Raw genomic sequence first — 54,765 nt, 5'->3', positions numbered from 1 at the left:
GGACACCGCTGCGGCGGAAGCGGTCCCGGTCGACCGGCGGCGGCGCCGGGCCCTCGGGCTCGCCGCCGCCGCGGCCGCGCTCGCCGTCCTGGTCGTGCTCAGCCTCGTGTTCGGCTCCAAGCCGCTGCCGCTCGGCGACGTCGTCGAGGCCCTCGGCCGCGACAACGGCGACGCGCACGTCATCGTCGTCCAGCAGCGCCTCCCCCGCACCGTCCTCGCCGTCGTCGTCGGCCTCGCACTCGCGGTGGCCGGGGCGCTCATGCAGGGCCTCACCAGGAACCCCCTCGCCGACCCCGGGCTCCTCGGCGTCTCCGCGGGCGCGGCCCTCGGCGTGGTCCTCGCCGTGCGGGCGGTCCCGGCCGCGAGCGACCTGCTCCAGGTGTGGGCGGCGTTCCTCGGGGCCGTGGCGACCGCGTGCGCGGTGTTCCTCGTCGGCTCCATGGGCGGGCGCGGGCGCTCGCCCGTGACGCTCGTCCTCGGCGGCGTCGCCATCGGCGCCGTCCTCCAAGGCATCGCGTCCACAGTGGTGCTGCTGAACCAGTCGGCGTTCCTGACGATGCGGTCCTGGCAGGCCGGGTCGGTCGCCGACCTCGGCTGGCCCGCCCTCGCCGCCATCGCGCCCTTCGTCGGCGCCGGCCTCGTCCTCGCGGCCTACGCGGCGCGCGGCCTCAACGCCACCGCGCTCGGCGAGGACCTCGCGACCGCCCTCGGCGGCAGCCAGTGGCTCACGCGCATCGCCGTCGTCGGCGCCGTCACGCTCCTGTGCGGGTCCGCGACCGCCGCCGTCGGCGTCGTGTGGTTCCTCGGCATGATGGTCCCCCACATCGCCCGGTGGATCACCGGCCCCGACCAGCGGTGGATCCTCGCCTACAGCTGCCTGCTCGGGCCCTCGCTCATGGTCGCCGCCGACGTCCTCGGACGCGTCGTCGTCATCCCCGACGAGATCCCCGCCGGCGTCGTCACCGCCGTCATCGGCGCACCCGTGCTGATCTTCATGGTGCGCAGGAAGAAAGCGAGCGGCCTGTGAGACGCCACCTCGTGCTCCGCGTCGGCGGGCGCGCCTCGACCCGGACCCTCCTGCGGGCCTTCGCCGTCACCGCGGCCCTCGCCGTACTCACCGTCCTCGCCGCCGTCATCGCCCTCGGGCTCGGCGAGATGCGGATCTCCGCAGTGGACGTCGTGCGCGCGTTGGTAAGTGATGCCGGGACCGCGATCGAGACGGTCGTCGTCCAATGGCGGCTCCCGAGAGTGCTCCTGGGGGTCGTGTTCGGGGCCGCGCTCGGCCTCTCCGGCGCGGTCTTCCAGTCCCTCACCAGGAACCCGCTCGGCAGCCCCGACGTCATCGGCTTCGACTCCGGCGCCTACACCGGCGCGGTCGTGTCGATCATCGCCGTCGGCTCCACCGCCCTCGTCATCCCCTCGGCGCTCGCGGGCGGCATCGCGACCGCGCTCGCGGTCTACCTGCTCGCGTACCGGCGCGGCGTCCACGGCTTCCGGCTCATCGTCGTCGGCATCGCCGTCACCGCGCTCCTCGGCTCGGTCAACACGTACCTGCTGCTCAAAGCGAGACTGTGGCAGGCGCAGATGGCGTCGGTCTGGGGCGCGGGGAGCCTGAACGGCCTCGACTGGTCCGACGCGCGGAACGGGACGCTCGTCGTCCTCGCCCTGCTCGTGCCGCTGCTGTGGCTCGGACGGCGGCTGCGGATGCTCGAACTCGGCGACGACGCCGCCGCCGCGATGGGCGTCGCCGTCGAACCCGTCCGCCTCGCGCTCGTCGTCGTCGGCGTCTCGCTCAGCGCGGTCGTGACGGCCCTCGCCGGGCCGATCCCGTTCGTGGCGCTCGTGGCCCCGCAGCTGGCGCGCCGGATCACGCGCGCGCCGGGCGTGCAGCTCGTCCCCGCCGCCGTGACGGGCGCGTTCCTGCTCGTCACCTGCGACATGGTCGCCCTCAACGTCCCGCCGCAGGCGCTCCCGGTGGGGCTCATGACGATCATCCTCGGCGGCGCCTACCTCGTCTGGCTGCTCGTCGCGCAGTCACGGAAGGAATTGCGATGACCCTCGAAGCGTCCAAGGTGACCTTCGGCTACCGCGACCGGCCCGTCGGCACCGGCCTCGACCTGGCGATCGCGCCCGGCTCGTTCACCGCGATCGTCGGCCCCAACGCGTGCGGCAAGTCCACGCTCCTGCGGGTCCTCTCCCGGCTCCTCAAACCCACCGAAGGCGCAGTGCTCTTGGACGGCAAGGCGATCGCGCACCAGCCTTCGAAGCAGGTCGCCAAGCGGCTGGGCCTGCTTCCGCAGTCGTCCATCGCGCCCGACGGCATCACCGCGTCGGACCTGGTCGCCCGCGGCCGCTTCCCGCACCAGTCCGCGCTGCGCCAGTGGAGCCGCGCCGACGAGGCCGCCGTCAGGGACGCCATGGCGGCCACCGGGACCACCGACCTCGCCGACCGGCTCGTCGACGAGCTCTCCGGCGGCCAGCGCCAGAGGGTGTGGGTCGCGATGGTCCTCGCGCAGCAGACCGAGCTGCTCCTGCTCGACGAGCCGACCACGTTCCTCGACATCGCCCACCAGATCGAGCTGCTCGACATCTTCGCCGGGCTCAACGACGAGGGCCGCACGATCGTCGCCGTCCTCCACGACCTCAACCAGGCCGCCCGGTACGCCTCGCACATCGTGGCGATGCGCGACGGCGCGGTCTACGCCGAGGGCGCGCCCGCCGAGGTGATCACCGAGGCGACCGTGGAGGCCGTGTTCGACCTGCCGTGCAAGGTGGTCCCGGACCCGGTCTCGGGGACGCCGTTGGTGATCCCGCTGGGGCGGGCGCAGCGCCACCGCTGACGCGGCGGTCCTTGAGCGCGCTATACCTGTAAGGGGGCTCGCCCGGCCCGTGATTCCGTAGTGCTTGCAACATACTTTGCGCGCAAAGACTTCGCCCCTGAAGACTTTGCATCTCAAGGCTTTAAGAGCTTGTCTCAGTTGGCTTGAGCGGCAGTGTGAACGAGGCGAGGTTGCGTCTTCGTCACGGCTGGTGTGAGGCTGGGAAGAGCCGTTCGACTGCGGCGACGACGGCGGTGCGGCGGTCGTTTAGGAACTTGTCACGGTGGGTTGGGTTGTCGGGGTCGAAGTCGGTATATGCGGCCCAGGAAGCGGCGATCTGGTTGAGCAGCACCAGGATGTCGATGGGGTCCCAGGACGGGTCGAGGGTTCCGTCGCGCTGTGCTTGGCGTAGTCGTTCGAGCTTGCCTGCCATGGTCGCGCGGATCGGATCGTCGGGCGTCGCCTCGTCGGGGTCGAGTTCGAGGCGGCCCCACTGCATGAGCCGGTACCGCTCTGGGTGGGCGGTGTAGTAGTCGTGGAGGCGGCCCGCATAGCCGGGCAGGTCGGCCGGGTCCATGCGGGTGGCTTCGGCGATCGCGGTCAGCTCCTGCCCGGAGACCAGCCGGTAGAGGGCCTCCTTGCTCTTGAAGTAGGCATAGACGCGCTCCTTGCTGGTCTTCGCTGCCTTTGCGAGGCGGTCGATGCGGGCACCGGCGATCCCGTGGCGGGCAAATTCAGCGCGGGCGGCGGCCAGGATGCGGTCGCGCGTGGCTTCAGTGCTGGTCGTGGGCGGCATCGTTCCAGCGTACCCGCCCGAACCGAATGGTTTGACGATCGCGAGTTCCCGGAGTACCGTTCAAACCGAACCGTTTGGTTTGAAGAAGGGAACCTGATCATGCAACACCGCGCACTCGGCACCCAAGGCCTCACCGTCTCCGCGATCGGCTACGGCACTATGGGCCTGACCATGGCCTACGGCCCCGGCGACGAGGCTGAAGGCCGCGCCACCATCCGCCGCGCCCGCGAACTCGGCGTCGACTTCTTCGACACCGCCGAGCTCTACGGCTGGGGCACCGGCTCCAACGAGACCCTGCTGGGCGAAGCCGTCAAGGACTTCCGCGACGAGGTCGTCATCGCCACCAAGTTCGGCTTCGACCTGAGCGACGTCCAGAACGGCTTCGGCCTCAACTCACGGCCCGAGAACATCCGCAAGGTCGCCGACAACAGCCTCCGCTACCTCGGCACCGACCACCTCGACGTGCTCTACCAGCACCGCGTCGACCCCGACGTCCCCATCGAAGAGGTCGCCGGCACCGTCAAGGAACTCATCGACGCCGGGAAAGTCAAGTACTTCGGCCTCTCCGAAGCCGGACCCGAGACCATCCGCCGCGCCCACGCCGTCCAGCCCGTCTCGGTCCTCCAGACCGAGTACTCCCTATTCGAACGCGACGTCGAGCAGCTGTTCCCGGTGCTCGAGGAACTCGGCATCGGCTTCGTCGCCTACTCGCCGCTGGGCCGCGGGTTCATCACCGGCAACGCCAAGCCCGCCGGCTCCTACGACGAGACCGACATGCGCAACGTCGACCCCCGCTGGCAGAGCGGCAACTTCGAAAAGAACGTCGCCGCCGTCGACCGCCTCGGCGAACTCGCGAAGTCCAAGAGCGTCACGGTTCCGCAGCTGGCCCTGGCCTGGATCCTCCACCAGAAGGACTACATCGTCCCGATCCCCGGCTCCCGCGCCCGGTCCCGGGTCGAGGAGAACATCGGCGCAGCCGACGTCCAACTTACTGACGCCGATCTGGCCCAGATCAAGGAGATCCTGCCGACCGGCGGCTTCGGCGCCCGCTACGCCGACCTGCCCGAGTGGGTCTGAGGCACAAGAACCAAACCGCGGGCGTGACCGGACCAGTTCCGGTCACCCCGCGGCCTACGCCCCTATTTCACGGATGACAGGAACGTTGGACCAGTTCACCGCACGCCTTGCCCCCGACAGGCTCTGGGACATCACCGCGCCACTGATCCCTGCCCACACCAAACGGGCCCAAGGCGGCGGGATCGCCCGCCTTGACGACCGCCACGTGTTCGCCGCGATCGTCTATGTCCTGACCACCGGCTGCGCCTGGCGACACCTACCGCCTACCTTCGGTGTCTCCCACCAGACCGCGCACCGGCGCTTCACCGAATGGTCCGAGGCCGGGCTCTGGGCCAAGCTCCACCGGGCCATCCTCGACCAGCTCGGCGCGGCCGGGGCCGTCGACTGGTCACGGGCGATCATCGACGGCGCGAGCCTCCGCGCTAAAAAGGGGGATCACTGACCGGACCAAACCCGGTCGACCGCGGCAAACCGGGCTCGAAGATCCACATCCTCACCGACCGGAACGGGCTCCCGCTCGCCCTCGGCATCTCCGCCGCCAACCTCCACGACTCGCAGGCGTTCGAGCCACTGATCCAAGGCATCCCCAAAATCCGCTCACGGAGGGGCCCGCGCCGCCGCCGGCCCGCGAAACTCCACGCCGACAAGGCCTACGACATCCCCAACTGCCACCGCGCCCTGCGCGAACGAGGCATCGGCGACCGCATCGCCCGCCGCGGCATCGAACCCTCAAACCGTCTCGGCCGCCACCGATGGGCCGTCGAACGCACCATCGCCTGGCTCGGCGGCTACCGCCGACTCACCATCCGATACGAACGCCACGGACACCTCTTCGCCGCATTCCTCGCCCTCGCCGCAGCCATCACCTGTTACAAGAAACTCACCAACTGAGACGCGCTCTTAGGCCAACGACGGCAACCGCCAGAATAGTCAACATGGCCGCCCGTGCGACGGATGCGCGGCGTCGAGCAGGGCCAGGATCAGCTTGACCATGAGCGCCCGGACGCCCGTCTGCTGCCCGGCCGCGAAGCGCTGGTAGACCATAGGCCAGGACCCGTAAGCCTCGGGGACATCGCGCCAGGGGGCACCGACACGGACTCGCCGGGCCACGCCGCTGAACAGTACCCGGCGGGACCTGGTGATTGGGCGGCCGGTCGGTGCCGGGGCGGGGAACCACCCGCGCAGGCGTGCCCACTGCTTATCGGTCAGATCGCCGCGGCCTGCTAGCACGACAGCCGTATTTCGTTGCGTTGGAATGAGGTCCGGTGCAGGATGACCGGGTGAACGATCTGCGATGGAATGATGTGAGGGGCTTCTTCGATCCTGATCTGATGGGGGCGTTGCCTGATTTGCTGGTGCCTGGTGCCTCCGTTGAGGACTGGCAGGCGGTCCTCGACCTTGTCGAGGAGCGGGGATGGAAGCACCAGTACTCCGAAAGAACAGAGGCGCTTCCAGTGCCTCCTGCGGAAGTAGTGCTGGCACGTCCGGCCGACGCCGAGTCAGCGCAGCTGAGTGTCTGGCTGCATGCCGAAGTCCTGGCGATCTTCCGCTTCTACTCATCCGACGCGATCGACTTCGATGTCAACCTGCGGGAACTGCAAGGGCAAGACCGACTTGACCTGTTCTGCGAGTTCCTTTCCACCATTGGTCGGCGGCTGGCCAAGCCGGTACTGATGGACGCCGAAGGCGGCGACAACGCTCATCCCGTGCTCGGCTACGTGGTCGAGCACGATCGTGTGGTGCGCCTGGCGGAACCATTTGCCCGGTGTGACCGCCTGCCGGCGATAGCGCGGCTCATCGCCGCTGGTAGCGGGGTTGTCGGGCGCGGGTTTGGTGGCGGCGCCTCCAGTGGGCAGAGGCAACGGCGTGGGCGAGGGTACGAGCGGGGTGGAGGATCACCGCCAGGAGACGGCGGATCTCGGGGACTGTGAGGTTGCCCAGCTCGCGTAGGCTTTTGGGTCAGTCGCGGCGGTAACAGCGAGGAAGGCATGGGCGAGCATGGCCATGGTGATGTGCCGATACCAGCCGTCCCACCTTCGGACCTGGTAGTGGTCGAGCCCGCATTCACCGTTGGCTGCTAGGAAGCACTCCTCGATCGCCCACCGGACCCCGGCAACGCGGACAATCTCGGCCCCGCTCGACGGAATCGAAGTGGAAGCACAGGTAGTAGGCGATGTCGGCAGGGTTGTCTATCGAGCGCCGGGCCAGGAGAGTCCGCACGAACCCGGGCGGGAGGTCGCCGTCAGAGGGGACGGTGGCCTAGGCCCAGTCGTACTCGCGCTCACCACGAACACCAGGACCGGTCGACACACGGTGCCACGCCTCTTCTGGGGCGCGGGCGATGAGGGTGTCGACGCGACGCTTGCCGTCCAGGTCGGTCACGGTCTGCTTCACCGGAACCTCGACCGCATAGGGCATTCGGCGGGACTCGAGAAAGGTCCGGAACTTGCCGTCCCTGCCGTAGGCCGCGTCGGCGGCGACCCATCCGGCCTCGACACCGGCCGCCAGGACCCGGCCGATCATGGCCTCGGCCAGCCGCGGCTTGGTTAGCACGCCCTGGGCGACGCGATCGGCCGGGATTCCGGCATCCTGACACCGCTCGGCATCGCCGATCCATGACTCGGGCAGGTAGAGCTCGCGGTCGATCAAGGCGCGACCGGCCTCGCCGGCATAGGCGAGGAAGACACCCAGCTGCGAGTTCTCCACTCGGCCAGCGGTCCCTGAGTACTGCCGCTGGACCCCGGCCGACCGGCGGCCCTTCTTGACGAACCCGGTCTCGTCGACCACGAGCACCCCGCCGGGGCTCGAGAGGTTCGCTGTCACATAGGCCCGGAGCTGGTCGCGCACCTGGCCGGCCGACCACACCACTCGTCCCAGGAAGTGCTGCACCCGCCACGGATCCGCCAGCCCGGCCGCTTCGACCAGCTGCCGGGAGTTCTTCCGCTCCACCGGCGCCAGCAACCCCACCAGGTAGGAACGAGCCCTCCGGCGCAGTTCAATCCGCCCGAACAGGCCCGCGATCAGCGCGAACACATCATCCAGGCTCGCCTTCCAGGCTGAAACATCCTCTGCCGCAACATCATCCACCATCTCAGAAATGCTAGATCACTTGCAGTACAACGAAATACAGCTCTCGCGCTAATAGGCCCAGCCCTCGCCGATGACAAATCTCAAGCACCCTTCACGGTGGTGAATCTCAATTCACCACCCCTCAGACGTTACGATCCTCGCCTAGGACAATCTCCCGCACCACGGTCTGCTCGGTGACGGCGTTGCAGTTCTCGACGGAATTGCGATCCTCGCCCGAGCCCGAGGTCGGGCTCCAGCTCCGCTGGGTCCGACTGCGGTCACAGTGTTCTGTCGGTGGCTCCGGGTAGCGTCGGCTCCGAGTCACAGTACACGGATGAGGAGCTGAACATGAACGTGACCGACGCATTCCGGGCGTTCCAGTCCACGGTCAACGTCGACATGGACGAGGTGAAGGAGGCCCGCAGGCGGCGGGACCTCTTCAAGGAAGCCTTCGACGCAGAGCCCGACGTCGTTGAAGTCGTTCCGTCGGGCTCGCTGGCCCGGGGCACTCATAAGGACCCGATCCACGATGTCGATGTGGTCCTGGTGTTCGACAGCGACCTGCACCCCGGATGGGGAAAGCCGGGCGCCTCGGCCGAGGACGCTCTGGACTACACGCGGGATCGGATCAACAAACTCCTGGGAGCGACGAACGGCAGCCACGAGCAGGTCGTCCGGCTCGCGAGGTGGCGCAACCACGCGGTCAAGTGCTTTTTCGACGACAAGGACGATCCGGACGCGTTCACCGTCGACGCTATGCCCGCTCTACGCGGGGACGGAGGCCTGCTGGTTCCGGAGGCACTCTCGGAGGACTGGATCCTCTGCGACCCGGAGTCCCTGATCGCCAAGGTGTCCGCGAAGCATAAGGAGTGGAACAAGTTCGCCGGGTCGGTCCGGATGCTGAAGTGGTGGGCGTCGGAGCAGCGGATGAAGATCAAGTCGCTCGTCATGGAGGTCCTCGCACTCCAGCACCTTCCCACCGAGGGCTCCCAAGCTGCCGCGATCAAGGAGTTCTTCGTCAGCGCCGCGTACTTCATCGAAGGCGGCAGCGAAGTCGTCGACCCGGCGGGGCTGTGCGGGCCGATCCAGACCGACCTCGACTACGAGACGTTCGCAGACCGTCTTCGCACTGCAGGAGACCGTGCGGCCCTGGCGGTTCAAGCGCAGGCCGACGGCCACTCCGCGTATGCGGTCCGGAAGTGGGGCGAGGTGTTCGGCTCCGCATTCCCGCAACTGCCCGAGTCGGACGGTCACAGCACTGCGGCGGCCGCAGCGACTGCACCGCGTCCGTTGAGGGACACGCCGCAGGGATGACCGACATGCGCGCTCACGGGGCCAAGGAGCATGCGCAGGCGGCTGTTCCACTGATGTGGACTGAAACCGAGCCGTCGAGGTTGCGGCGCGACCTCACTGAGATCGCAGCGTTCGCGCCCGGTTTGGAATACCGTGCACCGTCAGAGGAGGGCGCCCTCCCGCTCCCCCATGGCGGCTGGATCGGTCACCTTCCGGCATGGCCGTTCGACCGGCCGCAGCCCGACGGGCTCGGAGTGCTCCTCGCGGACTACACGCCCCGATTCGCGGTGAAGTACCCTGCGGCGTACCCGATGATCGCCCCGCTCGTCTGCCCATTCAATCCTGAACCCACCGTCTGGGAGCGGACCCAGCACGCCTGGCACGTCTCCCCTGACGGGTCCCTCTGCCTGTTGCGAAGCGACGGTGCCTGGCAGCCCGAGGCGAGCGTCACTGAACTGCTGCTCAAGGCGGCGGGATGGCGGATCGAGTACATCCTGATGAAGCTGGAGGCCATTGAGCAGATGACCGAGAACGGGATCGTCTCAGACGCCTGCCTCGACCCCCTCATCGAGCAGATCACACTCGAACGGAACCCAGAAGGCACACAGGAGACCGCTGATGCCGACTGACCGGACTCTGCCCCATGTCGCCCTGACCCGTGATGCAGCCGAGAAGATCAGCAGTTCGCCAATGACGTCAGGCGATCTGGTCTTTCGCTTCGCACCGTCGGAGCGCCTCTACATCGCGGAGACCGTCGAGACCAAGCCGGATCTGCGCATGCAGGTCACCATCCCCCGCGAGTTCACCGCGCTCCGCTGGGGCGACTCCGATCACCACGGTCAGTGGATCCGTGACCCCTCCCCCGATATCAACCTCCACCATCTGATCCTGCTTCAGCGCCCCGGAGTCCGTCTCCCGTTCGATGCCTTCCGCAAGCTCGTGCGCGGCGTCGAGCATCCTGGGAGAAACCACGGCCTGCTCATCACGCACGAGCCCGGACTCACTGAAGACGAGCGGCTGATCGGAGCGAGCGAGTTCGCAGGATGGCTCGTGCACCGCAGCGGCGTCCTACCGATCAGGCTCGACATCGAACCTGAAGTCGTCGGCATCCAGCAGCTCGCCGGGCGATGGCCGGTGGAGTTGCTCGCCGGGCATTCGGTGATGCTGGTCGGCTGCGGCAGCATCGGCGGCGCCGCAGCGGAGGCGCTCGCCGGCTCCGGTCTCGGCCGCGTTGAACTCGTCGACCCCGACCGCTTCCTCTGGCACAACACCATCCGCCATGTGCTCGGGCCCGAAAGCGTCGGACGCCGGAAGGTCGACGCGCTCAAGAGCCACCTTGAGCGCCGCTGGCCCGATCAGAACGCGAACGCGCATCCTTTGGACATCGTTGAGGACGCCCACCTCCTCCGGCCGCTGTTCGATCGGGTGGACCTCGTGCTCTGCGCGGCGGACGGAATCGCACCGCGGCGAGTCGTCAGCCACCTCGCCCGCCGTGCCGCCAAGCCCGCCGTGCTTGCCTGCGTCCTCGACAGCGGCGCCCTCGGGGAAGTGATCCGGCTCCGTCCCACCCCTCGATTCGGTTGTCTCCTGTGCCTTCGGCAGGATCTCGTCGACCAGGGCGCGATGGATGCCGAGGCCGATCAGGAACTTGGCTACGGAGCCGGGCTGTCTCACCTGCCGATGACCGCCGTCCCGCCCGACCTCCGGTACATTGGCACCCTTGCCGCAAAGGTCGCCGTGGCGACTCTCCTGGAATCTCTCCACGGCGACCGCACGCAGCGGCTTCCCGGTGAACACGCCGTCGTCGGCCTCAACCCCGTTCACGAACACGGGCCCCCGTTTAACCTGGAGCATGCGGGCGAGATCCGATGGCGGTCACTTCCTCCGCCTCGACCTGCATGTCCCACTTGCGGTCCCGCATGAGAGGCGGGCAGCTCGCCCGAGCAGCCCGCAACGGCCCGGTCGGAAAGGATCCGCATGGACATCGGTACTACCACCATTGATCCGGCCGGTCCGATCTTCATCTCCTATCGACACAGCGACGGCAGCGCGATCGCGGAGGAGCTCGCGTGGCTGTTGCGCACTACTGGGATCCCGGTCTGGCGCGACCGCGAGGACCTGTCACCGGGCGACACAAACGAGCGGCTCATTGAAGCAATCGACGACGGCATCTCCGGCGGCGTCCTGGTCGTCACCCCAGAAGTCGGGCACAGCCCGATCATCAAGATGCTCGAAGCGCCGCACCTGCTCGGACTGCATCAGGCGCACTCCCGGTTCTCACTCGGCATCGCCAATGCCGTCGAGAACAAGGACGGCGGGCTCGACCATCACGCGCCGGACCGCCTCCTGGAATTTGAACCGGGAACCCTTCGCGTTGTCGACCAGCAGGCCACCGATCGTCAAGGACTCGAAAACCTTGTGCAACGTCTGCTGTGGCGCCGGATCGCCCATCAGCGACCGATTGTCGCAGCGCAGGGCAGCACCTTCAGCCTATCGGTGCAGACCAGGAACACGCCGCAGGTCTTCGACCGCACCACCCACCAGCTCGATATTCGCATCCGTCCTTCCGTGCACGAACGGCTTCCCGATCCGGACGGCCTGCGCGACCTGCAATCAACCCTCGGTTCCCTGCCGAACGCTGTGACGCAGTCGGGCGCGCACCGCGTCCGCATCCACGGAGGAGCGCACCTCTCCGTCGCCTTCACGCTCGGGGCCGCCCTCCCCTCCACCCGGATCGGCGAGATCGAGGTGGTCGACCAACGACACAAGTCGTGGACAGGACGTGGAGAAGCCCGGCACGCCCCCACTTCCCTCGTCCGAGTCGCGGCAGAAGGCTTCGTTCACTCCGAACCTGCCGCACGTCCCGCAGTAGCGGTTTACCTGGATCTGCTCCCGCAACCCAGCAACGCCGCCTTCGAGCGGTTCCTCGATGAACAGGGTTCCACCTTCCGAGCCTGGAGGCACCTGACCAGTACGAGCAGCGAACTCTTGGACCCGAAGGACGCGGGCACCATCGCAGCCGAGGCCGCCGCGCACATCCGAATGATCGCGAACGAGAACGGCAACGCCGAGGTCCACCTGCTTCTGCGATGTCCCTTCCCGATCGCAGTCCTGACAGGACGACTGCTCAACACCATCAGATGCGTGATCTACGAATGGAACGACTCAGTGCCCGTTTCCGGCAAGGATTTTCGTCCCATGTATCTTCCCACGCTGCGGGTCCGGACTTCCGCCGCGAACGGTCCCGTCGAAGAGGTGGTCGATTCTCCACCTGCGCGCGGATCAGCCGGACTGTGATCGAACCAGGACTCCCACCACGGCATCCACGGCCTTATCCAATTTCCCTCAGTACGACGGCATGACTCGAAGCCACATAGAAGGGGAGCTCGCCTTCTGCAATGAGTCGCCCGTCTTCACCCGTACGGTGGCCGAGGAGCTGGTAGTCGAGTCGGAGACGCTGGTTCTGCCCCCGGAGATCGGCCATTTCCGACCACGCCCATTCACATCTGCGGCACTCGCTCTCAGGCTGCGCCTGCAAACGCTGAACCTCCGCCTTCAATAGCCGGACCTCCTCCCGACACTCAGCTTCGTGCCTGTCGCCGTTTCTCGACTTCTCATCGCCAAGGCGGCCACGCTCCTCACGGATCCGCTCGCCCTCCTCGGCACCCACAAGGAATCCGATCGGCTTGCCGAACTTGGTAACCGCGACCATGCCATGGGTTTCCGCCAGGTCAAAGCAGTACTCGCTGTTTCTCAGATCTGATGCCTTCAGAATGATTTCGCTCATGGAGAAGATTGTGGACGTTCAAGCAGGCAACCTCAAGCGACACGCAGTGCGCGGTGACAGTCGCCCCACCCGCCTACCGCCACCGACCCGGTAAAGCATCGGTCGGCGGCGAACTCGGACGAATTCGTCGGGATCGGCGAAGGGCTGCCGAGCTGGGTGACCATCGACTGCCTAAAGGAGCGGAGGACGGAGAGGCGTGCGAGCATCGGCACTTCCGGCCACCCGCACTTCCTCAAGCACGCCCTCCGCTTCACCAACCACCTCACCCGCCACTACGCCGACCACCCCGCGCCCGCCGCCTTCGGCATCGACAACGAACCCGGCGACGGCTAATTCGGGACGAATCATCTTCGGGTCCGGGCGGTGCGGATGGCAGGGAGGTAGGCCGCTGCGAATGCCGGTGCGCACACGACCAAGGTCAAGAATTCAGCGGTCTTCCAGGTGGTGAACAACGCCGAAGCCGCCCACCAGAACACGACCCCGAAGACCAGAAGCATCGCAATACCACCGCTCCACCGAATCACGGGCCCGAAGTTCACGACATGCCCCTCGGCCGCCCGGCGGTTGAGCACGAGGGTTGAGCTCACCGAGACGATTGTGTAAGCGATGGCGTTGACCAGCATCAGCACTGCGGCCAGGTGTTCAGGGGGCACGAGCGCGAAGGCGCCGAGGCAAAGCGCAACTCTAAGGATGGTCGACCAGATCATGATCTGTGCTGGGGTTCGGGCGTCGCCGATTGCGAGGAAGGTGAAGAGCTGAAGCTGTGAGATCGAGTATGGGATCAGGGCCAGTCCTGCGGCGGCGATGACGGGGGCAGTTGCCAGAGCTGCGGCGTGGGTGTAGTCGCCCCATTCGAAGAGGACCACTGCGATGGGTTCTGCCAGCGCGATCATTGCGGCGACGGCTGGTGCCGTGAGCATGAGGAGGAGCCGTAGCCCGCGTCGGTACTGGTTCGCGGTCGACGCCGAGTCTGGTTGGTTGGGTTTGGAGAGTTCGGGTGTGAGTGCGGTGATGACGGGTAGGGCGAGGATGCCGTAGGCCATCATGAGCAGGACCCAGGCGTTGTTGTAGATCAGCGGGCCGGGACCGCCTTCGGCGGCGGCGGCTCGGATGAGTCCGAGGATGACCAGGAGGCCGAGTTGGCCGGCGGTGACGTAGGCGGTGACCCACAGGACCGTCGTTGAGAGGCTGCGGAGTCCGAATCCTCGCAGGCTCGGTTTCCATCGCCAGGGCACGCCCGCTTTTCGCATGGCGGGGATGAGGATCATCGCTTGGAGTGCAGCGCCGATCAATGTGGCACCACCCAACAGCATCATGCGGAGGTCCCCGAAGTCATCGGCGGGGAAGGCGATGAGGACCAGTGCTGCGGTGATGAGGGTGAGGTTGTTGCAGGCCGGGGACCAGGCGGGGAGTGTGAAGGTGCCGCGTGCGTTGAGGATCGCGGTGGCGACGGCTCCGATGCCGTAGAAGAACACGGCGGGCACGGTGAACATCGCGAAGGCGGTGGTCAGGTTCGCGCTCTCGCCGTGAGTTGCGGAGCCGCCGAGGAGGGGGATCAGCAGCGGTACGGCTGTGGTTGTAACGAGGGCAACGAGGCCGAAGGCGATGGCGGCGAAGCTGAGGAGTCGTTGGGCGAACTCGCGTCCGCCGTCCCGGTGGTTGGTCTTGGCCTGGTTGAGGAGGGGAACGAGGACTGCGGTGCCGATGCCGCCGAGGAGGATCTCGTAGACGATGCCGGGGAGCATGACGGCGGTGGTGTAGGCGTCGCCGACCAGTCCCGCCCCGAGGGCGGCGCCGATGGCGGCGGTGCGGATGAATCCGGTGATGCGGCTGGAGAGTGCGCCGACGGCGATGAGTGAGCTTCGGCCGAGCAGGGTTCTCGCACTTGTCATGCGATCGGGACGACCTGCCCAGTCAGGAGCCGGTCGATCCGAGCAGAGGCGGCCGTCGCTTGGTGGTTCCCGGTGGGAAGTGCCTCGCGCAGGATGCGGAGTTCTCTGCGGATGCGGGTGGACCGAACGAGCTGGAGGTCGCTGACCGCTTGCCCTGCAAGCGAAATGCCTTCAGCGGATTCTCCGGCGGCACAAGAGATCGAGGCTTGTCGCAGTCGGCAGAGGGTAGCCGATCTGCCTCGTGAGCTGCCGAGCGTGCTGCTTGCCACGGCGAGGTGTTCGAGGGCGGTGGAGGCTGCCAGTGCGTGCCGGTTCTGCTGGTAGCTGAGGTAGGCGGCGAATCCGGTTGAGGCCATGAGGGTCTGGGGTCCGCGGAAGGCGGGGAGCCAGACGGGTGCGTCGTCCGGGATCTCGCTGTCGATGGCGCGTTCGTAGGCGAGGTCGATGTAGCGCAGGGTCTCGTTGAGTTCGCCGAGCTGTCCGTACGCTTCGGCAGTCACACCGAGGAGTGCCGCCTTGAGTTGGTCGACGATCGAGTCGTCGGCGAGGGCGAGTTCGGCGCAGGCCAGGGCTTCGGAGGGCTTTCCGAGGAAGACCGCCTGTCCGGCCATGTCGCAGAGAGCCTGAGCGGTCAAGTTGCGGTCGTCAGCCTCTGCGGCGAGGCGGACGCCGAGGCCGAACATGCGGGTCGCCTGGTCATGGAGTCCGAGGTCGAATGCGGTCCAGCCGGTCCGGTCGGCGAGGTAGCCGGCGGCCGAGGCGAGGCGTTTGCGGAGGGCTTCGGATCGGGTCTGCTCGATCAGGCCGGTGGCCCAGGTCAGCAGCGATTGGCCTTCGCTGATGAGGGCGTGGCCGCCGCCGCGCAGGTCTCGGGAGGTGAGCACGAGCGCGGCCTGCTCAAGTTCCTCGGCGTCGAACTCGCTGACCATGCTCGGGGCCGCGACTGGGCCGGTGACGCTTTCGATCTCATCGGCCAGAGGGGTGCCAGCGCCGACGCCGGTCGTGGTCGCCACGAATCCGCGGAGGAGCGTACGTCGTCTCATCTCGGCCTCGTCAATGTCGTCGTCAGCAGGTACGGAGCCTGCGGCGTTGGTCGTGACTCCGATCGGCAGCGACCACCCTAGCGCGCGGTGGTAGGCGAGCACGATCCCTGGAGTCAGCGGCCTGATACCGCGCTCGACTCGCGACAGGTGGCTCTTCGACTTGCCGGTGATGCGGGCGAGGATGTCCAGCCCGATTCCAGCTTCGATTCGCGCGGCGCGAAGCCGGGCTCCATCTGCATCGTCCATGACGGCCTCCCATGAGTGCCACGTTGCGGAACGTCCATTTTGAGTTGCCGCAACGGCGCAACGGTGACAGCCGGTGTGTCCCCGCTCATTCTAGTTTCCAGCGGTGCATGTCGCATCGCCCGAAAGCAGCGGACCGCCACCGGAGACTCACGATCCCGGCGGCCCGCATCACCAGAACGAGATGGAAGGCGAACTGGTGACATGCAGACGATAACTCAACCCGCGGAGCGGGAACCTGGAGGCGCGTCATGAACGGAAGCGGAGGGACCGACCTCCTCGGTGACGCCTTGCCGCTTGAAGCGGCAGAGATCGACGGGCGCCTGCTGACGTTCGTGTGGTTCCACCTCAGCGGCGTCGACCGGTTGACGGTGACCTCGCGGGGAGAACGTGTCGGGGTGGTGGAGCATCTCGAGACCAGGGAGCCTCGGCTGATCCCGGACTCGGACTGGGCGAAATGGCTGAACACAGAGGACCATGCTGCCCGAGTCCTCGCCCGCGCGACGCTCCAGTGGCAGCACCGTGGCGAGATCGTGGCCGACCGCGCACTGCGGGACGGTGGGCAACTCGCTGAACCGGATTCAGCACGCTGACTTCACTCTCGAGGGCCGCCGTGGGTGGACGGCGGCCCTCACTTCCGGACTCCATTTCCAAGGCCCTCATTGATCGAACGGAGATCCAGCCATGATCGAAGCGCTCGTCACCGGAACGTTCACGCACGAGGAACTCGCTGCGCTCAAGCGCGACTTCGCCGACGTCTACCGGGATGCCCCGGTTCTTGTTACGGGGGCGGACGGGTTCCTCGGTTCGCACCTGACCGAGGCGCTGCTCGAACTCGGCGCCGACGTCCACGTTCTCGTCCGTCCTCGCGCCCACCGGCAGCTCTACCACCTCGAACACCGGCGGAGCCGTTTCACGCTCCACTGGTGCGACTTGACCGACCGGCTCGCCGTCGATCAGACCGTCCGAGCGTTCACTGATGCCGAGCGGCCGGTCTTCGTGTTCAACTTCGCGGCGTTCAGTCACGTGGGCTACTCCTGGCATCTCCCCCAGGCCGTCTTCAACGCCAACGTCATCGGCACGCTCAACCTCCTCCAGTCCCTGGTCGACCACCGCATCGAGCTGGCCTGCTTCGACCAGGTCGGCACCTCTGAGGAGTACGGCAACGCCCACGGACTCCGGCACAGTGACGACCTCGGCGAAGTCGTCTTCGACGAGAGTTCACCGCTCGACCCGCAGTCGATTTACGGCACCTCGAAAGTCGCCCAGGACTTCCTGGCCCGTAACTTCCACGCCGCCTATGGCCTCCCGGTCGTCGTGGTCCGCATGTTCAACCACTTCGGCCCCCGCCAGTCCCTGGAGTTCATCACCGGCGAGATCATCCGCCAGGCGTTCCTCAATGAGCGCATCGTCCTCGGCGACCTCCGGCCCCGGCGCGACTTCACCTTCTTCGTCGACGGGATTCGCGCCCACCTCGCCCTGGCCGCGCACGGCAAGGCCGGCGAGGTCTACACCTATGGCAACGGCAAAAGCATCACCATGCGGGACTGGGCGCAGCTCATCATCGACCTCGGCGGGCAGGCCGGGCACTGGGGCGCTCGAACGCTGCTGTCGGATACTGACCGGTTCCGTCCTGGCGACTCCGAAGTCCTCGCGCTGCGAGTGGACGCGTCCAAGATCCGCGACGCGGTCGGCTGGGAACCAACCGTCTCCTGGGAGGCGGGCTTGAACCGCACCATCGCCTACGCCACCGAAACCCTGCTCACCCGGTAGCCCGCCAACGGCGCCGTTGATCGAAGGATGCCCATGACGAACGAGCACGCCGACAGCCTCCAACTGGCCTGGTTGGCCGATCGCTTCCGTGCCCAGGCGACCCTCGGGCTGCATTACCGCCCCGATCGGTTCGATCGCGAGCGGTTCGAGCGGCTGCGGCGGCACGCTGCGGAGCTCGCCTCACTGGTCGACAGGCGAGACGTGGACGTCATCGAGGAGCACTTCAAGGAGGATCGCGGAATCCACACCCCGAAGGCCGCTGCCGCTCTTCACGTCGACTGCGCTGACGGCTCCCGGCTTTGGCGGACTTTCCATCTGGACCCCAGGACGTTGCTCCCTGAAGCGCTCTCGGCCGCGGCATACCGGCTCGTCGCGGCCGAGCCCGGAAGGCCCCACGCTTTGACCGACAGCCATGCCCTTGGGTTGCCCGACCCGCATTCGCACCTGGCGATCTACAGGCTCACCAGCAGTCTTTCGCGAATCGAGATTCAGGGGTCCTGGCCCGCGCCCGATACCGCCATGCAGCATCGCCTCACCGGGGTATCGCCGGCGGCGGTCCCTGGTCCGCCTGTGCGGGGCAACGGCCTCCCGATGTCCGTCAGCCCTGTTGCCGCGGCCATCTGCCGGGAGGTCACGGCGCTTGCCGCTGAAGGGGCTGCGGAAACGGCTGACAAGTACAACATCGAACGGTTCGAGCACCTCAAGCGCCTGGCGTCGAACATTTCGATCAACCCGGTCAAGTATCAGAGGTTCGCATTTTCCGGCGATCACGAAGCGGCGGCGGCAACCGGCGCTGAGCTTGCGATCCTCGATGGAGACGGCGGCGTCCTGCTCATTCAACGTTCGGATACCGGCCAATGGGCGATGCCGGGCGGAGCATGCGAGGTCGGTGAGTCCTGGTCCGGGACGGCCGCGAGGGAAGCATTCGAGGAGATCGGTGTCGACATTGCGCCCGAGAAACTGCGGCTGGTGGACGTCTTTGACAACAGAGCCATTTCCACCGAGCGAACGACCATCCCTGTCATAGCAGTGTTCTCCACCCGGCTCCGACCCGAACAGGTTGCTGTCACTCCCAATCACGAGGTGAGCAGCACCGCCTGGGTCAGCGCAGCCGAATTGAAGGAGCTGAACCTGTTCCCTGGTCATCGGACCAAGGCCAAGGCTGCCTTGGAGTCTTGATCGGACCGGCCCTGCGGGTATATACACGTATATATTCGGGTTTTGGGTCAGCGCCGAATCTCGGCGTCGACCAGCAGGATTACCGCTCTACCGTTGACTTTGCCGCGGATGGTGCTCAGGATGGGGCATCACAGCGGGTCGAACAGGATCCCGCATTCAGGATGGGGATCAACTCGCTGACCCAGCCGTCGCAAGGTCCCTGAGACTTGTCTGATCATGTCCCAGCCGGTGCCAGTGCGGACCGGTGAGCAGATGCGCCAAATCGGGCCGAGGACCCTGGCCCGGCGGCAGCTCCTCGTTCACGGCTACGGCAACTGCAAGGTCGCCGAGCCACCCGGCCGCCTCGACGAGGTGCCGGATGCGGACTCGGCCAGGCAGCCCGAGCAGCAGGACCCGGTCACCGTAGCTGCCCGGGAGGCGACCATCCCGATACCTCTCGATGACCTCAGTGAGTCGTCCGATGGTCTCGGTGCCGGTGTCGTGCTCGTACCAGAAGCGCAGTCGCCGACCATCGCTCCAGGTGACGGTCCCCGCTCCGTCCGGCCGCGCGCTGATGATCTCAGCCGCCGCGGCGCCTTCGGGCATCCACTCGGTGACCTCGGCGTCGCCGGCGGAGCGTGCGGCGAGGTGCAGGAGCGCGAAGAACGTCAGCACGCCTTCCTTGTGGTTGCGATGCGCCGAGAACAATGCCTGCTGCCCCTGCCACGCCACGATCCTCCGCGTAGGCGGCGTCTTGCCGTTGCGGAGGGCATAGACGGCGGCGCCGGCCCACCCGAGGGTGTACCGATAGGAACTGCGGCCGGGGACGCGCGAGCGGTCGAGGACTTCCATCTCGGTCAGCGCTGCCAGTCTCGCTGAGGCGGCCCTGCCGGACGGGAAGAAGACAGCCCCCAGGTGGGCTGCGGTGGCGAGGTGCTGCTCCGCCAGGCAGGTGATGATCCCGAAGTCACGCGGAGTCAAGTAGGCCGCCAGCGCTCCGACGGCCTCGACGTCGCTGGTTCGGTGGCGCGACACGTTCATGGGCTTCGTCCCTTTCTGCTCTCAGGTGGAGTGGCGGGTCCGATAGACCTCCGACCCGCGCCAGAACGCGCTCGTCCTGCTCTTAGATATAGGCAGGGTGCGCGCCTGCTTCCGCGAGGGTGCGCGCACCCGACCGGCAGAACCACTCATCTGACCTGTAATCACGCGCCGGAGGGTGCGCGGGGGTGCGCGCACCCCCGCGCACCCTCCGCGGAAGGCACCGCGCACCCTGCCTATATAAGGAGCCTGGCCGTGTCGGTCGCCGGTGAGACCGCACGTTGCCTCACCCCAAGTCCGCGAAGCCTCAGCCGCTTCGCACTCTCCGCACGCCCGCCTCTGACCCACTGCTTCGGCCACTCGACGGCCGCCCGGAGTGCGCCTACCGTCGCCGATGCCGACCCGTCGCAGCCCGTTCGGATACGCGATGAGGGCTCTCAAGCACCGCGTCGTCGTCATCGGCGAACGCCGCCGCGAGCTCGATCTGCGGGCACTCGCCGACCTCCTGGCCGCGGCCGCCGAACACGAACCTGAGGATCGCGACGGCGTCACCGAGCCCTGGACCATTCAAAGGGCCTCGCGCAGGGACGGAGTCGGCAGTAGGACTCGGCCAAGAAGGAAGGACCGCTGACCATGCCCGACAAACGACGGCGCCGTACCGTCGCGTACTACCGCGTCTCGACCACTCGCCAGGCACAGACCGGCACCGAAGACGAGGAGTTCGGCGACTCGATCGCAACTCAGCGTGAAGCCTGCCAGCGCTACGCCGAGCAGCACGGTCTCGAAATCGTCGCCGAGTACCCCGAACCCGGCGGCTCGGGTACTGCGATCGACCGCCGACCGAAGTTCCAGCAGCTGCTCGAACGGGTCTACCACCAGCAGGACGTCGAGGTCGTGCTCGTTTACGCACGCTCGCGGGCTTTCCGCAACGCCTACGAGGCGATGGCCACGCGCGAAGCGTTCCGCAAGCAGGGCGTCGAACTTCTATCGACGCAGGAGCCGTCGGAGGCCGGCCCGGAGGGCGACCTGGTGTCGCTCATCCTTGACGGCGTCAACGAGTACCACTCGCGCAAGCTCGGCGCGGACGTGTCCTTCAAGATGGCCGCCAAGGCGGCCCGCGGCGGCACCCCTGGTCGCGCCAAACTCGGCTACCTCAACGTCCGCAAGAAGATCGACGGCCGCAACGTCGCCACCATCGAACTCGACACCGAGCGGGCGCCGTTCATCAAGACCGGGTTCGAGCTCTTCGCCACCGGCCAGTACGGGCTCCGGCAGCTGCGCCAGGCGTTGACCGACGCGGGACTGCGAAACCGTCCCACCAAGGCCCACCCGGCCGGGACAGCGGTATCGGTCAGCCAGCTCGAGAAGATCCTCCGCGATCGCTACTACCTCGGGTACGTGGTCTGGCGCGAGAAGGAGCACCGCGGGCGTCACGAGCCGCTCATCGATCCGATCCTGTTCGATCGCGTTCAAGGCGTCCTCGCCACACGCAGCCGCGGCACCCGTGAACGGGTCTGGGACCACTTCCTCAAAGGCAGTCTCTGGTGCCACCGCTGCGGGCAGCGCCTCATCCTCGAATCCGCCAAGAGCCACACCGGCCGCGTCCACTTCTACTGGCGCTGCGCGGGCCGAGAGACGGGTACCTGCGACCTTCCTAGGTTCACCCACGCCACGATCGAAACCGCAGTCGAAAACCATCTCACGACCATCGCGGTCTCCCCTGCGGAGCGGACCGACGTCGAGGAGCTCCTGAGCGAGGCGATTCGTGCCCGACAGGCGACTGGAAAAGCGATCCGGCAACGGCTGAAAACCGAGCTGACGAAGCTCGACAATCTCGAAGACCAGTGCTTGGACCTTCTCGGGCAGCCGGGCTGGCCGACCGAGAAACTCACGCAACGGCTCAAGGACCTGAACCTCGAACGCGACAAGCTCCGCCAGCAACTCGACGACTCCGACACGACCGATACGGTCGCGGCACAACAGCGGATCCACAAACTCCTCGGACTGCTCGCCGACCCCAGGAAGCTGCATCGGAGTCTCACGAACGACTTGCGGAAATCCCTGCTCGGTCTCTTCTTCGACAGGCTGTACCTGGACGCCGAAGAATCAGGGGCTCCCGGAGTGCAACGAGCAATATCCGCCGGGCACACCGTCGCGTTGAGGGAGTTCATTGAGAGCCGCCGAGTGGAGGGCGAACCGGCCCCGGAAAACCAAGAACCCCGGTCACCTGTGAAAGGTGACCGGGGTTCGAGTAGACCATTTCTGGTCGGGCTGACAGGACTTGAACCTGCGACCCCTTGACCCCCAGCGCGGTTCGAGCTCTTCTACCAGCGACAATGCGCCGAATGTTCGCGCAACCCCACCCCGCCCGAGCAGGCAATTTGCCAACTGGTCTCAACGTGTTCATGGTCAGAATCATGGACACGAACTCCATTATGGATTTGTTGTCCATGAAGTTCATGAGGCTGTGACGCCGCCTACTTTCTAGTGTAGTTGCGTCCGGCAGGCATAGCCATCGATCGATGGCTACTCCCCGGCGCGACATCGGGCGATGCCGGTCAGCCGCCCGGTCGGACATTGACACAACCTTCGCGCTTCGCAGTCGCACCCGCCCCAGAAGTCACCACAGCGGACTAGAGTCAGCGCTGCTGCCGAGGCGATCCCATGGTCACCCGGATACCTCGCCCGGCAAACACCAGCGGATGTTTCACCTCACGAACGCACTTGTATCCCCACTCAAGAATTCTAGGGCTACTGGCCGGTAATTCACCGCGCATCATCTCATTAGACCGGGCCTCCCCAGACTCGTCAGCGGCGACAATCTCACGAGATCGAAGCAGGCGGCGGTGTTGCTCGCCAGATGTCGCAGACAGTCCCGTCTGACCGGCGGATGCGGCCAGCCTCAGCCAGGGCGGCACCGGGCGGGGCGAATAGGCACAGCTCCTTAGCGACCACGCGCCGTGCATCGCCGGTGCCGGTGGGGACGCGAGCGCCGCCGCCGGGTTCGAGGCAGCAGCCGAGGAGCTCGTGCTCGGCCGCGCGGCCCTGTCGGCGGCGGGGCGCCGCGCTCGATGCGCCAGGCCAGGCGGTTCACGACACGGTCTCGGTCTTGAACGAAATCGGATCACAACCGCCTCTCATGCTCAAGGCGAGGGACTTCCTGGAGAGCAGACGAAGGCCGTCTTCGGCAGGTTGAGACAATGGTTCACGGGAGGGCCCGGCGGAGCGCGAAATGCACACGCTCGCTAAACAGCCGCAGCGGAACGTTAGTAGGGCCGGTGCCTGCGTCATGGCCGGTGTGGGCACAGTCGGGGGCGAAGCGGAACGCGAAGGTACCCCTATCGTTCGGCAACGACCTCGAGTAGGGAATCGCGGCTCTGCCGGTGAAGGCGCCCTGACCGGTTGCGGGACTGGCGACGTAGCCGAACCTGAACCATTTGACCAGGGATGCGCCGCATATGCGGACTCGTTGCATCTGCTCGCGCGCGAAGAACTCAGCGGCGGGCGAACGCCAGAACGCTTGCTGATACCGGTCGGTGGCGGCGGAGCGCCGCCACGTTCCGGTATGACATTACGCGGGGCTCCTCGGACGCCTGGTCGAATTGATGGTTCGGGCGACCTCGGGCCACAGACTGTGCGGGCTGTCGATCATTGGGAAATGGCCGCTACCTGGGACCTCGACGACGGTAGCGGCGGCGAGCAGGCGGCGGTTGTGCTCGGGGAATCCGGTCAGTTCGCCGTAGAAGTAAACAGGATTGTCGACTTCCTCCCAGAGGGCGGCAGCCCGGCCGGAGTCGCACCACTGGACCAGGTCCTCGGCGGCCCTTACCAAGAACGGGGGCCAGCAGAAGCGCATGTTCATGCCCCACAAGCGCTCGGCGCGGTGACGAGAGGTGCCGAGCCGTTCATGGAAGGTATAGAGTGGATGGTCGTCGCCGCCTTCGTAGTCCGCGAAGCTGGGGGCCATGGCGGCGATCTTGCGCGAGGCCAGGCCGCAGTCAGCCTCGGTCAAGTTCCCTTCAATGGAGATGAAGCGCCCGTTGAAAGGGATACCGTCGCGACGAAGGCGCGAGAGAAGGATGAGGGCTGGGACGGTGCCCATGGAGTGGCTGACGATGTGGACGGTGCCGTTGCCCTGGACTTCCCGGAAGACTTCCTCAAGCTGGTCAGCGAACGCCTCCATCGGGTTCGGATAGCGCGCGGGATCGCCCTTGGCCCACAGGCGATCGAGGTCTCGTTCGTCCTCACTCGGGCCGTGGTCGAGGAAGTTCAGCCGTACCAAGGTGGCGCCGCGCAGGTCGCGGGAGCTGTCCACCGACTCCCAGAACTCGGTCGAGCCGCCCAGACCGTGCGCGAACAGGATGGTGTGGGTGCCGGTGCCAGGGTGGATATCGGCGCGGACGCGCTCCTGCACCTCGCGCCAGTACGTGGGATAACGTGACGGATGGGTGAATGGGGTCGTCGCAGGCATAGAGTCTTGCCTTTCTCCAGTGATGGATGCGATTGACGGTACGTCAGAGGGGTGACAGAAACGGATCGCGGACTGTGGCAGCCATGGGCGTAGGTGGACACCATGTACCACATCGGTCACAATTGCGTCCATGACTGAACTCCCTGGTGAACACCTTGCCAAAGCCATTGCCGCACTGGACGAAGCCGACCGATGGCGGTCCCTCGACCCGAGGCACTGGCCGCGGCAGGACGCCGACGATGCGACCCGGCTCGCGTTCCATGACGCGGGCATTAAGTCCGCACGCCTCCACGTTGACATCGCGAAGCTGACCGCGCGCAGGCCTTTCGCGGCCGCTGACCGCGCCCGCGACAATGCGGAATCGGCTGAGACGGGCTATCCGAACGCTGGGCATCGTTGGAGGCCGGAGGATCAGGATGACCTCCTGCGGTACTGGGACGTCGGCGTGCCCGTGGCGGCCATCGCGGTGGCGCTCGGCCGGAAACCGTCAGCGATCGAAACGCGGCTCCGACAGACGCTCCCAGCGCATCCGCGAACGATCGCCGAGCTCGCCGACCAGCCGATCGTGCTTCCCGAGAACGACTCCGATCCTGAAGCATGACCCTTCGCAGTCATCTCCGCGATGGACATATGACCACGAGTCGGGGAGGACAGACGTCCGCAACTCAGGTCACGAGGTGACGCCGGTGCTGGAGGGCGCCAGGCTGGAGAGCGTTGAAGCCGCAGTGCTGCTTGAGAGCGGCTGGTCTGCGGGCGCGATCGCCGTCCATTTCGGCATCACCGTCGGCGGGTCGTACCGGCGTGGAGAGCAAGACGGCCATGCGGCACTTCGGCGACGGTCGCGTGGCCGGCCTGCCTCTGCCAACAGGCGCAGTCGTGATTGGTGGTGAGCGTGTGCGGGTGATGAGGCAGCAGCGCGTTGGCAGTCGGCCAGTAGGTGCGTCGGGAACAGGCCGGACCCCGGCGTCGCCGTCCAGGCCTCCTTGGAAGATGATCCGTGAATAACTGAAGGTCGAGATCGAGCGCGAGTGCCATTACCCGTAGCGAGTTGCACATATTCGAGATCTCAGTAGGTTCTCCGTTTCCATTTGGCTGCAATTGGGTTGCGAGAAAACCAGGTGCCGTCGGATTCTCCTCATCTTCGAACTCAGCAACGAGCACGCCCGAAAGACTCTCAAGTGAGTCGATTATAGTGTTTGCGAATCGCCCTCTCTGTCGAATCTCTCGGAGGTATCCGATTGCTTCCACCCACTTCTCACTCAGTAGATCTGAATGGACTTGGTAGCGGGTCTCAGTCGGGCGTTCGTGCGAGATAAAAGCTATCGCCGATAGCTCTCTCAAAACGTTGATAGCACGTTCGAGCTGATCCGTGATTGGAGTAGGTAGTGCTCGAGGAAGCTGGTCTTCCCAGGAATCGAAAAGGTCGATTGCTGGTGCATATATTCTCCCGCCTGCAATGTTGTGGGATAGCCTTCGAATCGGTCGATCTGCTCGACTTGGCACGACCAGGACGTTCGTGATGAGCGACTTTGGCCCGGCCGCATCTTGTAGGACGGTAGCGCATCTCTCGATTGCGGAAGAGAGTTCGGTGCCCAAGGAGTTGATCTCGATTGGAATCGAAAGCTCGAGGTGATGTGGAATGGAGGTGTCGCTCGATTTCCTATATCGCAATGGCCCGAGAATTCCGCCGCTGCGGAGGCTCGCTTCGATCCTCTGGATTTGGCGCTCCGACTCCTCTCGGATCCGGACGCTGGAGACACCGGCTACGCGGGCGAGATAGTGCTTTTTGGCGCCTCCTGCGGCTGCGGCGCGCAGCACAGTCAGAGCATTTGGGGTGCGCGACAGGGCGAATACGATGTTTCCGAGATCACCAAGCATTTTCGCGAGCGCCTTCAATTGAGGCGGCGGGGCAGAGTCTCCCAACGTTTCCCATGACTCAGAACGAGCGATTTCCCTGCATCGGGTGCTGAGGGTTCCGTAGAGATAGCCGGCAAGCGATGCGTATTGATCTGTTCGCGCGAGCCGGGAGGGTAGCACCCCGATCCCGTTCAACAATTCATGCAATGGGTCGTGCAAACTGGGCGATGACGAGGCGGTCGAGCCGTCCTGTTCGATGCCAGTCTGATCGAATGGGATGGTGAGCAGTGCGATGTCCTCTCGAAATGCTTCGAGGTCTTTGTTCAGCGCGTCCTTCTTCGCTCGACTTTGTTCGACATGCAACCAGACCTTGAGGATGGCATCGAGTATCCTTGCGGATCTGGTGATCAAATCTTTTGCGATGACGGTTCGTTCAGTTCGGCTCATGACCGATGCCGCCGCCACCGCATATCGAAGGCGGCTCCTCGGCCAGATACTTGAGGTTGTCCCGCACGCGTACCGCTGCTTCAGCAGGCTCAGGTAAGGCCTGTCAGCGGACACCGGCTGCCCGTCTGCCGCGACAAAGTCGACATCGGCGTGGTCGCTGTACGGAAAGCATTGGAGATACATGCGGGCGATGCGTTTGGCATGCTTCTCCATATCCATCTGGAGTTCAGGGGAGATTATCGCGAGCCGGGCGAACGCCACCGACTGGTCTTCTTCGGTTTTGATCGAGGCCTGGAAGATCCATTCGTCATACTCCATCAAGCGATCGGTGATCGCAGCCTCCCCTCCCAATGTCCTCACCATTTCTGCATGGAGGCGGGGATCGACTCGATGTGCGGTGTCGAGAAGATCTGCGAGATCTTCGAAGCCACACGTCGCGAGCTCGACCAGCATTGGTGAATTCGATGCTGTTCCGGTGATGAGCGACTCCCGCTGACGTTCGGAGAGCTCTTCAAGCAAAGCCAGAAGAGTAGACGCGGATGTGATGTCGCTGCGGCCGAGCGTCGCGACCACTTGATCGAAATCAATCATTGCGAAGAGGTCATCACGAAGCGCGTTTTCCGCCGAGGGCATTGCCTTCAGTTCGTCGATGGCGACCTGGAGGGCTGGCTCGATCATGCCCGGGAGATCGTCTTCGGAAACCGCGAGCATGAACGCCGCGATCTGGTGGGCAGGTGCGACACCGTGAACTCGGAGTTGGTTCGAACGTCTTCGCATCTCCCGCTGCAGCGAACCGGCTCGGAGACCTTGCAACACAGCGATTCCTTCAGCTCCGAACTGGTCATGGAGTCTCGATTGCGCCGCAGTGAGGATCACGGAATCGGGTATCGTTCCCGAAGCGACCGCGCCTGCCAAGAAGTCGGTCAGGCCGCTGGCTTCGATCATGCTTGTCACCGAGTTGAAGGTGTCGCTCAGCATGGGTGGGGGCGTGCGGTGAATCTGTTCCGCGAGCGTTTTCGACCGCAGGGGGTGCCGACCCATCAGCATGCCCGCTTCAACGTGTACGAGGTGTTCTTGGCGGAGCCGTTCCAAGGCCATCCGGCTTTCGGAGTCGGTGGCCGCTGCAGAACCCAGTGCCGCTTGGAGCGGGACGGCCGTATTCCACTGGTGGGCAAGGGATGTCACCGCCAGGAGTCGCAATTCAAGATCCCGGTGTTCGGCGATCCGCTTGTTGACCTGTTCTCCGATGACGTCAGGGAGGCGGCGCCCTTGGGTGAGGAAGTGGGTGAATTCCAGGGTCAAGCCGTCTGCCTGCTCGAAGGCTTCTCGCCAATGCGGCACCGTCGTCTTCCCGGCTGCAACGATCTCCTGATGGATGCGGGCGGCGACCTCCTCATCGAGGGTCACCTCGATTCGATCGCACTCGGGCAGGGATCTGAGCGGGAAGAGGTCCTCGAACCTGGCTGAGCCGAGCAGCCGTGCCCCGGGGATGCTGGCTACGCGTTCGACTAGGGTGTCCCACTCCCGCATCGGGCCGATGCCGACACCGTCGATGATGAAACCGACGGGGGCGATCTCGGTTGGCCCTGAGGCGCAAAGCAGGTCAAGCAATGCGGGGATGTCTCGCTCGCGCAGACTTCGCACTCGATACCACAGGATGTGCCGAGCTGCGTATCCTGAGGCCCAGAGCACCATGGATTTGCCCACGCCTGAGGGACCGGTGATCAGGACAGGCCGGTTTCGCTCGAGCGCCTCAAGCACCAGGTTCGTTGCAGCTTTGCGAGGGGCAGGCAGACCTGCAGCGATATGGCCTGGTTGGACAGAGACCCCTTCATAGAACCCATCATCGTGCATGGGCGTGTCGAAGTCGATGGTCTCGCACAAGCGGTCGCGCAGCGCCGCAGTGAGGGCGGCCTGATCGGTGAGTTCCAACGTCGAGGTCGCGAGGTGTTCGATGTCTGTAAGGCTGAGTCCTTGGCGCTGTTGCGGCTCCAGCGCTTCGGCATTTGCCGCAGTGCATGCTTGGACTCGGCTTCGGAGCGCCAATACTATCGGTACTGCCACTCCAGGTAGTACACCCGTCTTGCGAACTACGTTCTCGATGGCCTCGGCGAAAGCGACATGCCACGGCAGAATGAGAATCGACGCTTCGTCCAATATGGCATCGATCTCAGTGACACTTATTTCCGCTGCCGCGCAGCGGGAGCGGAGCTCTCCGATCAGGGGATGGCCGGGCGCGAAGCTCTCCCGGATTGGTCTACCCCACTCAGATGGGCTCGCGCCATGTACGGGGCGCTCGAGGACAAGCATAGGCCGGCCTGCAATGCCCCGCTCTCTTCGGTCGAGGTGCTTCGACCAAACCTTCAGCAGTGTCTTTGCGACCCAACCGGAGGTGAAGTCTCCCCGATGACCCTGCCGCGACTTGGCTTGGACTTGCCAATGATCACCACCCTCGCAGGACAGGTCCTCAAGACCTTCAGGAACGATCTGACCGAGCACGAGTTGCCGGTCCAGCACCCGTGACGCGAGCCAGGCACCGACGACATCCTGGTAGTAGTACCCACGTGCCGATCGGCTCCCGGCTCTGGAATCTGCCCATTCGGCCCCAAGAGTGACCGCAACATCAGCGTCGGCTGTCATCCCCCAAGCTTGGCACCCTGCAGTGGATTTGTCAGCCTGGCGTTCTGGTCGAACTCGCCCTCAGTGGCGACTCCCTCCCTCCCGACATCCACGTCCGGCAATTCTCCGCCAACCTGCATGCCCTTCATACTCTGTTCGACGCTATGGCCATCCTGTTCACGTACGACGATCCACTCCGCCCGGCGCTTGGACAGGTTTGGCCCGGTGCGATGACGGCCGCGCTCAGGTGCCTGGACGGGGCAGCAGTCCAAGAGGACGACCACTTCTGGCGTGGCTACGCGATCGCATCACTGCTGCCTGTACCGCAGATCGAGATGAGCGATCTCGATATCGATGCGACCTTCGCCCGGGTCCGCGCGGCCTGGATCGCTCCCGAGTCGATCACTGACCTGGTGCATCGCTGGATCCAGGCGGCGCACGGTGAGCCGAAAGCGCTCGTCTCGATGACGGAGTTCGCCAAGTGGGGCCGTACCAGCGCACAGCCTGCGGCTCCTCGCATCACCGCCTGAGCCAGTCGCAGTGCGCTGCGACCGCCTGAGCGTCACTACAACGGGCGAGCCATCCGGTTTCGACCCCTCAGGGACTGAGTCGGTCGATTTGCTGCTGTTGTGTCTTGACTGCAGTCTCACAGTGATTGGATACCCGCTGAGGAGGCGGATTGGAGCGTGGATGTGTGATAATCACACACATGGACAAGGCATTGCTGGGACGACGGGTGGCACAAGCTCGCGAGGACGCGGGATTGACCCAAGCCGATCTGGGCCGTGCCGTCGAACTCGACCGCTCAGCGATCTCTCGGCTTGAGCAGGGCGAGCGAAAACTCAACGTGCCCGAACTGGTGCAAATCGCAGGAGTTCTTGAGCGCCCGCTGTCCTACTTTGTCGCCGATCCGGTCCCCGCAGTGGTCAGCCGCCGAACCGACGCTGCACCGACCCATGCAACCACGCAACGGCTCGATCTTGAACTCGAGCAGTTCGCCGCAGATGTCCAAGCGTTGCTGCGGCGCGGCCTTCTACCTGCACGCGAGCGGATCGAGTACCGGACCCCCCGGGACCACATCGAGGCAGAGCACGCTGCCACCGCTGTTCGCGCCCAGATAGCGCTGGAGACCGGCCCGATCGACGATCTCGGGCAAGTCTGCGAAGAACTCGGGATGTACACGTTTTCGGCCCATCTCGGCACAAATGGCGCCGATGGCGGCTGCGTCGAGGTCGAAGATGAGACTAATGCAGCAGGCGCCGCCGTGCTGAACGGCGATATCGCTGCGGGTCGGCGGCGCATGACCCTGGCGCACGAGCTCGGGCACTGGGTCTTCGGCGATGCCTACGATTCGGAGGCGACGAACGATGCCGAAACCATGATCAATTCCTTTGCTATCCACTTTCTCGCTCCCCGCGCTGGCGTGAGCAAGGTCTGGAACGAGTATCGGGCATGGGAGCCACGCGATCGCGCACTTGCCGTCGCTGCGAAATTCCGGCTGAGCTGGTCGGCCGCCGTCAACCAGCTGCGGAACCTCGACTTGATCAACTTCGATCAACACGGGTCGTTCAGGGAGGATGAACCGACTCCAGGGGACTACCTCCGGCTCGAACTCAACTGGCGGGAAGAGTGCGCCGCCCCGTACCTGTCACCAGCATTCACCGCGGCAATCCTCAATGCGTACGTCGATGGTCAACTCACGGCCGCACGTTCACTCGAGCTCCTGCGCGGGACCCTTCCCGCAACGGAGCTCCCCACCCGCGCCGGCGCCTCGATCGAGGACCTCCGCCGCTCCTTCGCTGGACATGATGGCTGAGCATCAGCGCTGGGTCGTCGACACCAGCGCCTACACCCATCTCTGCCGGGCCGGCCATGCCAATATCCTTGAGCAGCTCGCGCCCGGCGGTGTCGTCGTCGTACCGACTGCAGTCAGCGACGAAATCGAACAGGGGCGTGCAGGCTACCCCGATATTCACGCGGTCGCCAACGTGGACTGGGCCGAGCTGGCCGTGCTCACTGACGAGGAGCAGTGGACCATGCTCCAGGTCAAATCCGAACTCAGCGGCGGGCAGTTCGAACACCTCGGCGAGTGCGCGGTCATCGCCTGTGCACACCACCGCGGTTTCACTGCAGTGTTGGATGAGCGCGACGCGATCGTCCAGGCTGATGCGCTCGGGGTACCCAATGTGGATACCTTGTGGATTGTGATTGAAGCGTACAAGACGCTGTTCGACCGAGACCGCGATCGCGCGGCCCAGGTCGTCGACGACCTGCTCGCGACCGACATGTACCTCCCGATCAAAGACGGCACGAGCCTGCTGGCCTGGGCATACGAACAGGAACTGCTTCCCTGAGCACTCACCCGCAGGTGACGCGCGGGGCGTCCGCGAACTGCTGCGTCGCGGCGCGGTTCGCGGGTGCCGCTCCGCAACGCCGTTGCGCCGCCACCGGCAGGCCGTCGAGCACGCCTTTGCCCTGCGTTGCCGGCACCGGAGCTTGACCCACCTCTCCCCCACGCAGCACCCGCGCGCGGCGGACATGCGCCAACGCAGACTCGCGTCACCTTCGGCATTGTCATGTAGGCGACTCAAATCGGTCCGCTCAGTGATCCTGCGATAGCATCGTCAGCTGCTTCCGCGTGACACCTGCCGGGCATGCCACCCATTGATGCCGGAGACGTCACTCCCTTCGCGAAAGCGAGCACCATGCCTCCTGAATCCCCGTCCCCGTCCCCGTCCCCGTCGACGGTCTCCCTTCACCTGACGGCGGTGACCTACCTTGGCGCCGTCGGTGGTATCGCTGGTGGCGTGAGCGCCATTGCCTCCCTCACGGTCGGATGGAACATCTGGCTCTGGTCGGCAACTGCATTCGCTGCTGTAGTCGTGCTCTGCCTCTTCGACTTCGGGCGCTTCCTCGAATTCGCCTACCGGTCCCGATACCGCGGCATCATCCATAAGAACAGTCAGCTGAATCGACTCCAGCTGGCAGGAGCGCGCCATCCTGCTGGCCCGACACTGAGCGTCGCCGACATCTACGTCGATGTGCAGCTTCGAACCAAGCAGCCCGGCAGCCGCGACCAGCCGGCATTCGGCCCGACACCTTCCAGCAGCAGCCACCGCCTGAAACTCGACGAACTGCTCCGACACGATGACAGCTCCGCCTATTCGATCCGCGGACGCCCAGGTGACGGCAAGACCACGCTCTTGCGCGCCACGGCCATCAAACTGACCGAGCCGGGGCGGGTGTTCCGGCCGCTGCCGGTCTTGGTCGTGCTGCCCCGGCACGCGGAAGCGATCGCCAGCGATGATTCCATCGGCCTGGCAGAGGTCGCCATGGGTGAACCCTGGCTACGCACAAGCCCGATCACTGTCGACCACATGCGCAATTGGCTGCGGAGCCGCCGCGTCGTGGTCATGCTCGACGGCCTCGACGAAGTCGAGGAGGCCCACCGTGCGAAGGTCACCACCTGGGTCGACCGCATCAGAGCCGGCAATTTCCGCGGCAGCCTCATCGTCGCGGGCCGGCCCCAAGGGTTCAATCCGGGAATGCTCGCCCAGGCTCCAGTGATCCTGGACATCTGTTCACTGTCACGCAGCCAGATACGCCTGTTCATCAACAAATGCTTCAGCGCAGCCCGGGGCAAGAGCGGCTACGACATCGCGAACCCGGCCGCAGACCCCGTCGATCTGCTGGGACAGTTGGACAACAACCCCCACATGTTCGATCTCGCGATGACTCCGCTGCTGCTGCACATCATCGTGTACCGCGACCTCTATCTTCCCCGGGGCATGTCCGGAAGCAGGGCGCAGCTCTATGAGGAGTTCGTCGAGATCCTCCTTCATTCCAGGCGGACCCTCGGCGGTGCCGGCGAGGCATCAGCCGATCCCGAATTCCTGCGCAAGCTCGCGATCATGCGCCAGCTCGCGTTCGAACTGATGGTCGGGCAGGATCGCTACTTCCCCGCCCGGGAGCGGATCGGCGAAGTGCTGCAGCATCTCGGCGTCCAGGCCGACCCGCACGAGGTCGCCACCGATGCGCACCAGCACGGCCTCCTCGTAGCCGTCGACGGCGCCAACAGCGCATTCGCGCACCTGTCCTTCCAGGAATACCTCGCCGCCTCGCATATCGTCGAAGCAGACCTATCCGACCTCCTCATTGCAAACATCAGCAGCGGCTGGTGGCGAAACACCACGATCTTGTGGGCAGCGCAGACCGACCCCGAACCGGTCATCGCCGCGTGCCAGCACCAAGGCGGGGGCGACGCCTGGGAACTTGCGATCGACTGCGCCAACGAGGCCGCTGCGCGGGGCTTCGCTATCGACAAGTTCCTGAAAGGGCGTATCGAGGACTTCCTCGAGCGTGACCATCCACCCAGCAGCGACGAATACCACGTCGCCTGCACCGAAGTGATCCGGCGTAACCTTCAGCAGATCGCGCCGCTGCACGGCGAGGTGCTCGCGTGCAAGTCGCCTGTCGGAATGCCGCTGTGGCGATTGCGCGAGCGAGTCGAGTGGCGCCAGCAGCGCCACCCCTCTGCCCATCGTCAGGCTCGCGACGCCAGTCTGCGAGGGCTGTGGCCCGACGAAGTCGGCGAGTTCCGAAACTGGCTCAACACCTTCGACCATCGCGGGTTCACCTACCGCCTGCCCACCGAAAAGGAAGGGCGTGCGATCCTCCGCTCGCGTTGGAGCAGAAAAGATCCTGTGGGTCTATGGGTGCAGAGCCAATCCGGGATCAGGCCGCTGTATCTCGGCAGCGGCAACGAGGGATTCGCCGCGACCGAGCCAGCGCTGGGCAGGCTCTTGGGCGCGGACTGGTCGGACACGGCCGGGCTCATCGGCCACCTCCAAGGATCGGTCAGCCCTGCCCAACGCAATGCCGCCCGAATGGTCACTGAGTCCATGCACGAATTGCTCGAATCGATCACATCGGCCCAGGAAACGGTCAAGAGCCATGCCATCGAGCACGGGGAGTATGCAGGAGGCCAGACACAGGCGGCGCAGGAGCAGTCGGCCCGCCTCGATCGCCTGCTGAACGGAGCACGGGCACTGGCCCAGCAGGTACAAGAGCGCACCAGTTTGTTCACGGCGCTCGGGTCTGTCGAGGAGCTGCGCGATGATCTCCCCAGCCAGGCTCGCTTCGGGCTCACGCCTGCGCACGTCAACGAGATCAAACGACAGGTCAATGCGCTGCAGGCCGCCATGCTCAGCGCATACGACAAGACATTCCAAGAGGTGCACCGCCGCATCAACGTCCGGCACCCGGCAGCGCCGCTCGTGACGCCAGCTGCAGCCCTACTGTTGGCACCCGGTCTTGCACTGGAGGGCGGCCGCGGGCCGGTGCCGGGCTCGATGCCGGTCTCCTCGGCGCCGTACATCACCAAGGAGGCAGCCGGACTGCCGCTCTATCCTGAGGATGTGCTCAGCGAACTCGATCGACTTGTCGGCCTGCTCCGCGTAGAGGTCAAGAAGTGGGGAGATCAACGGACCGCCCGAATGCTCATCGCGATGATCGGGGACCTCCGCACAACGGTCGCGCCCTCGCTCGAGCGCAAGACCGCACTCGATCGCGGTTCCCTTCGCATCGCCAGGCTCGCACTGGTTGGCCTGGTCACGAGGCTACACGCAGGAGCTGCGAGTGCTGCTGCTGTGACAAGCTGCTGCCGGTGCATTGCCGGGCTTGCAATCATCGAGATGCGGACCAGCGGGGACCTGACAATGAACGAAGCCATCGTGTTTGTTCGCGACGACCGGTGATCGTCCTGACGATGGCGAGTACAGCACCGGGATTCGCTGCGATGCGGAGACGGCACCGGGCGCACCAGCCTTTTCGACCGCCCACCCTCCTCGGTGCCGAGAGCGGGCTTCGCCCTTCCCAAGCCAACTTGATAGGGGACTATTCGCGTGGCTTGATGCGCCGCCACTGCGGCTGAGGAGCCGAGGGATCGAGTAGGTCGTACTCAACCTGGCGGGCGCACGCCCGTGAGCGTGTTGAGGCCGTGGCGTTTGAGGATGAGCCAGATGGTGGATTCGGCGATGGCCACGTTTTCGGCAGCGAGGCGTTTCTTGATGCGCCGGGGTCCCCATCCGGTGCACTGGCGGATGTCGCAGATGTGTTGCTCGAGGCCAGGCTCAGTGCGGCGGGGCTGCTCGGCGGAGCGGTCGCGGGTCGGGCGGGCCGGCTGCCGATCTGCCCGTGGTGCCAATGTGGCGGCGAGGAGTGCCGCCGCGCGGTGGTCGGCTTCGGGGCGCCAGGCGGCGTACATGTCGGCCGTGGTGGAGGGCGTCTTGTGCCCGAGCCGGTGCGCCACGGCGACGAGGTCGATGCCGCCGGTGATCAGCTCGGTCGCGGCGTAGTGGCGAAAGGCGTGGGGGTGCGTGTCAATTCCGACCCCGGTGCCCATCGCTTTGAACCGGTGGGTGAAGTACCCTGCCGAGCCGGGCCTGCTGTGGTCGGTCAGGTAGGAGTAGAGGTACTCCTCCCCCGTGACCGGCGCACCGGCAGCGGCGAGGCGCGCTGCGATGCGACCGCGAAGCGCCGAGAGCAATCCCATGGTGGCCTCGTCGAGCTCCACCCACCGGGCAGTCCCCTCGACCTTCGTCGAGCCGATGAACAGCCGACACCGTGCGAAGTCCACATGCTTGAGCTGGGAGCGGACGATCTCTGAGCGGCGGGCGCCGGTGACCAGCAACAGCCACACAGCAGTGCCCCAGTCCGCATCCTGCGCGAATGCGGCCTTGATCAGGGCGGTGGCCTGGGTTCGGGTCGGCGCACCAGGGGGTGTGTGCCGCCACTTGGGCGCGGTGATCCGTGCTGAGGGATCGGAGGTGATCCATCCCCAGCGGTAGAGCATGGCGCACGTCCCGGTCACCACTCCGTGAACCTTCCGCAGCATCGACGGCGATGCTCCCATGCACACATGCGGTCGGCATCGTCGGCCGCACTCATGCCCAGCAGTTGCAGGCACAAGGCGTGCGTTGCCTGAGCCAGAGGCATGGTGCTCGATGCCCATCCGCCCCGCGCAGCGGACACGGCAGACGCCCAGTTCGCGGTATAGACGCTCGGCGGCGAACACGAGCTCGCGGTCCAGAGCAGACAGCCGGATCGGGCCCAGGACCGGAATGACGTGCTGCTCGGCGAGCGCTCGGGCATGTGTCTGGGTCATCGCCGCCAGGTCTCCGGCCTTGACCCGCTCGTCGCGATTGGCAAGCCACTGTCCGACCGCGTCGCCGAAGGACCCGCGCGCCGCCGCCCGGCCGCTACCGTTGACAGTGACAGGTTCTCGGAGCGCGACTTTACGCTCGAAGGGGTCACGCCATGGTTCTGTGAAGGAGCGTCGGCGCGTGGCAGCTGCACCGAATCCGCTATGAAGATGCACTTGAAATGCACCTCCGCGAGCGCGGAGGCTGCCTCGCGGCCGCGGGGCCCGTGCAGGAGACGGTGCCATACCTCCATCCTCGCCGCCGATGCGTCCGTTGACGGGCGTTCAGCTGAATTCGACGTCGCCAGCGCAGGATCCTCGCCAGAGTCTGAGCGGCCGCTGCAGCCACACCCCGAGCTGGCTGCGTCGGCGCCGACGCAGCAGTGGCGGCTCCCAGCCCCGCATGCGCCGCAGAACGAACACCGTGTAGGCGCCTGGTCGCCGGCCGATCCTGCGGGCTCGGCTCCCCTGTCCTCGGCCTCCGGAAGCAGCCTCCAATGGTCCCCGAGTCCGTTCTCCGAGTGACAAGCGCTGCGCACGCGAACTCGCGGCGTTCGGCTGTCGCGCGATGGCAGTGCGCCGCGTTCGGATCGGAGGCCTCGATCGGCGCGAGTCATCCGGTTGCCGCTCCTCGAATCCAACCTGGTAAATGACTGGGTCAGGGCTCGCTCACTGTGCGTCTGCGAGCTGAAACGCGTCAATGCGCTCTGTTGTGGCGCCCGTGAGCACTGGTATTGAGACCGTGACGTCGCAGCACTTCCCACACGGTCGATTCAGCGATCCCGATCTGTTCAGTAGCAAGGTGTTTCCTGATGAGCCGGGGTCCCCAGCCGGTGCGCTGGCGGATGTCGCAGATGCGCTGCTCAAGTTCGGGGCCGGTCCGATGGGGCTGTTCGGCTGAGCGATCACGTGGGGGCCGATCCGGCAGCGGGTCGACCGGGGCTCGCAGGCCCCCGGCAAGCAGGGAGGCGGCGCGGCGGTCGACATCAGGCCGCCAGGCGGCGTAGATGTCAGTAGTCGACTTGGGAGATCGGTGCCCGAGACGGTGGGCGACGTTGACGATGTCGACCCCAGCGACGATGAGCTCGGTCGCCGCGTAATGGCGCAGCGCGTGCGTGTGGGTCTCGATACCGATCGACTGCCCCATCGATTTCAATCGCTGACTGACATAGCCCGCTGAGCCGTGCCGGGCGTGGTCGGGCGCAAAGGAGTACAGGTACTCCTCCCCCGTAACCGTCCGGCCGAGGGCAGCGAGCCGGTCGGTGATGCGGTCGCGCAATCCCTCAAGCAGGGCCATGGTCGCGGGATCAAGCGCGAGCCACCGGGAAGTGCCCTTGACCTTGGTGGGGTCAATGAAGAACAGGCTGCGTTCAAAGTCAACGTGCTTAAGTTGGGAACGGACGATCTCTGAGCGGCGGGCCCCGGTAACCAGCAGCAGCCGCACGATCGTGCCCCAATCCGCGTCCTGGGCAAACGCAGTATCAACCAGTGCCGCTACTTGCAAGGTCGTCGGCGCTTTCGGGCTCAGCGGCGGTTTCGCTGGGGCCACAATGCGTTTGGAAACATTCCCCGGCATCCAACCCCACCGGTGCAGCATGCCGCAGGTGCCGGTCACCACGCCGTGGACTTTGCGCAGCATCGACGCTGACGCACGAGGACATTCGTGGGGTCCGCAACGCTTGCCGCACCGGTGGCCTTGCAGATCACGCACGAGTCGGTTGTTGCCTCTGCCCCGTTCATAGTGTTCGAAGTCCATACGGCCCCGGCAGCGCAGACGGCACCTGCCGACTTCGCGGTACAACGCCTCGGCAGCTGGGACGAGCTCGCGCTCGAGATCGCCGAGAGCGATGGTCCCAAGCACGGGGATGACGTGAGTCTCGGCGAGCTGCCGCGAGGTGCGCTGGCTCGATACGGCGAGCTCCCCCGCCGCGACGTATTCGTCGCGGGAGGCGAGCCATAGCCTGATCGCGTCACCGAACTGGAGCTTGCCAGCGAAGCCTTTGCCGCAGTCGGCTTGGGCGACCAACCGCTCCCGTGCCGCCTCGGCCTCCTCCGGGCTCCGGCAGGTCTCGGTGAGGTACCGCTGCTTTCCGGTTTCGGAATCGACGCCCACGTGTACGCGTACCTGGTAGGTGCGCCCGCGGAAACGGACGCTTCCGCGTGGACGAGTGAAAGCTCCTGGTATTTCCGTCATTTCTTCCTGTTCTCGCCCATGGACCAACTCATGGACACGCCCTGGGGGTCGCCTGAGCGCTCCTGCTGCATCACGTTGATCTGCACCGTAACCCATTGGTGCGCAAGCCATTCGAGCGCTTGGGCCGGTCGAGGCGCACTAGGTCCGATGCATTGGATGGGCAAGGGCTCGTGGCGTGACCTGGGGATTCAGCCCTTCAACGCCGAGGGGACAGCTTGAACCTGGAGTGCTTGACCGCACCAGGAAAACTGGAAAATTCGTACACAACAACGAAAACAGGCCAGAGACTATGTCTCTGACCTGCTAAAACGTCGGGCTGACAGGACTTGAACCTGCGACCCCTTGACCCCCAGTCAAGTGCGCTACCAAGCTGCGCCACAGCCCGTTCTGCCGCGTTGCCGCGGCGGTGACAACTTTAGCTTATGGCCCCGGGGACCTCTGAGGCGAGGTCCCCCGTGTGAGGCGGGCTATTTGCGTTTGTCTCGTTTGCGGGATTCGCGTGGTTTGACGACCAGTTCGATGGGGGTACCGGGGAAGCCGAAGTCCTCACGGAGCTTGCGCTGGATGAACTTCAGGTACTGCTTCTCGAACGGGGCGTTGGTGAAGAGGATGAAGCGCGGGGGCTCGGCGGCGGCCTGGGTCGCGTAGATGACCTTCGGGGCCTTGCCCGAGCGGGTCGGGTGCGGGGTGGCCGCCTGGAGCGTGCTGATCCACTGGTTGAGTTCGCCGGTGGTGATGCGCTGGCTCCAGCCCGCGAGGGCCACGCGGAGCGACTTCGCGATTTTTTCGACCGCTCGGCCGGTGAGGGCCGAGACGTTCACCCTCGGGGCCCAGCTGACCTGGCCCAGTTCCCGGTCGATTTCTTTTTCCAGGTAGTACCTGCGGTCTTCGTCCACCAGGTCCCACTTGTTGAAGGCTAGGACGAGCGCGCGACCGCTTTCGACTACTTGGGTGAGGACCCGCTGGTCTTGTTCGCTGATCGGTTCAGACGCGTCCAGGAGGACGAGGGCTACTTCCGCTGCCTCAACGGCCGCTTCGGTGCGCAGGGCCGCGTAGTACTCCGTGCCGGAGGCGAACTTGACGCGCTTGCGCAGGCCCGCGGTGTCGACGAGGATCCAGTCCTCGCCGTCGATCTCGACGACGGAGTCGACCGGGTCGACCGTGGTGCCGGCGACGTTGTCGACGACGGCGCGGTCTTCGCCGGCGATGCGGTTCAAGAGGCTGGACTTGCCGACGTTGGGCTTGCCGACCAGGGCGATGCGGCGGGGGCCGCGTTCCTTGAGCTTGCCGGTGGGCTCCTCGGGGAAGGCCCAGATGATCTTGTCGAGCAGGTCGCCGGAGTTGCGGCCGTGGAGGGCCGAGATCGCGAAGGGCTCGCCGAGGCCGAGGCTCCAGAGGTCGTGGACCTCGGCCTCCTGGCGCTCGGAGTCGGCCTTGTTGGCGACGAGGATGACGGGCTTGTGCGTGGAGCGGAGGATGCGCACGGCGGCCTCGTCGGCGTCGGTGGGGCCCACGCGGGAGTCCACGACGAAGACGATGACGTCGGCGGTGCGCATCGCGAGCTCGGCCTGGAACGCGATGGCCTTGGCCATCCCGTCGGCGTCGGGCTCCCAGCCGCCGGTGTCGACCAGGCTGAACTGCTTGCCGGCCCACTCCGCGTCGTAGGCGATGCGGTCGCGGGTCACGCCCGGCTCGTCCTGGACCACCGCGGCGCGGCGGCCCAGGATGCGGTTGACCAGGGTCGACTTGCCCACGTTGGGGCGGCCGACCACGGCCACCGTCGGGACCGGGCCGCGGTCCTCCGAATCGTCGAGTTCGTCGAGGTCGACCTCGGTGAACTCGAAGTCGTCGTCGGCCCAGGTCGGTTCGTCAGTCATCGATGTCCCTGTTGTTCAGCAAGGCCAGAATCTTGGCCACTACCTCCACGATCGGCAGCGCCGTGGAGTCGATCACCACGGCCCCCGCAGGGGCCTCCAGGGGCTTGGTGGTCTTCGAGTCGGCGGTGTCGCGCCGTTCGAGGTCCTGCTTGGTCGCCTGGGCGTCGGCGCCGATTTCGGCGGCGCGGCGCTTGGCACGCTCGACGGGGTCCGCGGTGAGGTAGACCTTGACGTCGGCGTCGGGGGCCACTACTTCGACGATGTCGCGGCCTTCGACCACGATGCCCTTCTTCGCCTCGGCGATGATGCGCCGCTGCTCGTCGATGAGGAACTTGCGGACCGTCTTGTTGCCGGCCACGGCCGAGACGGCCTTGGTGACGTCGTCGCCGCGGATCGCCTGGTCGGCGTCCTCGCCGTCGACGCGCGTGAAGGGGTCGGCGGGGTCGGTCCCGAATTCGAGCTTGGCGTTCTTGACCGTCTTGGTGACCTGCGCGGTCTGCGCGGGGTCGATACCGGCCTTGAGGACGGCCAGGGTCGCCGCGCGGTACATGGCGCCGGTGTCGAGGTACGCGGCTTCGATCGCGGTCGCGAGGGTCTTGGACACCGTCGACTTCCCGGCCCCGGACGGACCGTCGATGGCGACGACCGGTCCGCTCTTCTGCTCAGGCATGTCGGCTCCGTTCTTCATGTGCAAACCCCGCAAACCTACATCATGCCGGGTCACGCGAGCTGAGGTGGCGAACTGCACCCCCGCGGGAGCGGTCCAATGTCTATCGATCGACGACGCGGGCGCCGAGCGGCCACAGGGCGAGCGGGATCATCTTCCAGTTCGCCACCGCCAGCGGGATGCCGATGACGGTGATGGCCTGGAGGAAGCCGGTCACCAGGTGGGTGAGGGCGAGCTCCCAGCCGAACAGGATCAGCCACAGGATGTTCGCCAGCAGCGTCAGGCACCCGGCCTGCGGGTCGTAGACCACGGTCCGCCCGAACGGCCACAGGACGTAGCCGGCCAGGCGCATGTTCGCGATGCCGAAGGGGATCGTCACGATGAAGATGCAGAACACCAGGCCCGCAACGAAATAGCCGATCGCCAGCCACAGCCCGGCGAGCACGAACCAGATGATGTTCAGAATCGTCTTCATGACGAAACCCTAACCGGGCCATGCCCATGCCGTCGCTACAGCAGGCTGTACGACCTCTAGAGGCCGACCTCGCGGAACAGCTCCCCCACCTCGTTGGGGGTGAGGCGCCGCAGCGTGCCGGGCTTGAGGTTGCGCAGCTGGACCGGGCCGATCTCGGTGCGCACCAGGCGCGAGACGTGGTGGCCGACCTCGTCCATGAGGCGCCTCACAATGTGCTTGCGGCCCTCGTGGATGGTGATCTCGATCAACGACTGGCCGGCGTGCTCGTCGATGATCTTGAGCTTGTCGGCCTTGGCGAGCCCGTCTTCGAGTTCGACGCCCTTGAGCAGCCGGTTCCAGGTGGGCTTGTCCATGATCCCGTTGACCTGCGCCCGGTAGACCTTCGGCAGGCCGTGCGAGGGGTGCATGATCCGGTTGGCCAGCTCGCCGTCGTTGGTGAGCAGCAGCAAACCCTCGGAGTCGGTGTCGAGCCGGCCGACGTGGAACACGCGGTGGTCGATGCCCTTGGCGAACTCGGCGAGCGAGGGGCGGCCCTCGTCGTCGTCCATGGTCGAGACGATCCCGCGCGGCTTGTTGATCGCGTAGTAGACCTTGTCGACGTCGGTGATGACGCGCTTGCCCGAGACGTGGATGACGTCCTTGGACGGGTCCACTCTCTGGCCGAGCCGGGCGGGCTCGCCGTTGACCTTCACCTTGCCGCGGGAGATCAGCTCCTCGGCGGCGCGGCGGGAGGCGACCCCGGCCTGCGACAGGACCTTCTGCAGGCGGATGCCTTCTTCGTCAGCGTTGTTCATCTTCCTCGATATCCGTCACGTCGTCCGGTAGGAACGGGGCCAGCTCAGGCAGCTGGTCGACCGAGTCCAGTCCGATCTTCTCCAAGAACAGGGTGGTGGTGCGGTAGAGCGTCGCCGTCGAGTCCGGGTCGGTCCCGCACTCCTCGACCAGGCCGCGCGCCACCAGCGTGCGCATGACGCCGTCGCAGTTGACCCCCCGGATGGCCGAGATGCGGCCGCGGGTGACCGGCTGCCGGTAGGCGACCACGGCAAGCGTCTCCAGCGCCGCCTTGGTCAGGCGGGCGGAGGCGCCGTCGGTCACGAACCGCTCCACGAAACGGGCGTAGTCGGCCCGGGTGTAGAAGCGCCAGCCGCCGGCTTGGCGACGCAGATCGAATCCGCGTCCGTCACCAGTGTATTCGGCGCTGAGCCGACCCAGCGTCTCGCGCACCTGTGAGCGCGGTCGCTCCAGGACCGAGGACAGGAACTCCTCCGACAAGGGCTCCTCGGCGATCATGAGGATCGCCTCCAGGACGGCGCCCAGATCGACGTCGTCGGGGACGGGGCTCACGGCGGTGACCTCGGGTTCGTCGTCCCCGTCGGGTCCGGCCTGGGCCGGGACGGCGGCCAGCGCGGCCGCGTACTCGTCGTCCTCGCCGGCCGGTTCGTCGGCGGGCGTGTCGGGGCGCAGCGGCGCGGCCTCCTGGCGCGCGCTGGGCATGCGCCAGGCGGCCAGGCCCTCTTCCAGGTCTTCGGCTCGTTCGGTCATTCGCTCGGTTCCTCCCCCGTCGGTGCGTCCGAAGACACGGCGTCCGAGGCCGCTGCCTCGGCCTCTGCGGGCGCGCCCGCGTATTCGTCGACCTCGATCTCGGTGTTGCCGGTGCCGCCGAGCCAGCGGACGGTGAGCTCGCCGAGGGCCTGCATCTGCTCGAACCCGACCAGGGCCTCGCGGTAGAGCTCCAGGAGCGCGAGGAAGCGGGCGACGACTTCGAGGTGGGTCTCGCAGTCGGAGGTCAGGGCCCGGAAGGTCGCGGTCTGGACGCGCTGGAGGCGGCGGGAGAGGATGACGGCGTGCTCGCGCACCGAGACGCGCTGGACGTGGATGTGCCCGGTGCCGACGGTGGGGACCGGCTTGGGCACCATGGCCTTCCCGGCGAGGGCGGCGAGGGCGTCGGGGGTGAGGTCGAGGACGAGTTCGGGCAGCAGGCCCTTGTAGCGCTCTTCGAGGCCGACGTTGCGGGCGACGCGGGTGGCGGCGCCCTCGGCGAGCTCGGAGAGGGCGCCGGCGGCCTCTTTGTAGGCCTTGTACTGGAGGAGGCGGGCGAAGAGGAGGTCACGGGCTTCGAGGAGCGCGAGGTCCTCTTCGTCGTCGACGACGGTGCCGGGCAGGAGCCGGGCGGTCTTGAGGTCGAGGAGGGTGGCGGCGACGAGGAGGAACTCGGAGGTCTCCTCCAGGTTCCAGGCCTCGTCGAGGCCGGTGACGTAGGCGATGAACTCGGAGGCGACTTCGTGCAGGGCGATCTCGGTGACGTCGAGCTTGTGCTTGCCGATCAGCTGCAGCAGCAGGTCGAAGGGGCCCTCGAAGTTGACGAGCCGGACGTGGAAGCCGGTCTCGGCCTCGTCCGGTTCGCCCTCCCGCTGGGTCGGGAGCTGGGGCAGCTGCTGGTCGCTCACGCACGCAAGCTTAGACGGGCCCCGCAGACGCTACGGGGTGAACTCTGGGTTTCTTGTGGTGGAACGCGTTCGGGACGCTATTTGTCCGTCGCGGCGATGAGTTCGCGGGCGAGCTGGCGGTAGGCGCGGGCGCCCGAGGACGCGGGGGCCCAGGTGGTGATGGGCTCGCCGGCGACGGTGGTCTCGGGGAAGCGCACGGTGCGGGTGATGACGGTGCTGAAGACTTTGTCGCCGAAGGCTTCCACGACGCGCTGGAGGACCTGGCGCGAGTGGGTGGTGCGCGAGTCGTACATGGTCGCGAGGATGCCGTCGAGTTCGAGGTCGTAGTTGAGGCGCTCGCGGACCTTGTCGACGGTGTCCAGGAGCAGGGCCACGCCGCGCAGGGAGAAGAATTCGCACTCCAGGGGGACCAGGACGGAGTGGGCGGCGGTGAGGGCGTTGATCGTCAAGAGCCCCAGGGACGGCTGGCAGTCGATGAGGACGTAGTCGAAGTCGGGGATGACCGGGCGCAGGACGCGGGCGAGGGTCTGCTCGCGGGCGACCTCGTTGACCAGCTGGATCTCGGCGGCGGAGAGGTCGATGTTGGCCGGCAGGAGGCGCAGGCCCGCGACGTTGGTCTTGACCATGACGTCGTCGATGTCGACGTCCTCCTGCATGAGGAGGTTGTAGACGGTCAGGTCCAGGGTGTGGGGGTTGGTGCCGAAGCCGACCGACAGCGCGCCCTGCGGGTCGAAGTCGACCAGGAGCACCTTGCGGCCGTACTCGGCAAGGGCCGCACCGAGGTTGATGGTCGTGGTGGTCTTGCCGACCCCGCCCTTCTGGTTGGCCATGGCGATGACGCGGGCCGGCCCGTGGCGCTCCAGCGGCTGCGGTTGCGGGATCTCGCGTTTGCTGGTGTACGTCTCGGGGTCGGGCGAGGACAGGTCCTCGGTTCCGTCAGCGGGAGGCATCTGCGCGGCGCCGCGCAGGGCCGCCCATTTGTCGTTGCTGTCCACACTGCTCATTTCCGCCTCCGGGTGCGAGTCGGCACCGGGTGCCGGGCGTCTCACCATTGCCTGTCATAGCGACTGTACGTCAGTGTATCGAGGCTGTCGACGGCTTGCGAGACTCCGAGGCACCCGGTGTGGGATCGCCCGCTACGGCCTGGGACGTGAGGGTCCTGTGTGTCCTCAGTTCTCGGCGAGGACCTGCGCGATCGGCATGAGCGGCAGGTGGTGGGTGACGGCGACGGGTTCGTTGACGACCTGCCCGGCATAGGTGTTGAGCCCGCCGGCGAGGGCCGCGTCGGTGCGCAGGGCCTCGGCCCAGCCGTGGTTGGCCAGGCGCATGACGTACGGGAGCGTCGCGTTGGTGAGCGCGTACGTGGAGGTGTTCGGGACGGCGCCGGGCATGTTGCCGACGCAGTAGAACAGCTTGCCGCCGTAGGAGAACGTGGGGTCGTCGTGGGTGGTGGCCCGCGAGTGGGCGAAGCACCCGCCCTGGTCGATGGCGATGTCGACGAGGACCGCGCCGTCCTTCATGTCGGCGAGGACCTCGTCGTCGACGACGGTGGGGGCCTTGGCGCCGGGGACGAGGACGGCGCCGATGACCAGGTCGGCCTCGCGGCAGGCGCGCTTGATCTCGAACCGGTTGGAGACGATGGTGCGCAGGCGGCCCTGGTAGAGGTCGTCGGCGGCGTGGAGCTTGTCGACGTTGAGGTCGAGCAGCTCGACGTCCGCGCGCATGCCGACGGCGATGGCGGCGGCGTTCATGCCCGAGACGCCGGCGCCGATGATGACCACGCGGGCCGGCGGGGTCCCGGGGACGCCGCCCATGAGGGTGCCGCGGCCGCCTTCGGGGCGCTGGAGGTGGTAGGCCCCGGCCTGGACGGCCAGGCGCCCGGCGACCTCGCTCATGGGCGCCAGGAGCGGCAGGCGCCCGTCGCGGGTCTGCACGGTCTCGTAGGCGATCCCGGTGACGTGGCGCTCCAGGAGCGCGTCGGTGCACTCGGCGCTCGCGGCGAGGTGGAGGTAGGTGAAGAGGGTCTGGCCCGGCTGCATCCGGTGGAACTCGTCCTGGATCGGCTCTTTGACCTTGAGGACCAGATCGCCGGTGCTCCAAGTGGAGTCGGCGTCGGGGCAGATGACGGCCCCGGCGGCGCGGTAGTCGTCGTCGGTGATGGCCGAGCCGAGCCCGGCGCCGGTCTCGACGCTGACGTGGTGGCCGGCGGCGACCAGCTCGTGGACCCCGGCGGGGGTCAGTGCGACGCGGTACTCGTTGTTCTTGATCTCGCGGGGGACGGCGACTTTCACGGTGCGGGTTCCTTCCGAAGCGTTGTGCCAGTTCGGGGCCGGTCGGCAACCCGCTCAGGCAGTCTAGGACGCGGATCGCCCTGAGCCCGGCATTCCTTCTGGGTCAGCGGTTCGGACGGCGTCGTCGCGGTGATCGTAAGTCAGGCCCGCCGCGCTTGCGCGCGACGGGCCCTGTGACCGTGCGCCTCAGGCGTTGAGGTGGAGTTTGGCGAGGCTGAGCGCGAGGGCGCACACGCCGTTGCGGATCTCGCCGTCGGCGACGGCGGCGAGGGCCTTGTCGAGGTCCCACCACACCAGTTCGATGTGGGCCTCCTCGTCGGTGCGCTCGTGCCGGTCGGCCTCGGGGACGGCGGTGAGGCCGATCGCCAGGTAGTAGTGGACGAGCTCGTTGGAGATGCCGGGGGTGGTGTAGAACTCCCCCAGTTTGACCAGGTCGGCGGCGGCGAGGTCGACCTCTTCGGCGAGCTCGCGGCGGGCGGTCACGGCGGGGTCCTCGCCGGGGATGTCCCGCAGGCCCGCGGGGAACTCCCACATGAGTTCCTTGGGCGGGACGCGGTACTGGCGGATGAGGCCCACCCGCCCGGACTCGTCGAGCGGGACGGTGACGACGGCGCCGCAGTGGTCGAGGAACTCCCGGCGGGCGCTGCCGCCGCCGGGCATCGCGACGGTCTCGGCGGTCAGGTCGTAGCACCAGCCGCGGTGGACGATTTCGCTGTCGAGGACTCGGTAGTCATGCACGGGAGCCACCCTAGCCCGGTCGCGTTACAGGATCAGGATTCGCCGGCGTCGGCTTTGAGGCGCCGCACGAGGCCCTCGACCACTTCCTGAGACGGCAGGGGGACACCGGCCAGCGCGGAGAGGAACAGGCCATCGCCGACCAGGCGCACGATCTCGGCGGTGACGGGGTCCTCGATGTTCTCGTGCAGGAGTTTCGCCCAGCCGTCGAAGGTGAACAGGACGTCGTTCCGGGCGGCGGCGGACAGTTCGTCGTTGCCGCGGAGTGCGCTCAGCAAGGCCCACAGGCTGGCCGCGGACTCCTTCGACGGCGAAGTGGAGTCCCGCAGGTAGGTCTCGACCACACCTTGGCTGCGGGCCTCTAGGAAGTTGACTTCCTCCCGGGCCCGGAACCGTGCGGCCAGGCCGTCGTAGAGGTCGGACTTGGACTTGAAGTGGTAGAGCAGGCCGCCCTTGGAGACGCCGGCCTCGGCGGCGACCTTCTCCAGGGTCACGCCCGAGGAGCCCTCCTCGACGAGGATGCGCTGAAGCGCGTTGAGAATCCGGTCACGCGTGCTGACTTCGTCCTTGGCCATGTGCCCTCCCGCTTGCTACTATACCGTCTGGACGGTACAGCGAATTCCCCTGAACCGTCGATTCGATCACAAGCTTCGCCGAACCGCCCCAGGTGCCGACCTGCGGGCCGCCGCTTCCGCGGCAGCCCATGGCCGCGAGCTTCCAGAAGGAGGACACCATGACGACGACGATGCCGCGCCCGACCGAGCCGCGCGCCCGATTCAGCGCCAAACAGGGCTGGGCGCTGGCCGTGCTGGTGCTCCCGGTGCTGCTCATCTCCATCGACATGACCGTGCTCGGCTTCGCCGTGCCGTTCCTGTCCGAAGACCTCGAACCCTCCAGCTCGCAGCTGCTGTGGATCGTGGACGTCTACGGGTTCACCCTCGCCGGCCTCCTGGTCACCATGGGCTCCCTCGGCGACCGCATCGGCCGCCGCCGGCTCCTGATCATCGGCTCGGCCGCGTTCGCCGCCGCGAGCGTCCTCGCCGCCTACGCGCCCACACCCGAGACGCTCATCGCCGCCCGCGCCCTGCTGGGCCTGGCCGGGGCGACCCTCATGCCGACCACACTCGGCCTCATGCGCAACCTCTTCACCGACGGCCGCCAGCGCAAGTTCGCCATCGCGATCTGGGCGTCGGGGTTCTCCGCGGGCGCCGCCGCCGGGCCGATCATCGGCGGATGGCTCCTGGAGCACTTCTGGTGGGGCTCGGTGTTCCTCATGGCCGCACCGGTCTCGCTCGCGGTGATGGTGGCCGCGCCGATGCTGCTGCCGGAGTCCAAGGACCCGAACCCGGGCCCGCTCGACCTGCTCAGCGTCGCGATGTCGTTCATGGCGATGTTCCCGTTCGTCTACGGGGTCAAGACGCTCGCCGAGCACGGCCTGGACTGGACGGCCTTCGCCGCGATCGCGTTCGGCGCGGCCATGGCGGTCGTGTTCGTGCGACGCCAGCGCCGCCTGGAGCACCCGCTGCTGGACCTGAACCTGTTCGGCATCCGGCGCTTCAGCGCCTCGCTGGCCACGAACTTCACGATCGTGTTCGCGATGATCTCCTCGCTGTTCCTGCTCACGCAGTACCTGCAACTGGTGCTGGGATACTCCCCTATGCAAGCGGGGCTCCTGCTGCTGCCGGAGATGGCGGTGTCGGTCGTCGCGGGCCTGTTCGCGGTGCGGCTCTCGGAGCGCATCGGCATGGCGCGCACCATCGTCGGGGGCCTGGCGTTCGTGATCACCGGGTTCGCCGGAATGGCGTTCGTCGGCGTGGACGAAGGCGCCCTGGTCGTCGTGGGCGCCTCGATCCTCATCGGCACCGGCGCGGGCCTGGCGCAAACGGTCACCAACGACGCGATCCTCGCCGCGGCCCCGGCCGACCGCGCCGGCTCGGCCTCGGCGATCTCGGAGACCGCCTACGAGCTCGGCGGCGCGATGGGCGTGGCCCTGCTGGGATCCCTCGCCACCGGGATATACCGCTCGGAACTCTCCGACGCGCCCGCCGGCGCCTCGGAGACGCTCGGCGAAGCCGTCCACGTCGCCGCCACGCTCCCGGCAGAGGCCGGAGACGCCCTGCTGACCGCGGCCCGCACCGCGTTCACCCACGGCCTCCAGACGGTCGCCTTGATCGCCGCCGGATTGATCCTGATCGCCACGATCTCGGTCGGCCGGGCCCTGCGCACCAAGGCGTAGACGCAAACAGAGAAAGGGACGGGACTCGTTCGAGTCCCGTCCCTTCGCGCATTGCAATCGGGAAGGCGTGAATCGGGCGCATTGCGACATCAGGTCCTCAAAGGAGGCAGAGGTCGAATCACGGCGCGGTGGCCTGGGGAACCATGCTAAATTCTCTCCCGGTCCTGGCCCCGGGGCCGCCACCCCTCACGCCCCCAATTGATCCCGTAGAGGATCGCCCCCTTGAAAGGAGCCCCTGTGCACTGGTATCTCGCCGTGCTCAAGAACTACATCGGATTCTCAGGCCGCGCCCGCCGCAAGGAGTACTGGATGTTCTTGCTCATCCACCTCCTCATCGCCTTCGCCCTCATCTTCCTCCTCGGAGCGCTGGGTGACGGCCGGGCGTTCCTGATCCCGTTCTACCTGTATTTTCTCGCCACCCTCATCCCCGCGCTCGGGGTGATCGTGCGCCGCCTCCACGACACCGGCAAGTCCGGCTGGCTGTACCTGCTCAACTTCATCCCGGCCGTCGGCGGCGTCATCCTGCTGGTGATGCTCGCCCAGGAGGGCCACTACGGCTCGAACCAGTACGGCGAGGACCCGCGCGAGTCCTGATGGCGCATCGACGGAAGGGCGGGACTCGTTCGGGTCCCGCCCTTCCGTCGTGTTCGGTTATGCCGCTTCGAGGTCGAGGCGGTCGGCGGCCTGGCGCTTCAGGGCCGCGGCCACCAGGCCCGCGAAGAGCGGGTGGGGGCGGGTCGGGCGGGACTTGAGCTCGGGGTGGGCCTGGGTCGCCACGTAGTACGGGTGCTGCTCGCGGTCGAGCTCGATGAACTCGACCAGGCGGCCGTCGGGCGACAGCCCCGAGACCACGAACCCGGACTTGGCGAGCTGGTCGCGGTAGGCGTTGTTGACCTCGTAGCGGTGGCGGTGGCGCTCGTTGACCTCGGTGGCGCCGTAGACCTCGGCCACGATCGAGCCCTCGGCGAGGTTCGCCGGGTAGGTGCCCAGGCGCATCGTGCCGCCCATGTCGCCGCGCCCGGCCACGATCTCGGTCTGGTCGGCCATGGTCGAGATGACCAGGTGCTCGGCCTCGCGGTCGAACTCCTCCGAATCGGCGCCGACCAGCCCGGCGATCTCGCGCAGGCCCTCGATCGCCATGCACTGCAAGCCGAGGCACAGACCCAGAGTCGGCACGCGGTGCGTGCGCGACCAGGTGAGCGCCTGGATCTTGCCGGGCACGCCGCGGTCGCCGAACCCGCCGGGGATGACCACGGCGTCGACGCCGGCGAGGGACTTCGCGGTCGCCTCGGGGCTCCCGCACTCGTCGGAGATCACCCAGCGGACGTTGACCTTCGCGCGGTGGGCGAACCCGGCCGCGTGCAGGGCCTCGACCACGGACTTGTACGCGTCCGGCAGCTCGACGTACTTGCCGACGACCGCGACCTCGACGACCGACTCCGGGTTGTGGACGCGGTCGAGCAGGTCGTCCCAGGCCGTCCAGTCGACGTCCTTGAACGGCAGGTCGAGCTTGCGGACCACATAGGCGTCCAGGCCCTCGGAGTGCAGGGTCTTGGGGATCTCGTAGATCGACTTCGAGTCCGGCGCCGAGACCACGGCCGCGTCGTCCACGTCGCAGAACCCGGCGATCTTGGACTTGAGGCCGTCGGGCAGCGGGCGGTCGGAGCGGCAGACGATGGCGTCGGGCTGGATGCCGATGCTGCGCAGCTGCGCGACCGAGTGCTGCGTGGGCTTGGTCTTCATCTCCGAGGACGCGGCCAGGTACGGCACCAGCGAAACGTGGAGGAAGAAGATGTTGTCGCGGCCGATGTCGTGCCGGTACTGGCGGATCGCCTCCAGGAACGGCAGCGACTCGATGTCGCCGACGGTGCCGCCGACCTCGGTGATCACGACGTCCGGGACGCGCCCGGTCTCGGGATCGGGATCGGCCATCGCCGCGAGCCGGGACTTGATCTCGTTGGTGATGTGCGGGATCACCTGGACGGTGGCGCCGAGGTAGTCGCCGCGGCGCTCCTTGGCGATGACGTCGGAGTAGACCTGCCCGGTGGTGACGTTCGCGTCACGCGACAGGTTCCGGTCGAGGAACCGCTCGTAGTTGCCGATGTCGAGGTCGGTCTCGCCGCCGTCGTCGGTGACGAAGACCTCGCCGTGCTCGTACGGGTTCATGGTGCCGGGATCGACGTTCAGGTACGGGTCGATCTTCTGCATCACCACGTACAGGCCGCGGGCGGTCAGCAGGTTCCCGAGACTGGCGGCGGTCATGCCCTTGCCGAGGGCGGAGGTGACCCCACCGGTGACGAAGAGGTGCTTCGTAGTGCGGATCTGACCATTTGCGGCGCTGGCCAAGGCGGACTCCCGTGGTGTTCGTGTCGAACGAACCGCTCGTTAAAGCAGCCGGTGGATCGCATCACCCACGGGATTCCACACTAACACTTTCGCCGCTGTTTTCCTCATCGACCCACGAGGGTGCGTCGACGATCATGTTCGAATACTCCCCGTCCTTCACGTGCGCGCGGGCCAGGACGCGGTGGCTCATGATGACCGCCAAGGGAACCATGACCGCCAGGGCCGACCCGAGGCTCATGATCCCCTTGCCGAGGAGGAGCCCGGCGATCGCCGAGCCGAAGACCGCGGCGGAGAAGGCGGCGCGCAGGGGCGGGTACAGGCCCCAGGCGCGGCGCAGGCCGCCGCCGGGGCGCAGGAGCACCAGCCAGCAGTAGGCGCCGGCCATGACGGCCAGGAGGCTCATCGGGGAGGTGAAGACCGCCACGATGTTGGAGCCGACGCCGGAGGCGATGACGCCGTTGGTGTCGCCGAGGACGTCGCCGAGGAACGCGCCGAGCTCGCCGCGTTCGGCGGCCGGGCGCTGGTAGTCGATCCACGACAGGCCCAGCAGGACCGCGGCCCCGGCCAGGCCCGACCAGACGAAGCGCTGGAAGGTGACCCAGCCGCCGGTCGCGAGCGCGGCGGCGAGGCAGGTGCCGACGATGAAGGCGACCGCGGCGGGCACGGAGTCGCCGAGGAACCCGGCGGAGACGACCAGGACGCCCAGGCAGCCCGTGCCGGCCATGACGGGGGCCTGGTAGCGGCGGGGCAGGCGCCAGGCCGCGGCGGCGGCCAGCAGCCACAGGGAGGCGATGAACATGCCGGTGGCGACCGGCCCGAGCTCGTTGGAGGCCGAGTCGGCGACGGTGTAGTCGCCCAGCAGGGTCCCCAGCGGGTCCTCGGTGTGGATGATCATGGCCATGACGGTGACGATGATGCCGAAGGCGGAGACGGTGATCATCAGGCTAGCAGGGCTGCGGCGGCCGGGGATGAGGATGGCGACGAACGCGCACGCCACGGCGATGGCCAGGGCCGTCAGAGGGCCGACGACGCCCGGGTGGGGGAAGGACCACCACTCGAAGAAGTCGGCGAGGATCGCGGCGGCGGTGAACAGGGCGCACACGAGCGCGGAGACGATGTTCAGGCGCATGAGCCACAGCGGCGGGGGCTTGACGCCGGGCTGGCCGGCGCGGCGCAGCAGGTGCAGCAGCGGCCAGGCCACGAAGGTCAGGGCGAGGAAGAGGATCACCTGGAGCCACTGGGTGGCCGGGGCGGCGACAGAGGCGGCCATGAGGCGCACGTCGGTGTCGTCGAACACCGCCTGTCGCTCCTCATAGGACAGCGTGTCGGCGGTGGCGCCGGCGGCCGTGCCCGAGACCGAGTCCGGGAGGGGCGCGTCCAGGAGGGTGAGGATCGTGGCGGTCAGGTCGGTCAGCCGCAGGTAGCCGGGGCGCTCGGCGGGCAGGTCGAGGAGGTTGTGGCCGTCGTCCCCGCCGAAGTTGGCGACCGTGGCCAGGAGCCGGTTGGGCTCCTCGACCTGGCTGACGCCGGTGACGATGAGCGCGGCGTCGTCGCCGCGGGCCTCGGCGAGGGCCCCGACGACGGCGTCGAGGGCGTCGAGGTTCGCTTCGCGCAGTTCGGGATCGGTGGGCAGGACGCCGCCGTCGACGACGGTGAGCGGGCATTCGGCCAGCAGCGCGGCGAGGTCGCGCCCGGAGGGCAGGTTCGGGGCGTACTCGCCGACGCGCCCGACCGAGTTCGCGGTGGCGTAAGCGCCGCCGGGGCCGACGCCGGTGGCGCAGGAGGTCCCGGCCGCGAGCATCCCGACCTCGGCGCCCTGGTCGAGGTCGCGGTTGAGCGCGACCAGGTCGGTCATGTCGGACACGGTGGTGCCGGCGTCGTCGGTGGCGATCTGGTCGCCCGAGACCGCGCCGCAGTCGGCCGAGTCGCCGTAGGCGCCGGCGACGGCCGGGGCGCCCGCGGAGAGGGTGAGCCAGCCGTCGAGGGTGCACGTGAAGTTGCGCCCGGAGTCGGTGTTGAGCTCGGCGAGCGAGCCGTTCTCGGCCAGCGCGGCGAGGTTCGGGGTGGACTCGGCGTCGATGTCGGTCCACGACAGGCCGCCGACGCCGAGGACGATCACGGAGTCGACGGTGTCGGGGATGGCCTCTTCGGGCTCGTCGGGCAGCAGCTGGATGATCGCCAGGGCCGCGAGGAGGGCGGCAACAACCCATACGAGGAGGGGCCCGCGGTTCTCGGCCACGGTGCGGGCCAGGGATTTGCGGGCCTTGCGGGCCAGCCGCCCGGCATCGAGGTTGCGCGCCACGGGCTAGCGGCCGGTCAGTTCGAGGTAGAGCGCGTCGAGGGCGTCCATCATCTGGAGCTCGTCGGGCCAGGTGGCGGCGCGGGCGAGGCTGGCGAGGCGGTAGTCGGCGAGTTTGGCGCCGTCGGCGAGGAGCTCGCGGACCGTGCGGTCGAGGGCGTCGACGTCGCCGACTTCGAAGTAGAGCCCGGCGTCGCCGACCAGTTCGGGGATGCCGCCGGTGCGGGTGGTGACGAGCGGGACGCCGGCCTGGAGGGTCTCCTGGGCGAACAGCTGGCGGGCCTCCCACTGGCTGGTGACCAGGGAGAGGTCGGCGGCGGCGAGGAGGTCGCCGACGTCGGTGCGGTGGCCGAGGAGGCGCACGTCGGCCTTGGCGGTGTCGATGAGGCCCTGGAGGCGCTCGCGCTCGGGGCCGTCCCCGGCGATGGCGACCACCGGCTGCGGGTCGAGGTCGGCCCAGCGGGCGGCGGCGGCGATGAGGGTGTCGTAGTCCTTCTGCGGGTGCAGGCGCCCGACCGACAGCAGCAGGGGCCGGTCGCCGATGCCGAGCTCGTCGCGGACGGCGCGCGGCTCGCCGGTGGCGCGGCGCGGCGGGGCGGCGACGGGGGCGAGGCG

The 54,765-nt window shown here is 66.9% G+C and carries 46 protein-coding genes, 1 tRNA gene and 1 pseudogene; 23 read left to right on the top strand and 25 right to left on the bottom strand.

Going from position 1 to position 54,765, the window contains the following annotated elements:
- The 3 genes from DI269_RS25055 to DI269_RS25045 form a co-directional block, all read left to right on the top strand.
- Window positions 1–1,027 (top strand): FecCD family ABC transporter permease (locus tag DI269_RS25055; RefSeq protein ID WP_332871993.1); only part of this gene is annotated, 1,027 nt, incomplete at its 5' end.
- A complete protein-coding gene (locus DI269_RS25050; RefSeq protein WP_112141093.1) occupies window positions 1,024–2,055 on the top strand; it encodes a FecCD family ABC transporter permease in 1,032 nt (343 codons plus the stop codon). The genes DI269_RS25055 and DI269_RS25050, both read left to right, overlap by 4 nt.
- Window positions 2,052–2,840 (top strand): ABC transporter ATP-binding protein, encoded by a 789-nt coding sequence (locus tag DI269_RS25045; RefSeq protein ID WP_112141091.1) that lies wholly within the window; start codon window positions 2,052–2,054, stop codon window positions 2,838–2,840. The genes DI269_RS25050 and DI269_RS25045 overlap by 4 nt, the downstream gene beginning before the upstream one ends.
- A 181-nt stretch (window positions 2,841–3,021) precedes the next feature.
- On the opposite strand, the gene DI269_RS25040 is transcribed toward DI269_RS25045, so the two are convergent.
- Entirely contained in the window at window positions 3,022–3,615 is a 594-nt protein-coding gene (locus tag DI269_RS25040; protein WP_112141089.1) for a TetR family transcriptional regulator, read from the bottom strand.
- 99 nt (window positions 3,616–3,714) lie between these two features.
- On the opposite strand from DI269_RS25040, the gene DI269_RS25035 reads away from it, so the two are divergent.
- Window positions 3,715–4,692 (top strand): aldo/keto reductase, encoded by a 978-nt coding sequence (locus tag DI269_RS25035; RefSeq protein WP_112141087.1) that lies wholly within the window; start codon window positions 3,715–3,717, stop codon window positions 4,690–4,692.
- A 73-nt stretch (window positions 4,693–4,765) separates the two neighbouring features.
- Window positions 4,766–5,583 (top strand): IS5 family transposase gene (locus DI269_RS25030; RefSeq protein WP_112141085.1). Its coding sequence is split into 2 segments (ribosomal slippage): window positions 4,766–5,117 and window positions 5,117–5,583, totalling 819 coding nucleotides; the frame shifts between segments, so codons are not numbered across the junction.
- A gap of 39 nt (window positions 5,584–5,622) precedes the next feature.
- On the opposite strand, the gene DI269_RS27330 is transcribed toward DI269_RS25030, so the two are convergent.
- Entirely contained in the window at window positions 5,623–5,922 is a 300-nt protein-coding gene (locus DI269_RS27330) for a transposase (RefSeq protein ID WP_157975196.1), read from the bottom strand.
- A 50-nt stretch (window positions 5,923–5,972) separates the two neighbouring features.
- On the opposite strand from DI269_RS27330, the gene DI269_RS25020 reads away from it, so the two are divergent.
- Complete coding sequence (locus tag DI269_RS25020) at window positions 5,973–6,623, top strand: hypothetical protein (protein ID WP_198667736.1); 651 nt, start codon at window positions 5,973–5,975, stop codon at window positions 6,621–6,623.
- Here the strand turns inward: DI269_RS25020 and DI269_RS25015 are convergent.
- Window positions 6,588–7,782: pseudogene (locus DI269_RS25015) on the bottom strand (IS701 family transposase). The gene DI269_RS25020 and the pseudogene DI269_RS25015 sit on opposite strands and share 36 nt — an antisense overlap.
- Window positions 7,783–8,109: 327 nt before the next feature.
- On the opposite strand from DI269_RS25015, the gene DI269_RS25010 reads away from it, so the two are divergent.
- Genes DI269_RS25010 through DI269_RS24995 form a run of 4 tightly spaced genes read left to right on the top strand, consistent with a single transcriptional unit; the run spans window position 8,110 to window position 12,351 of the window.
- Window positions 8,110–9,075, top strand: coding sequence for an SMODS domain-containing nucleotidyltransferase (locus DI269_RS25010; protein ID WP_112141081.1), 966 nt, complete (start codon window positions 8,110–8,112; stop codon window positions 9,073–9,075).
- Window positions 9,072–9,683 (top strand): hypothetical protein, encoded by a 612-nt coding sequence (locus DI269_RS25005; protein WP_198667735.1) that lies wholly within the window; start codon window positions 9,072–9,074, stop codon window positions 9,681–9,683. The genes DI269_RS25010 and DI269_RS25005 overlap by 4 nt, the downstream gene beginning before the upstream one ends.
- Window positions 9,673–10,977: a ThiF family adenylyltransferase gene (locus DI269_RS25000; protein ID WP_112141080.1), complete on the top strand. Its 1,305-nt coding sequence runs from the start codon at window positions 9,673–9,675 to the stop codon at window positions 10,975–10,977. Before DI269_RS25005 ends, DI269_RS25000 begins: the two co-directional genes overlap by 11 nt.
- A 54-nt stretch (window positions 10,978–11,031) precedes the next feature.
- Window positions 11,032–12,351 carry an SAVED domain-containing protein gene (locus tag DI269_RS24995; RefSeq protein ID WP_112141078.1) on the top strand — a complete coding sequence of 440 codons (1,320 nt, stop codon included), beginning with the start codon at window positions 11,032–11,034 and terminating at the stop codon, window positions 12,349–12,351.
- Between the two features lie 34 nt (window positions 12,352–12,385).
- On the opposite strand, the gene DI269_RS24990 is transcribed toward DI269_RS24995, so the two are convergent.
- Window positions 12,386–12,841: a hypothetical protein gene (locus tag DI269_RS24990; protein ID WP_112141076.1), complete on the bottom strand. Its 456-nt coding sequence runs from the start codon at window positions 12,839–12,841 to the stop codon at window positions 12,386–12,388.
- Between the two features lie 156 nt (window positions 12,842–12,997).
- On the opposite strand from DI269_RS24990, the gene DI269_RS24985 reads away from it, so the two are divergent.
- Window positions 12,998–13,174, top strand: a complete 177-nt coding sequence (locus DI269_RS24985) for a beta-galactosidase (RefSeq protein WP_157975195.1) — start codon at window positions 12,998–13,000, stop codon at window positions 13,172–13,174.
- Window positions 13,175–13,185: 11 nt separating this feature from the next.
- On the opposite strand, the gene murJ is transcribed toward DI269_RS24985, so the two are convergent.
- Both murJ and DI269_RS24975 read right to left on the bottom strand, forming a co-directional pair.
- Complete coding sequence (gene murJ / locus DI269_RS24980) at window positions 13,186–14,733, bottom strand: murein biosynthesis integral membrane protein MurJ (RefSeq protein ID WP_112141072.1); 1,548 nt, start codon at window positions 14,731–14,733, stop codon at window positions 13,186–13,188.
- Window positions 14,730–16,022 (bottom strand): helix-turn-helix domain-containing protein, encoded by a 1,293-nt coding sequence (locus DI269_RS24975; RefSeq protein WP_112141070.1) that lies wholly within the window; start codon window positions 16,020–16,022, stop codon window positions 14,730–14,732. Before DI269_RS24975 ends, murJ begins: the two co-directional genes overlap by 4 nt.
- A 248-nt stretch (window positions 16,023–16,270) precedes the next feature.
- On the opposite strand from DI269_RS24975, the gene DI269_RS24970 reads away from it, so the two are divergent.
- The 3 genes from DI269_RS24970 (at window position 16,271) to DI269_RS24960 (ending at window position 18,971) form a co-directional block, all read left to right on the top strand.
- On the top strand, window positions 16,271–16,612 hold the full coding sequence (locus tag DI269_RS24970) for a hypothetical protein (protein WP_112141068.1): 342 nt from the start codon (window positions 16,271–16,273) through the stop codon (window positions 16,610–16,612).
- Window positions 16,613–16,703: 91 nt separating this feature from the next.
- Entirely contained in the window at window positions 16,704–17,792 is a 1,089-nt protein-coding gene (locus DI269_RS24965) for a GDP-mannose 4,6-dehydratase (protein WP_112141066.1), read from the top strand.
- A 33-nt stretch (window positions 17,793–17,825) separates the two neighbouring features.
- Complete coding sequence (locus DI269_RS24960; RefSeq protein WP_198667734.1) at window positions 17,826–18,971, top strand: NUDIX hydrolase N-terminal domain-containing protein; 1,146 nt, start codon at window positions 17,826–17,828, stop codon at window positions 18,969–18,971.
- Window positions 18,972–19,139: 168 nt separating this feature from the next.
- On the opposite strand, the gene DI269_RS24955 is transcribed toward DI269_RS24960, so the two are convergent.
- A complete protein-coding gene (locus tag DI269_RS24955; RefSeq protein WP_112141062.1) occupies window positions 19,140–19,991 on the bottom strand; it encodes a replication-relaxation family protein in 852 nt (283 codons plus the stop codon).
- Window positions 19,992–20,415: 424 nt separating this feature from the next.
- On the opposite strand from DI269_RS24955, the gene DI269_RS24950 reads away from it, so the two are divergent.
- The gene (locus DI269_RS24950; RefSeq protein ID WP_112141060.1) at window positions 20,416–20,619 is read left to right on the top strand and encodes a hypothetical protein; all 204 of its coding nucleotides are present in this window, start codon (window positions 20,416–20,418) and stop codon (window positions 20,617–20,619) included.
- Between the two features lie 2 nt (window positions 20,620–20,621).
- The gene (locus DI269_RS24945; RefSeq protein ID WP_112141058.1) at window positions 20,622–22,289 is read left to right on the top strand and encodes a recombinase family protein; all 1,668 of its coding nucleotides are present in this window, start codon (window positions 20,622–20,624) and stop codon (window positions 22,287–22,289) included.
- A gap of 1,270 nt (window positions 22,290–23,559) precedes the next feature.
- Here the strand turns inward: DI269_RS24945 and DI269_RS24940 are convergent.
- Window positions 23,560–24,459: an alpha/beta fold hydrolase gene (locus DI269_RS24940; protein WP_157975194.1), complete on the bottom strand. Its 900-nt coding sequence runs from the start codon at window positions 24,457–24,459 to the stop codon at window positions 23,560–23,562.
- A gap of 130 nt (window positions 24,460–24,589) precedes the next feature.
- Here DI269_RS24940 and DI269_RS27325 point away from each other — a divergent pair, with 130 nt between their 5' ends.
- Entirely contained in the window at window positions 24,590–25,060 is a 471-nt protein-coding gene (locus DI269_RS27325; RefSeq protein ID WP_157975193.1) for a hypothetical protein, read from the top strand.
- A 176-nt stretch (window positions 25,061–25,236) separates the two neighbouring features.
- Here the strand turns inward: DI269_RS27325 and DI269_RS27320 are convergent, their stop codons facing one another.
- Window positions 25,237–28,920 (bottom strand): P-loop NTPase family protein, encoded by a 3,684-nt coding sequence (locus tag DI269_RS27320; protein ID WP_157975192.1) that lies wholly within the window; start codon window positions 28,918–28,920, stop codon window positions 25,237–25,239.
- Window positions 28,921–29,546: 626 nt separating this feature from the next.
- On the opposite strand from DI269_RS27320, the gene DI269_RS24920 reads away from it, so the two are divergent.
- The 4 genes from DI269_RS24920 to DI269_RS24905 all read left to right on the top strand — a co-directional run bounded on the left by DI269_RS24920 (window position 29,547) and on the right by DI269_RS24905 (window position 35,138).
- Window positions 29,547–29,912, top strand: a complete 366-nt coding sequence (locus DI269_RS24920) for a hypothetical protein (protein WP_112141047.1) — start codon at window positions 29,547–29,549, stop codon at window positions 29,910–29,912.
- 179 nt (window positions 29,913–30,091) lie between these two features.
- Window positions 30,092–31,198, top strand: a complete 1,107-nt coding sequence (locus tag DI269_RS24915) for a helix-turn-helix domain-containing protein (RefSeq protein WP_157975191.1) — start codon at window positions 30,092–30,094, stop codon at window positions 31,196–31,198.
- Window positions 31,191–31,736: a hypothetical protein gene (locus DI269_RS24910; RefSeq protein ID WP_157975190.1), complete on the top strand. Its 546-nt coding sequence runs from the start codon at window positions 31,191–31,193 to the stop codon at window positions 31,734–31,736. The genes DI269_RS24915 and DI269_RS24910 overlap by 8 nt, the downstream gene beginning before the upstream one ends.
- A 453-nt stretch (window positions 31,737–32,189) precedes the next feature.
- The gene (locus DI269_RS24905; protein WP_157975189.1) at window positions 32,190–35,138 is read left to right on the top strand and encodes an NACHT domain-containing protein; all 2,949 of its coding nucleotides are present in this window, start codon (window positions 32,190–32,192) and stop codon (window positions 35,136–35,138) included.
- Between the two features lie 203 nt (window positions 35,139–35,341).
- On the opposite strand, the gene DI269_RS24900 is transcribed toward DI269_RS24905, so the two are convergent.
- The 13 genes from DI269_RS24900 to DI269_RS24840 all read right to left on the bottom strand — a co-directional run bounded on the left by DI269_RS24900 (window position 35,342) and on the right by DI269_RS24840 (window position 47,844).
- Window positions 35,342–36,760, bottom strand: a complete 1,419-nt coding sequence (locus DI269_RS24900; RefSeq protein WP_157975188.1) for a site-specific integrase — start codon at window positions 36,758–36,760, stop codon at window positions 35,342–35,344.
- A 520-nt stretch (window positions 36,761–37,280) separates the two neighbouring features.
- A complete protein-coding gene (locus tag DI269_RS24895) occupies window positions 37,281–38,696 on the bottom strand; it encodes a site-specific integrase (RefSeq protein WP_157975187.1) in 1,416 nt (471 codons plus the stop codon).
- 392 nt (window positions 38,697–39,088) lie between these two features.
- A tRNA-Pro gene (locus DI269_RS24890) sits at window positions 39,089–39,162 on the bottom strand.
- A gap of 82 nt (window positions 39,163–39,244) precedes the next feature.
- Window positions 39,245–40,654, bottom strand: a complete 1,410-nt coding sequence (der, locus tag DI269_RS24885) for a ribosome biogenesis GTPase Der (RefSeq protein WP_112141034.1) — start codon at window positions 40,652–40,654, stop codon at window positions 39,245–39,247.
- On the bottom strand, window positions 40,647–41,324 hold the full coding sequence (gene cmk / locus DI269_RS24880; protein ID WP_112141101.1) for a (d)CMP kinase: 678 nt from the start codon (window positions 41,322–41,324) through the stop codon (window positions 40,647–40,649). The genes der and cmk overlap by 8 nt, the downstream gene beginning before the upstream one ends.
- Before the next feature lie 100 nt (window positions 41,325–41,424).
- On the bottom strand, window positions 41,425–41,796 hold the full coding sequence (locus DI269_RS24875) for a YccF domain-containing protein (protein WP_112141032.1): 372 nt from the start codon (window positions 41,794–41,796) through the stop codon (window positions 41,425–41,427).
- A gap of 56 nt (window positions 41,797–41,852) precedes the next feature.
- Window positions 41,853–42,590, bottom strand: a complete 738-nt coding sequence (locus DI269_RS24870) for a pseudouridine synthase (RefSeq protein WP_112141030.1) — start codon at window positions 42,588–42,590, stop codon at window positions 41,853–41,855.
- On the bottom strand, window positions 42,577–43,338 hold the full coding sequence (gene scpB / locus DI269_RS24865) for an SMC-Scp complex subunit ScpB (RefSeq protein WP_112141028.1): 762 nt from the start codon (window positions 43,336–43,338) through the stop codon (window positions 42,577–42,579). The genes DI269_RS24870 and scpB overlap by 14 nt, the downstream gene beginning before the upstream one ends.
- A complete protein-coding gene (locus DI269_RS24860) occupies window positions 43,335–44,243 on the bottom strand; it encodes a segregation and condensation protein A (protein ID WP_232822895.1) in 909 nt (302 codons plus the stop codon). Before DI269_RS24860 ends, scpB begins: the two co-directional genes overlap by 4 nt.
- Before the next feature lie 77 nt (window positions 44,244–44,320).
- Entirely contained in the window at window positions 44,321–45,193 is an 873-nt protein-coding gene (locus tag DI269_RS24855; RefSeq protein WP_112141099.1) for a ParA family protein, read from the bottom strand.
- Between the two features lie 219 nt (window positions 45,194–45,412).
- Window positions 45,413–46,534, bottom strand: coding sequence for an alanine dehydrogenase (gene ald / locus DI269_RS24850; RefSeq protein WP_112141024.1), 1,122 nt, complete (start codon window positions 46,532–46,534; stop codon window positions 45,413–45,415).
- Window positions 46,535–46,720: 186 nt separating this feature from the next.
- A complete protein-coding gene (locus DI269_RS24845; protein ID WP_232822894.1) occupies window positions 46,721–47,272 on the bottom strand; it encodes an NUDIX domain-containing protein in 552 nt (183 codons plus the stop codon).
- Window positions 47,273–47,304: 32 nt separating this feature from the next.
- Complete coding sequence (locus tag DI269_RS24840; protein ID WP_112141022.1) at window positions 47,305–47,844, bottom strand: TetR/AcrR family transcriptional regulator; 540 nt, start codon at window positions 47,842–47,844, stop codon at window positions 47,305–47,307.
- Between the two features lie 158 nt (window positions 47,845–48,002).
- Here DI269_RS24840 and DI269_RS24835 point away from each other — a divergent pair, with 158 nt between their 5' ends.
- Window positions 48,003–49,505, top strand: a complete 1,503-nt coding sequence (locus DI269_RS24835; protein WP_112141095.1) for an MFS transporter — start codon at window positions 48,003–48,005, stop codon at window positions 49,503–49,505.
- 237 nt (window positions 49,506–49,742) lie between these two features.
- On the top strand, window positions 49,743–50,099 hold the full coding sequence (locus tag DI269_RS24830; protein ID WP_112141020.1) for a DUF805 domain-containing protein: 357 nt from the start codon (window positions 49,743–49,745) through the stop codon (window positions 50,097–50,099).
- Window positions 50,100–50,156: 57 nt separating this feature from the next.
- Here DI269_RS24830 and DI269_RS24825 read toward each other — a convergent pair whose 3' ends face one another.
- The 3 genes from DI269_RS24825 to DI269_RS24815 all read right to left on the bottom strand — a co-directional run.
- The gene (locus DI269_RS24825; protein ID WP_232822897.1) at window positions 50,157–51,767 is read right to left on the bottom strand and encodes a CTP synthase; all 1,611 of its coding nucleotides are present in this window, start codon (window positions 51,765–51,767) and stop codon (window positions 50,157–50,159) included.
- A gap of 145 nt (window positions 51,768–51,912) precedes the next feature.
- Window positions 51,913–54,153, bottom strand: a complete 2,241-nt coding sequence (locus DI269_RS24820) for a hypothetical protein (protein ID WP_112141016.1) — start codon at window positions 54,151–54,153, stop codon at window positions 51,913–51,915.
- A 3-nt stretch (window positions 54,154–54,156) separates the two neighbouring features.
- Window positions 54,157–54,765, bottom strand: a 609-nt coding sequence (locus tag DI269_RS24815) for a glycosyltransferase family 4 protein (protein ID WP_115509867.1), incomplete at its 5' end; no start/stop codon positions are given.

The sequence above is a fragment of the Glycomyces dulcitolivorans genome (assembly GCF_003265355.1).
Taxonomy (GTDB): Bacteria; Actinomycetota; Actinomycetes; order Mycobacteriales; family Micromonosporaceae; genus Glycomyces; species Glycomyces dulcitolivorans.
This window is presented reverse-complemented; position numbering and strand designations above follow the sequence as displayed.

Excerpts from the sequence above, each read along its gene's own strand:
- DI269_RS24875 (WP_112141032.1), bottom strand. The coding sequence starts at position 41,796 with ATGAAGACGATTCTGAACATCATCTGGTTCGTGCTCGCCGGGCTGTGG.
- cmk (WP_112141101.1), bottom strand. The coding sequence starts at position 41,324 with ATGCCTGAGCAGAAGAGCGGACCGGTCGTCGCCATCGACGGTCCGTCC.
- DI269_RS24840 (WP_112141022.1), bottom strand. The coding sequence starts at position 47,844 with ATGGCCAAGGACGAAGTCAGCACGCGTGACCGGATTCTCAACGCGCTT.
- scpB (WP_112141028.1), bottom strand. The coding sequence starts at position 43,338 with ATGACCGAACGAGCCGAAGACCTGGAAGAGGGCCTGGCCGCCTGGCGC.
- DI269_RS24965 (WP_112141066.1), top strand. The coding sequence starts at position 16,704 with ATGATCGAAGCGCTCGTCACCGGAACGTTCACGCACGAGGAACTCGCT.
- DI269_RS24945 (WP_112141058.1), top strand. The coding sequence starts at position 20,622 with ATGCCCGACAAACGACGGCGCCGTACCGTCGCGTACTACCGCGTCTCG.
- DI269_RS25010 (WP_112141081.1), top strand. The coding sequence starts at position 8,110 with ATGAACGTGACCGACGCATTCCGGGCGTTCCAGTCCACGGTCAACGTC.
- DI269_RS24975 (WP_112141070.1), bottom strand. The coding sequence starts at position 16,022 with ATGGACGATGCAGATGGAGCCCGGCTTCGCGCCGCGCGAATCGAAGCT.
- DI269_RS24995 (WP_112141078.1), top strand. The coding sequence starts at position 11,032 with ATGGACATCGGTACTACCACCATTGATCCGGCCGGTCCGATCTTCATC.
- DI269_RS24915 (WP_157975191.1), top strand. The coding sequence starts at position 30,092 with ATGGACAAGGCATTGCTGGGACGACGGGTGGCACAAGCTCGCGAGGAC.
- DI269_RS25040 (WP_112141089.1), bottom strand. The coding sequence starts at position 3,615 with ATGCCGCCCACGACCAGCACTGAAGCCACGCGCGACCGCATCCTGGCC.
- der (WP_112141034.1), bottom strand. The coding sequence starts at position 40,654 with ATGACTGACGAACCGACCTGGGCCGACGACGACTTCGAGTTCACCGAG.
- DI269_RS24855 (WP_112141099.1), bottom strand. The coding sequence starts at position 45,193 with ATGCCTCCCGCTGACGGAACCGAGGACCTGTCCTCGCCCGACCCCGAG.
- DI269_RS24910 (WP_157975190.1), top strand. The coding sequence starts at position 31,191 with ATGGCTGAGCATCAGCGCTGGGTCGTCGACACCAGCGCCTACACCCAT.
- DI269_RS24920 (WP_112141047.1), top strand. The coding sequence starts at position 29,547 with ATGGCCATCCTGTTCACGTACGACGATCCACTCCGCCCGGCGCTTGGA.
- DI269_RS25035 (WP_112141087.1), top strand. The coding sequence starts at position 3,715 with ATGCAACACCGCGCACTCGGCACCCAAGGCCTCACCGTCTCCGCGATC.
- DI269_RS24960 (WP_198667734.1), top strand. The coding sequence starts at position 17,826 with ATGACGAACGAGCACGCCGACAGCCTCCAACTGGCCTGGTTGGCCGAT.
- DI269_RS24950 (WP_112141060.1), top strand. The coding sequence starts at position 20,416 with ATGAGGGCTCTCAAGCACCGCGTCGTCGTCATCGGCGAACGCCGCCGC.
- DI269_RS25005 (WP_198667735.1), top strand. The coding sequence starts at position 9,072 with ATGACCGACATGCGCGCTCACGGGGCCAAGGAGCATGCGCAGGCGGCT.
- DI269_RS25000 (WP_112141080.1), top strand. The coding sequence starts at position 9,673 with ATGCCGACTGACCGGACTCTGCCCCATGTCGCCCTGACCCGTGATGCA.
- DI269_RS25045 (WP_112141091.1), top strand. The coding sequence starts at position 2,052 with ATGACCCTCGAAGCGTCCAAGGTGACCTTCGGCTACCGCGACCGGCCC.
- DI269_RS24990 (WP_112141076.1), bottom strand. The coding sequence starts at position 12,841 with ATGAGCGAAATCATTCTGAAGGCATCAGATCTGAGAAACAGCGAGTAC.
- DI269_RS24870 (WP_112141030.1), bottom strand. The coding sequence starts at position 42,590 with ATGAACAACGCTGACGAAGAAGGCATCCGCCTGCAGAAGGTCCTGTCG.
- DI269_RS24970 (WP_112141068.1), top strand. The coding sequence starts at position 16,271 with ATGAACGGAAGCGGAGGGACCGACCTCCTCGGTGACGCCTTGCCGCTT.
- DI269_RS24835 (WP_112141095.1), top strand. The coding sequence starts at position 48,003 with ATGACGACGACGATGCCGCGCCCGACCGAGCCGCGCGCCCGATTCAGC.
- DI269_RS27325 (WP_157975193.1), top strand. The coding sequence starts at position 24,590 with ATGACTGAACTCCCTGGTGAACACCTTGCCAAAGCCATTGCCGCACTG.
- murJ (WP_112141072.1), bottom strand. The coding sequence starts at position 14,733 with ATGACAAGTGCGAGAACCCTGCTCGGCCGAAGCTCACTCATCGCCGTC.
- DI269_RS24940 (WP_157975194.1), bottom strand. The coding sequence starts at position 24,459 with ATGCCTGCGACGACCCCATTCACCCATCCGTCACGTTATCCCACGTAC.
- DI269_RS24825 (WP_232822897.1), bottom strand. The coding sequence starts at position 51,767 with ATGACCGCCGCCAGTCTCGGGAACCTGCTGACCGCCCGCGGCCTGTAC.
- DI269_RS24955 (WP_112141062.1), bottom strand. The coding sequence starts at position 19,991 with ATGAACGTGTCGCGCCACCGAACCAGCGACGTCGAGGCCGTCGGAGCG.